The sequence below is a fragment of the Sulfitobacter sp. G5_S2_6_S6 genome, assembly GCF_054968505.1.
The window spans coordinates 1-57502 of the sequence record NZ_JBQKUI010000002.1 but is presented as its reverse complement, the minus strand read 5'-3'; the positions used below and the strand labels follow the sequence as shown (position 1 = coordinate 57502).

49 protein-coding genes and 1 tRNA gene (1 of these 50 cut by a window edge) are annotated in these 57502 nt (G+C 61.1%); 33 read left to right on the top strand and 17 right to left on the bottom strand.

Annotation, left to right across the window (positions count from 1 at the left end):
• The 7 genes from ACTRWK_RS04340 to ACTRWK_RS04310 form a co-directional block, all read left to right on the top strand.
• On the top strand, nucleotides 1-162 hold the 3' portion of the coding sequence (locus ACTRWK_RS04340; protein ID WP_037942793.1) for an RsmB/NOP family class I SAM-dependent RNA methyltransferase. The gene continues 1110 nt to the left of window position 1, outside the view; 162 of the gene's 1272 nt are visible here — the last part of the coding sequence; its start codon lies off the left edge, out of view; the stop codon is at nucleotides 160-162.
• A 123-nt stretch (nucleotides 163-285) separates the two neighbouring features.
• Nucleotides 286-2034 carry a heparinase II/III family protein gene (locus ACTRWK_RS04335; RefSeq protein WP_037942797.1) on the top strand — a complete coding sequence of 583 codons (1749 nt, stop codon included), beginning with the start codon at nucleotides 286-288 and terminating at the stop codon, nucleotides 2032-2034.
• 17 nt (nucleotides 2035-2051) lie between these two features.
• Nucleotides 2052-3638, top strand: coding sequence for a bifunctional phosphoribosylaminoimidazolecarboxamide formyltransferase/IMP cyclohydrolase (purH, locus tag ACTRWK_RS04330; protein WP_037942799.1), 1587 nt, complete (start codon nucleotides 2052-2054; stop codon nucleotides 3636-3638).
• An 18-nt stretch (nucleotides 3639-3656) separates the two neighbouring features.
• Entirely contained in the window at nucleotides 3657-4166 is a 510-nt protein-coding gene (lspA, locus tag ACTRWK_RS04325; RefSeq protein WP_037942803.1) for a signal peptidase II, read from the top strand.
• A gap of 62 nt (nucleotides 4167-4228) precedes the next feature.
• Entirely contained in the window at nucleotides 4229-4732 is a 504-nt protein-coding gene (locus tag ACTRWK_RS04320) for a DUF3035 domain-containing protein (protein ID WP_037942805.1), read from the top strand.
• A 92-nt stretch (nucleotides 4733-4824) separates the two neighbouring features.
• Nucleotides 4825-6168: a M16 family metallopeptidase gene (locus ACTRWK_RS04315; protein ID WP_289082034.1), complete on the top strand. Its 1344-nt coding sequence runs from the start codon at nucleotides 4825-4827 to the stop codon at nucleotides 6166-6168.
• Nucleotides 6165-7487, top strand: a complete 1323-nt coding sequence (locus ACTRWK_RS04310; protein WP_037942807.1) for a M16 family metallopeptidase — start codon at nucleotides 6165-6167, stop codon at nucleotides 7485-7487. Before ACTRWK_RS04315 ends, ACTRWK_RS04310 begins: the two co-directional genes overlap by 4 nt.
• A gap of 80 nt (nucleotides 7488-7567) precedes the next feature.
• Here ACTRWK_RS04310 and ACTRWK_RS04305 read toward each other — a convergent pair whose 3' ends face one another.
• The 3 genes from ACTRWK_RS04305 to uraH form a co-directional block, all read right to left on the bottom strand.
• Complete coding sequence (locus ACTRWK_RS04305; RefSeq protein ID WP_037942809.1) at nucleotides 7568-9907, bottom strand: aldehyde dehydrogenase family protein; 2340 nt, start codon at nucleotides 9905-9907, stop codon at nucleotides 7568-7570.
• Between the two features lie 49 nt (nucleotides 9908-9956).
• Entirely contained in the window at nucleotides 9957-10958 is a 1002-nt protein-coding gene (gene deoC, locus ACTRWK_RS04300; protein WP_005850232.1) for a deoxyribose-phosphate aldolase, read from the bottom strand.
• A gap of 93 nt (nucleotides 10959-11051) precedes the next feature.
• Entirely contained in the window at nucleotides 11052-11411 is a 360-nt protein-coding gene (gene uraH / locus ACTRWK_RS04295) for a hydroxyisourate hydrolase (RefSeq protein WP_005850231.1), read from the bottom strand.
• Between the two features lie 603 nt (nucleotides 11412-12014).
• Here uraH and puuE point away from each other — a divergent pair.
• From puuE to ACTRWK_RS04235, 12 genes are all read left to right on the top strand, one after another.
• Nucleotides 12015-13427 carry an allantoinase PuuE gene (gene puuE / locus ACTRWK_RS04290; protein ID WP_289082035.1) on the top strand — a complete coding sequence of 471 codons (1413 nt, stop codon included), beginning with the start codon at nucleotides 12015-12017 and terminating at the stop codon, nucleotides 13425-13427.
• The gene (locus ACTRWK_RS04285) at nucleotides 13424-14239 is read left to right on the top strand and encodes a bifunctional allantoicase/(S)-ureidoglycine aminohydrolase (RefSeq protein WP_289082036.1); all 816 of its coding nucleotides are present in this window, start codon (nucleotides 13424-13426) and stop codon (nucleotides 14237-14239) included. Before puuE ends, ACTRWK_RS04285 begins: the two co-directional genes overlap by 4 nt.
• Nucleotides 14236-14727 (top strand): ureidoglycolate lyase, encoded by a 492-nt coding sequence (locus ACTRWK_RS04280; RefSeq protein ID WP_288959567.1) that lies wholly within the window; start codon nucleotides 14236-14238, stop codon nucleotides 14725-14727. Before ACTRWK_RS04285 ends, ACTRWK_RS04280 begins: the two co-directional genes overlap by 4 nt.
• A 59-nt stretch (nucleotides 14728-14786) precedes the next feature.
• Entirely contained in the window at nucleotides 14787-16229 is a 1443-nt protein-coding gene (locus tag ACTRWK_RS04275) for a uracil-xanthine permease family protein (protein WP_005850223.1), read from the top strand.
• 11 nt (nucleotides 16230-16240) lie between these two features.
• Nucleotides 16241-17464 (top strand): urate hydroxylase PuuD, encoded by a 1224-nt coding sequence (locus ACTRWK_RS04270; RefSeq protein ID WP_037942818.1) that lies wholly within the window; start codon nucleotides 16241-16243, stop codon nucleotides 17462-17464.
• Nucleotides 17465-17537: 73 nt separating this feature from the next.
• Nucleotides 17538-19436, top strand: a complete 1899-nt coding sequence (gene mutL / locus ACTRWK_RS04265; RefSeq protein ID WP_037942822.1) for a DNA mismatch repair endonuclease MutL — start codon at nucleotides 17538-17540, stop codon at nucleotides 19434-19436.
• Nucleotides 19433-20674: a DNA recombination protein RmuC gene (locus tag ACTRWK_RS04260; protein ID WP_037942824.1), complete on the top strand. Its 1242-nt coding sequence runs from the start codon at nucleotides 19433-19435 to the stop codon at nucleotides 20672-20674. The genes mutL and ACTRWK_RS04260 overlap by 4 nt, the downstream gene beginning before the upstream one ends.
• Before the next feature lie 143 nt (nucleotides 20675-20817).
• Complete coding sequence (locus ACTRWK_RS04255) at nucleotides 20818-22137, top strand: NAD(P)/FAD-dependent oxidoreductase (RefSeq protein ID WP_168592262.1); 1320 nt, start codon at nucleotides 20818-20820, stop codon at nucleotides 22135-22137.
• Complete coding sequence (locus ACTRWK_RS04250; RefSeq protein WP_064217044.1) at nucleotides 22134-22895, top strand: DUF1365 domain-containing protein; 762 nt, start codon at nucleotides 22134-22136, stop codon at nucleotides 22893-22895. Before ACTRWK_RS04255 ends, ACTRWK_RS04250 begins: the two co-directional genes overlap by 4 nt.
• Nucleotides 22892-24133, top strand: a complete 1242-nt coding sequence (locus ACTRWK_RS04245; protein ID WP_289082038.1) for an MFS transporter — start codon at nucleotides 22892-22894, stop codon at nucleotides 24131-24133. The genes ACTRWK_RS04250 and ACTRWK_RS04245 overlap by 4 nt, the downstream gene beginning before the upstream one ends.
• A complete protein-coding gene (locus ACTRWK_RS04240; RefSeq protein ID WP_037942831.1) occupies nucleotides 24130-24693 on the top strand; it encodes a DUF3833 family protein in 564 nt (187 codons plus the stop codon). Before ACTRWK_RS04245 ends, ACTRWK_RS04240 begins: the two co-directional genes overlap by 4 nt.
• A complete protein-coding gene (locus ACTRWK_RS04235; protein ID WP_289082039.1) occupies nucleotides 24690-25421 on the top strand; it encodes an SDR family NAD(P)-dependent oxidoreductase in 732 nt (243 codons plus the stop codon). The genes ACTRWK_RS04240 and ACTRWK_RS04235 overlap by 4 nt, the downstream gene beginning before the upstream one ends.
• Before the next feature lie 36 nt (nucleotides 25422-25457).
• On the opposite strand, the gene ACTRWK_RS04230 is transcribed toward ACTRWK_RS04235, so the two are convergent.
• The 3 genes from ACTRWK_RS04230 to ACTRWK_RS04220 are packed head-to-tail and all read right to left on the bottom strand — an operon-like array spanning nucleotide 25458 to nucleotide 27795.
• On the bottom strand, nucleotides 25458-26513 hold the full coding sequence (locus tag ACTRWK_RS04230; RefSeq protein WP_289082040.1) for a saccharopine dehydrogenase: 1056 nt from the start codon (nucleotides 26511-26513) through the stop codon (nucleotides 25458-25460).
• Nucleotides 26510-27130, bottom strand: a complete 621-nt coding sequence (locus tag ACTRWK_RS04225; RefSeq protein WP_132997891.1) for a glutathione S-transferase family protein — start codon at nucleotides 27128-27130, stop codon at nucleotides 26510-26512. Before ACTRWK_RS04225 ends, ACTRWK_RS04230 begins: the two co-directional genes overlap by 4 nt.
• 11 nt (nucleotides 27131-27141) lie before the next feature.
• Nucleotides 27142-27795 (bottom strand): histidine phosphatase family protein, encoded by a 654-nt coding sequence (locus tag ACTRWK_RS04220; RefSeq protein ID WP_289082041.1) that lies wholly within the window; start codon nucleotides 27793-27795, stop codon nucleotides 27142-27144.
• 210 nt (nucleotides 27796-28005) lie between these two features.
• Here ACTRWK_RS04220 and fdhF point away from each other — a divergent pair, with 210 nt between their 5' ends.
• On the top strand, nucleotides 28006-30774 hold the full coding sequence (fdhF, locus tag ACTRWK_RS04215; RefSeq protein ID WP_289082042.1) for a formate dehydrogenase subunit alpha: 2769 nt from the start codon (nucleotides 28006-28008) through the stop codon (nucleotides 30772-30774).
• Between the two features lie 2 nt (nucleotides 30775-30776).
• Nucleotides 30777-31982 carry a Zn-dependent hydrolase gene (locus tag ACTRWK_RS04210; protein WP_462843805.1) on the top strand — a complete coding sequence of 402 codons (1206 nt, stop codon included), beginning with the start codon at nucleotides 30777-30779 and terminating at the stop codon, nucleotides 31980-31982.
• On the opposite strand, the gene ACTRWK_RS04205 is transcribed toward ACTRWK_RS04210, so the two are convergent.
• The 4 genes from ACTRWK_RS04205 to ACTRWK_RS04190 all read right to left on the bottom strand — a co-directional run bounded on the left by ACTRWK_RS04205 (nucleotide 31971) and on the right by ACTRWK_RS04190 (nucleotide 35374).
• On the bottom strand, nucleotides 31971-32198 hold the full coding sequence (locus ACTRWK_RS04205) for a WGR domain-containing protein (protein ID WP_005850193.1): 228 nt from the start codon (nucleotides 32196-32198) through the stop codon (nucleotides 31971-31973). The genes ACTRWK_RS04210 and ACTRWK_RS04205 overlap by 12 nt on opposite strands.
• Nucleotides 32199-32304: 106 nt before the next feature.
• Nucleotides 32305-32775: a GNAT family N-acetyltransferase gene (locus ACTRWK_RS04200; RefSeq protein WP_037942838.1), complete on the bottom strand. Its 471-nt coding sequence runs from the start codon at nucleotides 32773-32775 to the stop codon at nucleotides 32305-32307.
• Nucleotides 32766-33467: a response regulator transcription factor gene (locus ACTRWK_RS04195; protein ID WP_005850190.1), complete on the bottom strand. Its 702-nt coding sequence runs from the start codon at nucleotides 33465-33467 to the stop codon at nucleotides 32766-32768. Before ACTRWK_RS04195 ends, ACTRWK_RS04200 begins: the two co-directional genes overlap by 10 nt.
• Nucleotides 33464-35374 carry a PAS-domain containing protein gene (locus tag ACTRWK_RS04190; RefSeq protein ID WP_037942839.1) on the bottom strand — a complete coding sequence of 637 codons (1911 nt, stop codon included), beginning with the start codon at nucleotides 35372-35374 and terminating at the stop codon, nucleotides 33464-33466. The genes ACTRWK_RS04195 and ACTRWK_RS04190 overlap by 4 nt, the downstream gene beginning before the upstream one ends.
• A gap of 205 nt (nucleotides 35375-35579) precedes the next feature.
• Between ACTRWK_RS04190 and ACTRWK_RS04185 the strand changes: the two genes are divergently transcribed.
• The 8 genes from ACTRWK_RS04185 (at nucleotide 35580) to ACTRWK_RS04150 (ending at nucleotide 46010) form a co-directional block, all read left to right on the top strand.
• The gene (locus ACTRWK_RS04185) at nucleotides 35580-37550 is read left to right on the top strand and encodes an AMP-binding protein (RefSeq protein ID WP_289082043.1); all 1971 of its coding nucleotides are present in this window, start codon (nucleotides 35580-35582) and stop codon (nucleotides 37548-37550) included.
• Between the two features lie 85 nt (nucleotides 37551-37635).
• Nucleotides 37636-38445, top strand: coding sequence for an ABC transporter ATP-binding protein (locus ACTRWK_RS04180; protein ID WP_174226616.1), 810 nt, complete (start codon nucleotides 37636-37638; stop codon nucleotides 38443-38445).
• A 35-nt stretch (nucleotides 38446-38480) separates the two neighbouring features.
• Entirely contained in the window at nucleotides 38481-39470 is a 990-nt protein-coding gene (locus ACTRWK_RS04175) for a branched-chain amino acid ABC transporter permease (RefSeq protein WP_005850184.1), read from the top strand.
• A gap of 75 nt (nucleotides 39471-39545) precedes the next feature.
• On the top strand, nucleotides 39546-40622 hold the full coding sequence (locus ACTRWK_RS04170; protein ID WP_289082044.1) for a branched-chain amino acid ABC transporter permease: 1077 nt from the start codon (nucleotides 39546-39548) through the stop codon (nucleotides 40620-40622).
• A 97-nt stretch (nucleotides 40623-40719) separates the two neighbouring features.
• On the top strand, nucleotides 40720-42000 hold the full coding sequence (locus ACTRWK_RS04165) for an ABC transporter substrate-binding protein (protein WP_289082045.1): 1281 nt from the start codon (nucleotides 40720-40722) through the stop codon (nucleotides 41998-42000).
• A 76-nt stretch (nucleotides 42001-42076) separates the two neighbouring features.
• Nucleotides 42077-42913, top strand: coding sequence for an ABC transporter ATP-binding protein (locus tag ACTRWK_RS04160; RefSeq protein WP_037942846.1), 837 nt, complete (start codon nucleotides 42077-42079; stop codon nucleotides 42911-42913).
• A gap of 63 nt (nucleotides 42914-42976) precedes the next feature.
• Complete coding sequence (locus ACTRWK_RS04155; protein ID WP_289082046.1) at nucleotides 42977-44203, top strand: phenylacetate--CoA ligase family protein; 1227 nt, start codon at nucleotides 42977-42979, stop codon at nucleotides 44201-44203.
• 136 nt (nucleotides 44204-44339) lie between these two features.
• Nucleotides 44340-46010 carry an ABC transporter permease gene (locus ACTRWK_RS04150; protein WP_289082047.1) on the top strand — a complete coding sequence of 557 codons (1671 nt, stop codon included), beginning with the start codon at nucleotides 44340-44342 and terminating at the stop codon, nucleotides 46008-46010.
• An 84-nt stretch (nucleotides 46011-46094) separates the two neighbouring features.
• Here ACTRWK_RS04150 and ACTRWK_RS04145 read toward each other — a convergent pair whose 3' ends face one another.
• The 4 genes from ACTRWK_RS04145 to ACTRWK_RS04130 form a co-directional block, all read right to left on the bottom strand.
• Complete coding sequence (locus tag ACTRWK_RS04145; protein ID WP_168592250.1) at nucleotides 46095-47111, bottom strand: Fe(3+) ABC transporter substrate-binding protein; 1017 nt, start codon at nucleotides 47109-47111, stop codon at nucleotides 46095-46097.
• Between the two features lie 130 nt (nucleotides 47112-47241).
• On the bottom strand, nucleotides 47242-48108 hold the full coding sequence (gene yghU, locus ACTRWK_RS04140; RefSeq protein WP_037942849.1) for a glutathione-dependent disulfide-bond oxidoreductase: 867 nt from the start codon (nucleotides 48106-48108) through the stop codon (nucleotides 47242-47244).
• Between the two features lie 172 nt (nucleotides 48109-48280).
• The gene (gene ykgO, locus ACTRWK_RS04135; RefSeq protein ID WP_005850168.1) at nucleotides 48281-48406 is read right to left on the bottom strand and encodes a type B 50S ribosomal protein L36; all 126 of its coding nucleotides are present in this window, start codon (nucleotides 48404-48406) and stop codon (nucleotides 48281-48283) included.
• Nucleotides 48407-48482: 76 nt separating this feature from the next.
• A tRNA-Val gene (locus ACTRWK_RS04130) sits at nucleotides 48483-48557 on the bottom strand.
• A gap of 150 nt (nucleotides 48558-48707) precedes the next feature.
• On the opposite strand from ACTRWK_RS04130, the gene ACTRWK_RS04125 reads away from it, so the two are divergent.
• Complete coding sequence (locus ACTRWK_RS04125) at nucleotides 48708-49568, top strand: N-formylglutamate amidohydrolase (protein WP_074636305.1); 861 nt, start codon at nucleotides 48708-48710, stop codon at nucleotides 49566-49568.
• Here the strand turns inward: ACTRWK_RS04125 and ACTRWK_RS04120 are convergent, their stop codons facing one another.
• The 3 genes from ACTRWK_RS04120 to ACTRWK_RS04110 form a co-directional block, all read right to left on the bottom strand.
• Nucleotides 49569-50822: a DNA polymerase IV gene (locus tag ACTRWK_RS04120; protein ID WP_037942852.1), complete on the bottom strand. Its 1254-nt coding sequence runs from the start codon at nucleotides 50820-50822 to the stop codon at nucleotides 49569-49571.
• Between the two features lie 325 nt (nucleotides 50823-51147).
• A complete protein-coding gene (gene pyrF / locus ACTRWK_RS04115) occupies nucleotides 51148-51837 on the bottom strand; it encodes an orotidine-5'-phosphate decarboxylase (RefSeq protein WP_005850154.1) in 690 nt (229 codons plus the stop codon).
• Between the two features lie 218 nt (nucleotides 51838-52055).
• Entirely contained in the window at nucleotides 52056-52370 is a 315-nt protein-coding gene (locus tag ACTRWK_RS04110) for a hypothetical protein (RefSeq protein ID WP_037942855.1), read from the bottom strand.
• 416 nt (nucleotides 52371-52786) lie between these two features.
• On the opposite strand from ACTRWK_RS04110, the gene clpB reads away from it, so the two are divergent.
• The 3 genes from clpB (at nucleotide 52787) to msrQ (ending at nucleotide 57103) form a co-directional block, all read left to right on the top strand.
• The gene (gene clpB, locus ACTRWK_RS04105) at nucleotides 52787-55402 is read left to right on the top strand and encodes an ATP-dependent chaperone ClpB (protein WP_289082048.1); all 2616 of its coding nucleotides are present in this window, start codon (nucleotides 52787-52789) and stop codon (nucleotides 55400-55402) included.
• Nucleotides 55403-55576: 174 nt separating this feature from the next.
• Entirely contained in the window at nucleotides 55577-56485 is a 909-nt protein-coding gene (gene msrP, locus ACTRWK_RS04100; protein ID WP_184583427.1) for a protein-methionine-sulfoxide reductase catalytic subunit MsrP, read from the top strand.
• A 33-nt stretch (nucleotides 56486-56518) separates the two neighbouring features.
• Nucleotides 56519-57103 (top strand): protein-methionine-sulfoxide reductase heme-binding subunit MsrQ, encoded by a 585-nt coding sequence (gene msrQ, locus ACTRWK_RS04095; RefSeq protein ID WP_462843804.1) that lies wholly within the window; start codon nucleotides 56519-56521, stop codon nucleotides 57101-57103.
• Nucleotides 57104-57502 lie beyond the last annotated feature (399 nt).

Sequence of the window (57502 nt, the reverse complement as noted above, 5' to 3'; positions counted from 1 at the left end):
CGTCATGCGGATATGCGCGTGGACCGCGACGCTTTGGCTGTGCCCGGTGTTGATCCCGCGTGGACAACCCAAGAGGGCGGCCTGCGTTTGCGCCCCGATTACTGGCCTGAACTGGGTGGCATGGACGGGTTTTACATCGCCTGCCTGCGCAAGGACGCCTAAAGGGTTGACCTGACGCGGGCGGATTTGCGTCGCCCGCAAAAACCCGTGTCAAAATGCGGTGACTCAGGTGGCAACAGCGGCTAACATCCGCAAAACGCCAGCAGAGCGTACAAGGGCAGCCGCATGACAAGTACCAGCTTCAATGCGCGAAAAACGCGTTTTCTAAACCGGTGGCACGCCCGTGCCGCGACCAAAACGCGTACCCAAGCGAGGGGATTCGTTTCCTCTCCCGAACCGCGCACCATCGGGTCTTTTGCGCGGGGCAGGCAGCTGATCGCGGGCAACCTCCTGTTTTCCGGCAGTCTGATCGAAGCGCCGGACGCGTCAAGCCTGTGGGAAGTCGCCACGCCGGATCAGGACTTCGCGCGTGATCTGCACGGTTTCGCCTGGATGGATGATCTGGCTGCGGTTGGCGACGTGCGGGCCCGCGGCACGGCGCAGCGTTGGCTTTGGGGCTGGATCGACCATTACGGCAAGGGCCGAGGCATCGGCTGGACCCCTGATCTGACCGGCCGGCGGCTGATCCGCTGGATCAACCACGCGCTGTTTGTACTGCGTGGCACCTCGCAAGACGAAAGCGATGTCTTCTATCGCTCGTTGGTCGAACAAACGGATTTCCTGTCGCGTCGCTGGCATGCCGCAGCCCCGGGATTGCCGCGGTTCGAGGCGCTGACCGGGTTGATCTACGCCGGTCTTTCGCTTGAGGGGCAAGAGTCGCGCGCCGATCCTGCGATCAAGGCACTGGCCCGCGAATGCGAGGCGCAGATCGATGCGCAGGGCGGCCTGCCCACCCGCAACCCCGAAGAGCTGTTGCACGCATTTACCCTTCTGACATGGGCCGCCGCCGCGCTAAGCGATGCGGGACGCGGCACGCCAACTGCGCATATGGAGGCGATCGAACGCATCGCGCCCACCCTGCGCACCCTGCGGCATTCCGACGGCGGGCTGGCGCGGTTCCATGGCGGCGGGCGCGGGGCCGAAGGCTGGCTGGATCACGCGCTGGCCACGGCGAAGATCAAGACGCGCCAGCCGGACGGGCTGTCGATGGGGTATGCGCGCCTGTCCGCAGGGCGCACCAGTGTGATCGTCGACGCCAGCCCGCCCCCCGGCGGGGCCGCATCGTTCAATGCCCATGCCTCTACGCTTGCGTTCGAACTGACCAGCGGGCGGCGGCCTTTGGTCGTGAACTGCGGGCCGGGCGATTCATTTGGCGCTGATTGGCGGCGGGCCGGGCGTGCGACACCGTCGCATTCCGGCCTGTCGCTTGGCGGCTATTCCAGCGCGCGTCTGGCGGAGCCCGACCGGCACACGGGTGCCGAGGCTTTGATCGAATGCCCGACCTATGTGCCCGTCGAAATCGGCTCCGTCGGGGATGGCACCCAGTTTCAGGGCGCGCATAATGGCTATGTCGCGGGCTTTGGCCTGACCCATGCCCGCAGCCTAGAACTGACCCACGACGGTCGCGGCCTCGCGGGGGAGGACATGCTGCTCGCGATAGAGCCTGCTGAAAAGCGTGTCTTTGATCGGGAAATGGATGCGGTGAAGCTTGCCGGTATCCCGTTCGAGATTCGTTTCCACCTGCACCCGGATGTGGATGCCACCGTCGATCTGGGCGGGGCAGCAATTTCCATGGCTCAGAAAAGCGGCGAGATCTGGGTGTTCCGTCATGATGGGACGCATAAACTGTCATTGGAACCAAGCGTTTACCTTGAGCGCAACCGGCTGAAACCCCGCGCGTCGGTGCAAATTCTGCTCAGCGGGCGGGTCGTCGACTATGCCAGCAGGGTCAGGTGGTCCTTGTCCAAAGCGCAGGAAACTGCGATTGGCGTGCGAGATTTATCGCTCGACGATCCATATGATGACCAAGACTGACCAAAGGAACCTCCCCGATGCCTGATCTTCACCCCGTCTCCCGCGCGCTTCTTTCCGTATCTGACAAGACCGGTCTGGTCGAGCTGGGGCAGGCGCTCGCGGCGCATGGGGTCGAATTGCTGAGCACCGGCGGCACCGCCAAGGCGCTGCGCGACGCAGGTCTGACGGTGAAAGATGTGTCCGAGGTCACCGGCTTCCCCGAGATGATGGACGGGCGGGTCAAGACGCTGCACCCCGTCGTGCACGGTGGGTTGCTGGCGCTGCGTGACAATGACGAACATGTCGCGGCGATGGACAAACATGACATTGGCGCGATCGATCTGGTTGTGGTGAACCTGTATCCCTTTGAAGAAACCGTCGCCAAAGGGGCGGAATATGCCGAGGTGATCGAGAATATCGATATCGGTGGCCCTGCGATGATCCGTTCTGCCGCGAAGAACCACGGTTTTGTGAATGTGATCGTCGATGTCGAAGACTACACGACAGTGATCAACGAACTGTCCGAGAATAACGGGCAGACCACCTATGCGCTGCGCCAGCGTTTGGCGCAGACGGCCTATGCCCGCACGGCGGCCTATGACACGGCTGTCAGCACATGGATGGCCGCGCAGGTCGGGGACACCCCGCGTCGTCGTACCGTGGGCGGCACGCTGGCGCAGACCTTGCGCTACGGTGAGAACCCCCACCAGCAAGCGGCCTTCTACACCGATGGCTCGGCACGTCCCGGTGTTGCTACGGCGACCCAGCATCAGGGTAAAGAACTGTCGTATAACAATATCAACGACACCGATGCCGCCTTTGAACTAGTCAGCGAATTCGATCCGGCCAAAGGGCCTGCCTGTGCGATCATCAAGCACGCCAACCCCTGCGGCGTGGCGCAAGGCACGTCGATGGTGGATGCCTATACCCGCGCGTTCGACTGCGACCGCACCAGTGCCTTTGGCGGGATTATCGCGCTGAACCAGACGCTTGACGCCGAAACCGCCGAGGCGATCAGCGCGATCTTTACCGAGGTCGTGATCGCGCCGAACGCTACACCCGAAGCGATGGAGATTTTTGGCAAGAAGAAGAACCTGCGCTTGCTGACCACCAACGGTCTGGCCGATCCGGCACAGGCGGCGTTGTCGTTCCGTCAGGTGTCGGGGGGCTATCTGGTGCAGGACAAAGACGTTGGCCGCATCACCATGGATGACCTGAAGGTCGTGACAAAGCGCCAGCCGTCCGATCAAGAGCTGTCGGACCTGATGTTCGCCTGGACCGTCGCGAAACACGTAAAATCCAACGCGATCATCTACGTCAAGGATGGCGCGACCGTGGGCGTCGGTGCCGGCCAGATGAGCCGCGTCGACAGCACGCGTATCGCCGCACGCAAAGCGCAGGATATGGCCGAAGCCATGGGCTTGTCCGCACCGCTGACGCAGGGCTCTGTCGTCGCTTCCGATGCGTTCTTCCCCTTTGCTGACGGGTTGATCACTGCCGCAGAAGCAGGGGCGACGGCGCTTATTCAGCCCGGCGGGTCGATGCGGGATGACGAAGTGATCGCAGCAGCGGATGAGGCCGGGCTTGCCATGGTCTTTACCGGCATGCGCCACTTCCGCCACTAACCACGGAAAGCGGTCGTTATGCGTACTATTTTTTGGGCCGGTTTTGCGGCGTTTCTTGCGGATCAGCTTAGCAAGTATCTTGTCGTGCATACGATGGAGCTTAGCCGTATCCGGTCCATCGACGTATTGCCGCCGCTGATCAACTTTCGCTACGGCGAGAACCGCGGGATCAACTTTGGCCTTTTCGGTGATGGGTCCGACGCAAGTCGTTGGATCCTCATCGGGCTGGCCTTTGCAATCTGCGTGGGCGTGCTGATCTGGGCAAGCCGCCAAACCATGAGCCTTTGGGCCAATATCAGCGCAGGTCTGCTGATCGGGGGGGCGTTGGCCAATGTGGTTGATCGCCTGATCTACGGCTATGTGCTTGATTTCTTGAACATGTCTTGTTGCGGTATCAATAATCCTTTCGTGTTCAACATCGCCGATGTCTTCATTTTTGCGGGCGCTTTGGGGCTGATTTACTTTACCGGCGACACCAAAAAACCGGCGAAAGCCACACCGAAAAAGGCCCAGAAAAAAGGCCAGTGACAATTACCGCGTGACTGCGATATTGGTACAAAGACCTTAACAAGTCCTTAAGGAGATCCGTCATGCGCTTTGTCGCCGCTCTTGTCTTGCTACCGCTTGCCCTTGGGGCCTGCGGCAACACTGGCCTGCGGGACATTCGCAGCGCTGCGAAAGGGCCTGACGAATTCATGGTCCAGCCCTCCAAACCCCTGCAGCAGCCTGACAGCTATAACGCGCTGCCCGTGCCAACGCCGGGGCAGGCGAACCTGACGGACCGCAACGCGATTGCCGAAGGGGTTCTGGCCTTTGGCGGCACACCGCAAAGCAATACGACAGGCATACCCGCCTCGGATGCCGCGCTGGTGCAACAGGCCAGCCGCATGGGCGTGTCGGCGAACATCCGTCAGGAACTTGCCGAAACCGATGCTGCGTTCCGCAAGCGCAAGGCGCGGTTCACGCAGATCAAGATCGTGCCGACAGATCGCTACGACCAAGCCTACAAACGCCAGATCCTGGATGCCCCCCGCGAGGCCGCGCGCTGGCGTCGGGCCGGTGCACGCACGCCCTCCGCCCCTCCGGCAGAGTGACGCTGGCTGAATTACAATTCTGTTAGGTCCCTTGATCACCCCGTTGGGTGGCGTAAGTAAGAGGTCTCAGGACCCTGCTCAAAGGACCGACCATGATCAGATTACCGGCCCTCGGGGCCCTATTGGCGCTTGCGCTGCCCACCACAGCCGCGCTTGCGCGTGACAACGAAGACGTCACGCATTTCACCTTGGATAACGGGATGGAGGTCGTGGTCGTCGAAGACCACCGCGCCCCCGCTGTGCAGCAGATGGTGTGGTACCGCGCTGGCTCGGCGGACGAACCCAAAGGGTCGTCGGGCGTGGCGCATTTTCTGGAACACCTGCTTTTCAAAGCCACCGACAAGATGGAGTCGGGCGAGTTTTCAGCCACGGTTGCCAAGAATGGCGGGCGCGATAACGCCTTCACCAGTTATGATTATACCGCCTATTTTCAACGGGTTGCGGCAGACAGGCTTGAGCTGATGATGCAGATGGAATCCGACCGGATGAAAAACATCCGCCTGACACCGGAAAACATCGCGACCGAACGGGATGTGATCATCGAAGAGCGCAACCAGCGCACCGAAAATGACCCGAGCGCGCTGTTCCGTGAACAGCTGAACGCCGCGCAATACCTCAACCACCGCTACGGCACGCCGATCATCGGATGGATGCACGAGATGCGCGCGCTGGACCTGCAGGATGCGCTGGATTTCTACAAGCTGTATTACTCCCCCAACAACGCGATCCTTGTCGTGTCTGGGGATGTAGAGCCTGAAAACGTTCGCACCCTGGCAGAACAGTATTACGGCAAGATCCCCGCCAATCCGGATCTGCCCGACCGATCGCGGACGCAAGAGCCGCCACAGACCGCCGAACGTCGCCTGATCTTTCGCGATGACCGCGTTGCACAGGAATACGTCAGCCGGTCCTATCTGGCGCAGGAGCGGGATCCCGGCGACCAGAAAACCGCAGCGGCCCTGACCATATTGGCCGAACTGCTGGGCGGTGGCACCACATCCTATTTCGCCGAAAAACTGCAGTTTGACGCGCCTGTCGCGACCTATTCAGCGGCGTTCTATAGCGGTCAATCGCTGGACGATACGACCTTTAACCTTGTCGTCGTGCCGCAACCGGGCGTGTCCTTGCAGGATGCCGAAGATGCCATGGACACCGCCATCGCGGGTTTCATGAAAGACGGGGTGGATGCCGAGCAACTTGAACGGATCAAGCAACAGGTCCGAGCCGAACAAATCTATGCCCGCGATAACGCCGACAGCGTCGCCAACCGCTATGGCAGCGCCCTTGCCATCGGGTTGACCGTGCAGGACGTGCAGGATTGGCCGGATGTGCTTGAGGCCGTGACAGCCGAAGACATCATGCAGGCCGCCAAAGATGTGTTTAACCGCGAAGCCTCTGTCACAGGGTGGCTGATGCGCGAAGAGGTGACGGAATGAGACTGTTTTACGCAATCGTCCTGACGGTTCTGGCCGCGCTGCCCGCCCGTGCCGAGGTGGACATCCAAGAGGTGACGTCCCCCGGTGGCATCACCGCGTGGCTGGTAGAGGAACATTCGATCCCCTTCGTCGCACTTGATGTGCGCTTTCGCGGCGGTGCATCGCTGGATGCCCCCGAAAAACGCGGCGCAATCAACCTGATGACGGGCCTGCTGGAAGAGGGGGCCGGTGACATGGGCGCACGCGATTTCGCCCGTGCCGCCGAAGGGCTGGCCAGCAGCTTTCGGTTCAGCGTGGATGACGATGCGCTCTCCGTATCCTCGCGCTTTCTCACCGAAAATCAGGACGCGTCGATCGCGCTGTTGAAACAGGCGTTGCAGACGCCCCGGTTTGACCCGGATGCGATTGAACGGGTGCGCGGGCAGGTGCTTTCGGGGATCCGCTCCAGCGCGAAAGACCCGAACGATATCGCGCGCAAAAAGATGGACGAGCTGCTGTATGGCGATCACCCCTACGGCTCGCCGCTCAGCGGGACCGAAGAAACGGTGACCGCTCTGACACGCGATGACCTCGTCGCGGCACATAAGGATGTGCTGGCGCGCGACCGTATCTTCATCGGTGCGGTGGGGGACATCACGCCAGAAGAGCTGGGCCTGATGCTTGACGAACTGTTGGGCGATCTGCCCGAAACCGGTGCACCGCTGCCCCCACAGGCCGAGGTCGCTATCCCGTCGGGCACCACGGTCGTCGATTTCCCGACGCCCCAATCTGTCGCGATTTTTGCGCAAAAGGGCATTTCCCAGAAGGACGATGATTTCTTTGCCGCGACCGTGTTGAACCAAGTGCTTGGCGGTGGATCGTTTGAAAGCCGTCTGATGACCGAAGTGCGCGAGAAACGCGGGCTGACCTATGGCGTCTATTCCTATCTGGTGCCGATGGATCTGGCTGAAACATGGCAAGGATCGGTCAGTTCGGCGAACGACCGGATCGGGCAGGCGATGGATGTGATCAAGGACGAATGGGCCAAAGCCGCGGCCGAGGGCGTAACTCAGCAAGAGTTGGACGATGCCAAGACCTATATCACAGGCTCCTACCCGCTGCGTTTTGACGGCAACCAGACCATCGCGAGCATCCTTGTGGGGATGCAGATGATCGACCTGCCCATCGACTATATCGCCACGCGCAACGACAAGGTCGAAGCGGTGACGCTGGACGATGTGAAACGTGTTGCCGGCGACCTGCTGGACCCTGACGGGCTGGCCTTTGTTGTTGTCGGCCAACCCGAAGGGATCGAGGCCACGGCGCAGGAAAGCGACTGACCGCGGCCTCCAACCAAGACCGGACACAAAAAAAACGGGCGCTTCTCAGCGCCCGTTTTTCGTTTCAGGACATCGCCAGGTTACTCGCCGTAAGGGATCCAGATATTCTTGACCTCGGTCGCGGCGTGCAAGAACGCTTTGCCTTCACCCTCTGCGCCGTCCCAGTCGCGGGCCATACCGTTGTTGACCCAGGTGCGCTTCAGGTTTTGCGCGCTGGCCCGCTCGACGGTTTCGCTTTGCGCCTTGTCGCCAAAGCTCCAGACCGCATCCACGTCCATATGCCGCGCCAGTGTTTCGGCGATGTCCTTCTGCGGGCCGGTCAAGATATTCACCACACCCGCCGGCACGTCAGAGGTTTCAAGCACCTGCACGAAATCCGTCGCAGCAAGCGGGAAGGGGCCGCTGGCGGACAAGATGATCCGGTTCCCCATCGCAATCGCCGGCGCCATGCAAGAGATCAGCCCCAGCAAGGGTGCCTCCGCCGGGCAAAGCGCGCCGATCACGCCCACAGGTTCCTTCATGGCAAGCGCCACGCCGCGGATCGGTACGCCATGCACCTGCCCATCATATTTGTCGGCCCAGGCCGCGTAGGTGAACAGACGTTTGACCGCGAGATCGACCTCGGATTTACCGGTTTTAGCGCCCTGCATCGCATCCAGACGCCGTGCGAATTCATCCCCGCGTGCCGCCAGATTTTCAGCGATATAATAGAGGATCTGCGCGCGCAGATGACCTGTGGTCTTGCGCCACCCCTTTGCGGCATGAGCCGCTTCCACGGCATTGCGCACATCCTTGCGCGACGCGAGCGAGACATGGCCCAGCAGATCGCCGGACTTGCCCCAGACCGGAGCGGAATAGCCGCTGTCAGGGCGGCTTTGCTTGCCGCCGATATAAAGCTTGGCCGTCCGGTCAATCGGGTCCGCTGGCGTGCCGCTGCCGGAAAAGGCCGTGATCTCTTTCAAAGGTTTTTGCGTGGTTTTCGGACGGGTATAGGCCGCCAGCCCTTCCCAGCCACCTTCGCGGCCAAAGCCGCTTTCGCGCACACCGCCAAAGCCCGCCGCCGCATCCATCATATTGGTGCCGTTCACCCAGACGATGCCCGATACCAGTTTGGGCGCGATATCCAGCGCGAGGTTGATATTCTCGGACCAGACCGTCGCCGCCAGCCCGTAGCGGGTGTTATTGGCCAGCTCGACCGCCTCGGCAGGGGTGCGGAAAGTGGTGGATACCAGCACGGGGCCAAAGATCTCGTCCTGCATCAAGGGATCGGCAGGGTTCATGCCGGTGATCAATGTGGGCGGATAATAGCATCCGGTCGCGGGGATATCGCCCGCGGTAAACACCTCGCCACTGGTGTTGGCGGCGACCATTTCGGTCACGCGCTGCACCTGAACGGGGTCCACCAGCGCGCCCACATCCACGGATTTGTCCAGCGGATCACCGACCCGCAGCTTCGCCATCCGCGCCCGCAGCTTGGCATAGAGCCGATCCGCCACGGGCTCGTGCACCAGCAGGCGCGAGCCTGCACAGCAGACCTGCCCCTGATTGAACCAGATCGCATCCACCAACCCCTCGACGGCTGAATCCAGATCTGCATCGTCGAAAACGATATAGGGCGACTTGCCCCCCAGCTCGAGCGTCAGCGCCTTGCCGCTTCCGGCGGTCGCCTCGCGGATGCGCCGCCCGACAGGGGTCGATCCGGTAAAGGCGATCTTGTCTACCTCAGCCTGCACGATCATCTCGCCCACGGCGCCGTCACCGGTGACAATATTGACGACACCCTTGGGCAAGCCCGCCTGCACACAGATATCGGCAAACAGCAGCGCGGTCAGCGACGTATACTCCGCCGGTTTCAATACCACCGTATTCCCCATCGCCAAAGCAGGGGCCACCTTCCACGCCAGCATCAGCAGCGGGAAGTTCCACGGGATGATCTGCCCGCATACGCCAAGCGCGTCTGCGTCGGGTAGCTCGGACTCCATCAGCTGGGCCATGCCCGCGTGGTAATAGAAATGCCGCTGCGCCAAGGGCACATCCACATCGCGCGCCTCGCGGATGGGTTTGCCGTTGTCCAGCGTTTCCAGCACGGCGAACAACCGGCTGTGTTTCTGCAGCAACCGCGCCAGCGCATAAAGGAACCGCGCCCGTCCGTGACCGCCCAGCTTGGCCCATTTGGGCTGTGCCTTGCGCGCCGCGGCAACCGCGGTGTCGACCTCTGCCTGGCTGGCCTGCGTCAACGTTGCCAGCACATTGCCATTGGCGGGGTTGCGGCTTTCGAAATCATCCCGCGCCTCGGTGAACGCGCCGTCGATGAAATGCCCGAAACGGCTGCCCTGATCGACCAGCCACGCCAGTGCGTCAGCGGCATTTTCCGGTGCCGTCCCATAGTCCATGGTTTCATAGATTTCGGACACGCTCATGGGTTCACCCTTTTCAAAATACTCAAATCCGACATTGGTTTCACGCGGCTCAGCTGATGGCGTGACGATGGCTTGCGGAATAGCTGCCCGACACATGGTGGTCGAGCTGTCGTTCGATGTCGCCCAACAGCGACGAGGCCCCGAAACGGAAGAGGTCGGGCTGCAACCAGCGGTCGCCCAATTCCTCTTTCATCATGGCCAGATAGACCAGCGCGTCCTTTGCCTTCGATATCCCGCCCGCGGGCTTGTAGCCAACGCGGAAGCCGGTGCGGTCGAAATAGTCGCGGATCGCGCGGATCATCACGAGGGTCACGGGCAGGGTCGCATTGACGCTTTCCTTACCGGTGGAGGTCTTGATGAAGTCAGCGCCCGCCATCATGCAGATCAGCGAGGCACGCGCGACATTGCGCAGGCTGCCCAACTCTCCGGTCGCGAGGATCGCCTTGACATGTGCATCACCACAAGCGGCGCGGAAGGCACGCATTTCATCATAAAGCGCCTGCCAGTCACCTGACAGCACATGGCGGCGCGAAATAACGATGTCGATCTCGGCGGCTCCGGCGGCGACGCTCATCTCGATCTCGCGCAGACGCAGCTCGAACGGGGAGAGACCGGCGGGAAATCCTGTCGAGACGGCAGCAATCGGGATGCCTGTGCCCTGCAGTGCTGCTTTGGCGGGGGCGATCATCTCGTGGTAGACACAGACCGCGCCCACGGTGATCTGCGACATGCCAAGCGCGTCCAGCAGCGCGGGCGCAATCGGTTGACGTGCCTTCGCACAAAGCCGCTCGACACGGCGGGCGGTATCATCCCCTGACAGCGTGGTCAGGTCGATGCAGCTGACGGCGCGGAGCAGCCACGCGGCCTGATACTCTTTCTTCACGGAACGGCGCGCGGGTAAACCCGCGGCGCGGCGCTCCACCGCAGAGGAGTTCACCTGCACGGCGCGCACCCAATCCATATCCAGCGGCATCCCCGGATTGCGGGGTTCCGTCACCTGTGGCAGGTGGCTTTGGGCCAGTTCGGTCGGGTCATATACATGCGTGGACATGGGCGCTTTCCTGTCTGATCAGACAGGCAATGTGCCACGGGGCAACGGCGCAATGCAAGCATCGCGCCCTCACGTCACATCCGCCAGCGGCGTTCAGCTGCCGCGATAGGTTGAATAGCCGAACGGCGATAGCAAAAGCGGCACGTGATAATGCGCATCCGCATCCGAAATGCCAAAGCGCAGGGGGATCTGGTCCAGGAAACGCGGTGCTTCGGGCTCCGCTCCGATGGCATCAAGATAGGCCCCGGCTTCGAACACCAGCTCGTAGGTGCCAGCCGCAAACTGGCCCTTGGGCAAGATCGGGGTGTCGGTGCGACCGTCAGCATTAGTGGTCATTTGCACCAGCTTCATGCGGTTGGCCCCCTCGATCCGGTAAAGCGTGATTTCCAGCCCGCCTGCGGGGCGGCCGCGGGCGGTGTCCAGAACATGCGTCGTCAAATAGCCGTTTGCCATGGGTGGGGTCTTTCCTGATCCGTTGGACCCTTACGATAGGCGGGTGTCGGGCTAGGTCAATGGCGGATTGATGGGCGGCTTTCTGGGCGCGCCAGCGCTGAAAGACGCGGTGATTCGGGCGATGGTGAAAAATAATTCGCCTACCGAATCGTTTTTGCTTGAGCCGCGAATCATCCTGCGCCTATATGGTACACAACATTCAATCGGAGGTGTTGCCTGCCAGCGACCCATACAATCCGAGTATGTATTCTGGGGGACAGAATTCTTATGATCGGGCAAGTCGCACGTGGTGCGACGATCATTGGGCAGGGGCCGACAGGACTCGTGTTGCATAGCGCAGCAAGAGCGGCCCCTTCCACTCACTTTCCCGCCCGATATGCCCCCCGCATGTGTTTGAGTTTCAGGCCGGCCAGCGCCTTAGAACTTTCGCTATAAGAGAGCAGGGCCACTCGAGCCGATCTGGCAGCCGGCCGACCTTTCGGGAAGGGTTGGCTGGCTGTACATTGCGAAAAATCAGTGCCAGAAAACCGTTGGTTGACTAAAACAACGGCCCGCAGCGCGCGGTTTCCCCGCGCGCGCAGGCGCTGACCAAAGGACGATCCCATGACACGCTACCCTCGTGATTTTCACGGCTACGGCCCCACACCGCCTGATGCACAATGGCCGGGCGGCGCGCGGATCGCGGTGCAATTCGTGCTGAACTACGAGGAGGGCGGCGAGAACTGTCTGCTTCACGGGGATGCCGCGTCAGAGGCCTTCTTGTCCGAGATCGTCGGGGCCGCCCCTTGGCCGGGGCAGCGCCACTGGAACATGGAATCCATCTATGACTACGGCGCGCGGGCGGGCTTTTGGCGGTTGCACCGCCTGTTCACCGGAGCGGATATCCCTGTTACCGTTTATGGCGTCGCCACCGCCTTGGCGCGGTCCCCGCAGCAGGTAGAGGCGATGACCCAGGCCGATTGGGAAATCGCAAGCCACGGGCTGAAATGGATCGATTACAAGGACCACACCGCCGAGGTTGAAAGCGCCGACATGGACGAGGCGATCCGCCTGCACCGCGAGGTCGTCGGCACAGCGCCGCGTGGCTGGTACACGGGGCGCAGCTCTGTGAACACGGTCGCGCTGGCGGCAGAGACGGGGGTCTTCGACTATATCTCGGATACATACGACGATGATCTGCCCTATTGGATGCAGGTGGCAGGACGCGCTCAACTGATTATCCCCTATACTCTTGATTGCAACGATATGCGCTTTGCCACGCCTCAGGGTTTTAATTCGGGCGATCAGTTCTATGCCTATCTGCGCGATACCTTCGATGCGCTTTATGCCGAAGGCAGCGCCGGGCAGGCCAAGATGATGTCGGTCGGGCTGCATTGCCGTCTGATCGGGCGGCCCGGACGGATACAGGCGCTGAAACGTTTTATCGACTATATCAAAGGGTTCGAAGGCGTCTGGACGCCGCGCCGCATCGACATCGCTGACCATTGGCGTGTCACCCATCCGCCTCAGCCGCGCCTGCGTCTGGACCAGATGGACCGCGCCAGCTTTGTCGCGAAATTCGGCGGGGTGTTCGAACATTCACCGTGGATCGCCGAACGCGCCTATGACCTTGAACTTGGGCCCGCGCATAACTCTGTTGCGGGGATACATAATGCTTTGGCGCGGATGTTCCGGTCGGCGACGCGGGCGGAACGCTTGGGCGTGCTGACCGCGCACCCCGATCTGGCGGGCAAGCTGGCGGCGGCCAAACGGTTGACGGCTGAAAGCACGCAAGAACAAGCCAGCGCCGGGCTGGACGCCTTGACCGATGCCGAGCGCGCCCGCTTCGAGACGTTGAACAGCCAATACGTCGCGAAACACGGGTTTCCCTTTATCATCGCGGTGAAGGATCACGACAAGGACGGCATCCTGCGCCAGTTCGAGACCCGCATCGCCAACGCAACCGAAGATGAATTTACCACCGCATGCGCACAGGTCGAACGGATCGCACGGCTGCGGCTGGAGGATATGCTATGACCTATGCCTTCCCCCCCGGCGGTCTGCCGGACCAGACTGTCTCTCCTGAAAGCACGGCTGTTTTCACCGACGCCTACGCAGTGATCCCTGCCTCGGTGCAGCGGGACATCGTGACCAGCTTGCTGCCCGGATGGGTGAACACACGCGCCTGGGTGCTGGCGCGGCCGCTGACCGGATTTGCAGAAACCTTCGCGCAATACGCGGTAGAGCTTGCCCCCAAGGGTGGCAGCGACACACCCGAACCGAACGCGCAGGCGCAAGCGGTCTTGTTCGTGGCCACAGGCCGCGCACGGTTGACGCTGGACGGGCAGGGGTATGATCTTGTGGCAGGGTCTTACGCCTATATTCCCCCTGCGGCCAAATGGACGCTATGGAACACCGGCGATATGCCTTGCGGCTTGCACTGGGTGCGCAAGCGCTATGTGCCCGTGGACGGCTTGGACGCGCCGGAGGCATTCGTGACCCATGACGACGAGGTCGCGCCGATTGCCATGCCCGATACCGATGGCGCTTGGGCGACCCAGCGTTTTGCGGACCCAAACGATCTGCGCCACGACATGCACGTCAATATCGTGACCTTCCAACCGGGCGGGCGCATCCCTTTCGCAGAGACCCATGTGATGGAGCACGGGCTTTACGTCATTCAGGGCACGGCGGATTATTTGCTGAACCGCGACTGGGTGCCGGTTGAAGCGGGCGATTTCATGTGGCTGCGCGCTTTCTGTCCGCAGGCCTGTATCGCAACGGGGCAAGAACCCTTCCGCTATCTGCTGTATAAGGATGTGAACCGCCACATGCCGCTGTCGCTATGAGCCCGCGCGAGATCACCGTTCAGCCCCTGACCGCAGATGCCTTCGCCCCTTTCGGTGAAGTGCTGGACGCGTCGGGCGCGCCGGACCGGATCATCAACGCGGGGCTGTGTGGGCGGCACCATGATCTGGCAAAGCTGGATTTCGGGCCCGACGGTCGCGCGGGCATCAGCATCTTTAACGCGCAGGCCCGTCGTCTGCCGTACCAGTTGGACCTGCTTGAACGGCACCCCGAAGGGTCGCAAGCCTTCCTGCCGCTGACGGGCGCGCCGTTTCTTGTGATCGTAGCACCCGACGAGGGCGATACCCCCGGCACACCGCTGGCGTTCTTGACGGCACCGCATCAGGGCGTGAACTTTCACCGCGGGACATGGCACGGCGTGCTTACCCCTTTGGCAGAGCCCGGGCTTTTCGCCGTGGTGGACCGCATCGGCACCAGCCCCAACCTTGACGAATACCCGCTGGACCCGCCTTATGTGATCAAGGGGTAAACCCCGCAGATAATCGGATCGCACAAATAGCGGCCAGTGATCAACAAGGGACATTTGATATGACACGCCACGCCATCGGCACGCCGGAACAACTGCGCGACCCCAATTACATGCCGCCGCTGTATCGCGCTATTCCTCTGGGTGTTCAGCACGTGCTGGCGATGTTCGTGTCCAATGTCACCCCCGCCATCATCATCGCGGGCGCGGCGGGCTTTGGGTTCGGGTCGAACTCGCCCGACTTTCCCGAACTACTGTACCTGATCCAGATGTCGATGCTGTTTGCCGGTGTCGCGACGCTGCTGCAAACGCTGACGCTGGGGCCTGTCGGGGCAGGGCTGCCGATTGTGCAGGGCACGTCTTTCGCGTTCATCCCCATCATGATCCCTCTGGTGGCGGGCAAGGGTGTGGACGGGCTTGCCGCGCTGTTCGGAGGGGTTGTGATCGGCGGCATGTTCCACGCCTTTCTGGGGCTGTTCATCGGCAAGATCCGATTTGCGCTGCCGCCGCTTGTTACGGGGTTGGTGGTCACGATGATCGGCCTGGCGCTGGTCAAGGTGGGGATCCAATACGCTGCCGGTGGTGTGCCCGCGATTGGCACGCCTGCCTATGGCAGCCTGCTGAACTGGTCGGCCGCGCTGGTGGTGATCTTTGTCACATTGGGGATCAAGTTTTTCACCCGCGGGATGCTGTCGATCTCGGCTGTGCTGATCGGCTTGATCGTGGGGTATATCTATGCGCTGGCTGTGGGGATGCTCAGCTTTGGCGACATCAGCGGGTCGTGGTCACGCTCCGCCGCCTTTGCGCTGCCCAATCCGCTGAAATACGGGTTCGAGTTTTCGGCAGCGGCGATCATCGGCTTTTGTCTGATGGCGTTTATCTCGGCGATTGAAACCGTGGGTGACGTCGCCGGGATCACAAAGGGCGGCGCGGGCCGTGAGGCGACCGACCGCGAAATCCAGGGCGCGACCTATGCCGACGGGATCGGGTCTGCCGTCGCCGGTCTTTTTGGGGGGCTGCCCAACACATCCTTCAGCCAGAACGTCGGCCTGATCGCAATGACAGGCGTGATGAGCCGCCACGTCGTCACCGTCGGTGCGCTGTTCCTGATCCTCTGCGGGCTGGTCCCCAAGGTCGGCGGCGTGATCCGCACCATCCCGATCGAGGTTTTGGGCGGCGGGGTTATCGTGATGTTCGGCATGGTCGTGGCCGCTGGCATGTCGATGTTGTCCGACGTGGACTGGAACCGCCGCAATATGGTGATCTTTGCCATCTCGATCTCGATCGGTCTGGGGCTTCAGCTGGAACCCGGCGCGGTGCAACACCTGCCCGATACGGCCAAGATCCTGCTGACCAGCGGTCTGCTTCCCGCGGCCCTGATTGCTATTGTACTGAACCTGCTTCTGCCCGAAGAACTGGCAGAGGAATCAACCGAGGAAGTCTCGGGCGGGTTGTCAGGCAGTTCTAAGGGTAAACTGCCGCATACGCCCAAGACGCTACACTAAGGAGCCACCCCATGTACGATATGGCCGCCATTGGCGCTTGGATCGAGTTTGCCGTTCGCTGGGTGCATGTCATCACGGCCATCGCGTGGATCGGGTCGTCGTTCTACTTTATCGCGCTGGATCTGGGCCTGCACCGCGACCGCAACCTCAAAACCGGCGCGGACGGGGAAGAATGGCAGGTCCACGGCGGCGGGTTCTATCACGTGCAGAAATATCTGGTGGCCCCCGCGCAGATGCCCGACGATCTGATCTGGTTCAAATGGGAAAGCTATTCGACGTGGCTTTCCGGCTTTGCCTTACTGATCCTGGTCTACTACCTCGGGTCGGAATTCTATCTTGTCGATCCCACTGTCGCAGAACTGGCGAACTGGCAGGCCGTGGGGATTTCCCTTCTGTCGCTCGGCTTTGGTTGGCTGGTTTACGACCAGATCTGCAAAAGCAAATTCGGCGATAACAACACACGGCTGATGATCGGCCTCTATGTGATCCTTGTGGGGATGGCCTATTTCTATACCTCGGTCTTCTCGGGGCGTGCAGCGTTGCTGCATCTGGGCGCGTTCACCGCGACGATCATGTCGGCGAATGTGTTCTTCATCATCATGCCGAACCAGCGGATCGTGGTGGCCGACCTCAAGGCGGGGCGGGTGCCGGATGCGAAATACGGCAAGATCGCCAAACAGCGCAGCACACATAATAACTATCTGACCTTGCCGGTCATCTTCCTGATGCTCAGCAACCACTACCCGCTGGCCTTCGCGTCGGAAATGAACTGGCTGATTGCGGCACTGGTGTTTCTGATGGGGGTCACGATCCGCCATTACTTCAACAGCCTGCACGCGCGTCAGGGCAATCCGACGTGGACATGGGCGGTCACCGCGCTGTTGTTCGTCACGATCATGTGGCTGTCGACCGCGCCGATGTTCCGCAGCGTCGAGCCGGAAGAGGCGACCGGCCCCGCACTGCGCTTTGCCCAGGCCGAAGGGTTTGACCGGGTGCAAGATATCGTGCGCGGTCGGTGCAGCATGTGTCATGCGGCAGAACCCGCGTGGGACGGGCTGCTTTGGCCGCCGAAATCCATCCGGCTTGAGACAGAACATCAGATCGCCAGCGCGGCCAAACAGATCTATTTGCAAGCAGGCGTGACCGATGCGATGCCCCCTGCCAACTTAAGCCATATGCAGGCCAGCGAACGCGCCGAGATCGTCGCCTGGTTCAATGCAGCCACACAGGATTAACCTCGCCGACGAGCGTTAACCATCCGTATTCGCGGCTTTCAGAATCGCGCGCCTCTATGCTAGGTCTAGAAGCATGGCGCATCCAAACCCCAATATAAGCGAAAATCGCCCGGTGATCCGGCAGCTCGACGACTCGGCGATTAACCGTATCGCCGCCGGAGAGGTCGTTGAACGCCCTGCCTCAGCGGTCAAGGAACTGGTCGAGAACGCAATTGATGCGGGCGCGCGGCAAATCACGGTCGAATATGCCGATGGTGGCAAGACCCTGATCCGCGTCACCGACGACGGCTGCGGCATCGCCGCGGACGATCTGACGCTGGCGCTGTCCCGGCACGCGACCTCGAAGATCGACGGGACGGACCTGCTGAACATCCACACCTTCGGTTTTCGCGGTGAAGCGCTGCCCTCGCTTGGGGCTGTCGGGCGGCTGACCATTTGCAGCCGTGTTGCGGGACAGGACGGGGCAGAGATTTCGGTCAACGGCGGCGTGACCGGCCCTGTGCGCCCTGCTGCGCTGAATGGTGGCACCGTCGTCACCCTGCGCGATCTCTTCTTTGCTACGCCCGCACGGTTGAAGTTCCTGCGCACCGATCGCGCCGAGGCGCAGGCGATCTCTGACATCATCAAGCGGCTGGCGATGGCGGAACCCTTCGTGCGTTTCACCCTGCGCGATGTGTCCGGCGACGGACCGGGCCGCGAGGTGTTTCGCGCCGAGGCCGAACAGGGCGATATGTTCGCCGCGCTGCACGGGCGTTTGGCACAGGTGTTGGGGCGCGAATTTGCTGAAAACGCGCTGGCCATCGATGCCGAACGCGAAGGGCTGCACCTGACGGGCTATGCGGCCCTGCCGACCTATTCGCGCGGCTCTGCCGTGACGCAATACCTGTTTGTGAACGGGCGTCCCGTCCGTGACAAGCTGCTGGTGGGGGCGTTGCGCGGGGCCTATTTCGACCTGCTGAGCCGTGACCGCCATCCCGCCGCCGCATTGTTCGTCGATTGCGATCCCAAGCTTGTGGATGTCAACGTCCACCCGGCCAAATCCGAAGTGCGCTTTCGCGATCCCGGACTGGCACGCGGGTTGATCGTATCGGCGCTGCGCCATGCACTGGCGGATGCGGGGCACCGTGCCTCGACCACCGTGGCGAATGCGACCTTGGGGGCGATGCGCCCCGAACAGCCCGGTGCGCGGGTGTATCAGATGGACCGCCCCTCGCTTGGTGCGCGCAGTGCTGCCTATCAGGCGCAAGCGCCCGAACCCGGCTTTGCCGAAACCGCCGGCATGTGGGGCCGTGTTGAAACGCCCCCCCAGTACGAGGCTGGCGGTGCTGACGTCCAGACCCACGACACTCGGACCCACGACGCACACACGCCCGCCGCCGAACCCGCGCCGGACTTCCCCCTTGGGACCGCGCGGGGACAGGTGCACGAGAATTACATCATCGCACAGACAGCGACGGGCATGGTCATCGTGGACCAGCACGCAGCGCATGAACGACTGGTCTATGAAAAGCTGAAACGCCAGATGGCCGAAAACGGTGTCGCGGCGCAGGCCTTGCTGATCCCCGAGATCGTGGATCTGTCAGCGTCGGACTGCGCGCGGCTGCTCGAGGTCGCGGAAGACCTCGCGCGGTTTGGACTGGGGATCGAGCCCTTTGGCGGCAGTGCCATTGCCGTGCGCGAAACGCCCGCGATCCTTGGCACAGTGGACGCCAAGGCGATGGTGCTGGATATCCTTGATGAGCTCGCGGATCAGAACGAAAGCAACACGTTACAGGCCCGGATCGAAGCGATCCTCAGCCGTGTGGCCTGTCACGGTTCCATCCGCTCGGGCCGCTGGATGCGGGGCGAGGAAATGAACGCGCTGCTGCGCGAGATGGAGGCGACGCCCCATTCCGGCCAGTGCAACCACGGCCGCCCCACCTATGTCGAGCTGAAGTTGAGCGATATCGAACGTCTGTTCGGGCGCACATGATCCAGCTTGGCGGTGAAACCTACGCGCTGACAGGCCCTGCCATGCTGCTGCTGATTGGCGGCGGGGGCGTGGTCTTGCTGGTGCTGATCCTGTTGGTGATGGCGGTGCGTGCGGCGGGGCGGTCGGCGCGGGTGGCGGCACCGCTGGCGCGACAGATGCAGATACTGGGCGGCCATGTACAACAGCTTGGCATGGGGCAGGAACAACTGCGCGGTGGTTTGCAAACCGTGTCGGATACCCAAGCCAATGCGCAGGCTCAGATGGTGCAAAGCATCGAGGCCCGCATGGCCCATGTGCAGCAGCAAATGCAGGACCGGCTGGCCGAGAACGCGGCCCGCTCTGCCCGGTCCTTGGCAGAGATGCAGGAACGCATGAGCGCGACACTTCACGGTTCCAGCAAGCAGACAACGACCAGCCTGACCCAGCTACAGGAACGGCTGGCCGCGATTGACAAGGCGCAGGACAATATCACCAAACTGTCGGGCGACGTGTTGTCGCTGCAGGATATCCTGAGCAACAAACAGACCCGTGGCGCATTCGGTGAAATCCAGCTTCACGATATCGTCTCTAAGGCGCTGCCAAGTGACAGCTATACGATGCAGGCGACGCTTTCCAACGGCAGGCGCGCGGATTGCCTGATCCACCTGCCGAATCCGCCCGGCCCGATCGTGATCGACAGTAAATTCCCGCTTGAAGCCTATGAAGCCCTGCGCCGTGCCAAGACGGAATACGAGGTCAAGGATGCTGCCCGCGCCATGCGGGTTGCGGTCAAGGCGCATATTCAGGCGATCACCACGAAATACATCATCGAGGGCGAGACCGCGGATGGCGCGCTGATGTTCCTGCCCTCGGAAGCCGTCTATGCCGAGCTGCATGCGAACTTCCCTGAACTCGTCCGCGAAGGTTTTGATGCGCGGGTCTGGATCGTATCGCCGACCACCTGCATGGCAACGCTGAATACGATGCGCGCGATCCTCAAGGATGCGCGGATGCGGGAACAGGCAGGGGCCATCCGCAAAACGCTCAAGATGCTGCACCGCGATGTCGAGATCGTGGTCGAACGTGTGGGCAAGCTGAACACCCATTTCGGGCAGGCCCGCGCCGATCTTGAAGGCTTGGGCACGGCTGCTGAACGCGCGGGTAAACGTGCGGCCAAACTGGATAATTTCGATTTCGAAGAACTGTCAGAGCAGGATAATCGCGTTGTGCCGCTTTCGCGCCCTGACAAACGGCCCTGACGGGCTATCTAAGCGAGGAGCCACGACAAGGGTGTCACAAAAAGTCGTAGTTAGTGTCTGATTAACTGCAACTCATGTACCGTCCAGCCCGTGTATCACCGAAAGTGCCGATACAAACCTGACAGACTGGAAATTCTCGCCTTATGCCATTTGAAGCCATCGACCCGCCACAGAACCACTCTTTGGCAGGCCACCGAAAGATTGCCGTCATCGGCGCGGGTATTTCCGGCATGGGGGCGGCGCATATGCTGGGCGACGACCATCAGGTGACCTTGTTCGAAAGCTGCCCCCGTCTGGGTGGCCACGCGCGCACGAAGATGGCGGGCAAGAAAGGCGACCAGCCTGTAGATACGGGCTTTATCGTGTTCAACTACGCCAATTATCCCAACCTCGCCGCGCTGTTCAAAGAGCTCGACGTGCCGGTGGTCAAATCCAACATGAGCTTCGGGGCCTCCATCGACGGGGGGCGGTTGGAATACGGGCTGATGACGCTGGATTCGATCTTCGCGCAGCGGCGCAATGCGCTGAACCCGAAATTCCTGCGTATGTTGACCGATATCGTGCGGTTCAACAGCACGGCGACCAAGCTGGCGCAAGACCGTACGCTGACCATTGCCGGGTTCTTGGACAAGCTGGGCGCAGGCGAATATTTTCGCAAATACTACCTGACGCCGCTGTCGGGCGCGATCTGGTCGACGCCGGTGGACAAGATCATGGATTTCCCCGCCTATTCTATGATCGACTTCTTCGAGAACCACGCCTTGCTAAGCCACACAGGCCAGCACCAGTGGTATACGGTTAAGGGCGGGTCACAGGAATATGTGAACCGTCTGGGGGCATCGCTGACAGCCAAGGGCGTCGACATTCGCCTTGGCACGCCAGTGCAATCCGTCCGCCGCACGCCCTTGGGCGCAGAGGTGAAAACCCATGGCGCGGAATGGGAAGCCTTTGACGAGGTCGTCTTTGCCAGCCATTCCGATGATACGCTTGCCCTTTTGGCCGACCCAAGCGCGGCAGAGCGTGCGGCCTTGGGTGCGGTGAAATACCAGCCCAACGACGTGGTGCTACATGCCGATGCCTCTGTTATGCCCAAGCTGCGCAAGACCTGGGCCTCGTGGATCTATGCCGAGGATAAGGGGCAGAAGTCCGACCGGATCGACCTGACCTACTGGATGAACTCGCTGCAACCGATCCCGATGGACGACCCGCATTTTGTGACGCTTAATACCAAGCGCCCGATCCGCGAAGAGCTGATCTATGACCAGGTCACCCTGCGCCATCCGGTCTACGATCTGGGCGCGCTGGCCGCACAAGAACAGGTGCGCGCCTTCAACGGCACGCAGAATACTTGGTTCTGCGGCGCTTGGATGAAGCATGGCTTCCACGAGGACGGGCTGTCTAGCGCGGTTGACGTTGTGCAGGGGCTGCGGGCCAAGGCAAAGGTCGCACTGGCCGCAGAATGAGCGCCGGCGTCGATCATATCCGTGGTGTGACCTATCATGGGCGCAAGGGGGCGGTCGAAAACAGCTTTCGCTATTCGGTCGATTACGTGGTTCTGGATGCAGAGGCATCGCTGCAAACACCAGCGTTGTTCGGGCGCAACCGCGGGGCCGTGACGTCGCTGTGGGACGAAGACCACGGCGGCACCAAAGGCGCGGGTCGCGGGGCCGCGTGGGTGCGCGATGTTCTGGCACAGCACGAAGTCACGGGCGTCGCGCGGATAGAGCTGATGGCGCAACCGCGCGTGCTGGGGCATGTGTTCAACCCGGTCAGCTTTTGGCTGTGCCACCGCGCGGACGAGGCGCTGATCGCCGTGATATCAGAGGTATCGAATACCTTCGGTGACCGGCACAGCTATCTATGCCACCACGATGACCTGCGCCCGATCACGGCCACTGATCATCTGCACGCGACCAAGATTTTCCACGTATCGCCATTTCAGCCGGTCGAAGGGGGATACAGTTTTCGCTTTGATATCCGCGCCGACCGTATTGGTGTCTGGATCGATTATACCCAGTCCGAAGGGGGCTTGATCGCCACCCTGACGGGCCGTCGTGGCCCTCTCACGAACCGGGCAATCCTGTGGTCGCTGCTGCGGCGTCCCTTCGGGGCGCGGCGGGTGTTGGCCTTGATCCACTGGCAAGCACTAAAGCTGTGGTGGAAGGGCGGCGGCTATCGCCCGCGTCCTGAACCGCCAGTGAAAGACGTGTCGGGCACGTGACCCGTTCGGCACATCAACTGCCTGCCTATGCGCTGTTTGCGTCGCTTCTGGCGGCGGCGGGGCTGCCGATTTATATTCACGCACCCAAGTTCTTTGTTGATGAATACGGGGTGTCTCTTGGGGCTTTGGGCACGGTGCTTTTTGCGCTGCGCCTGTTGGATGTGGTGCAGGACCCGTTGCTGGGGCGGCTATCGCAAGCCTTGCGCCACAGGCGTAGCACGGCGGTCGCCGTCGGTGTCGCCCTGATGGCTGTATCGATGTTTGCCCTGTTTGCAGTGCCGCCCTTGCTGCCGCCGCTGATGTGGTTCGCGCTGACACTGACGGGGGTGTTTTCGGCGTTCAGCTTTCTGACGATCTGCTTTTACGCGCAAGGGGTCGCCAAAGCCGCGCAGTTGCCCGGGCGCGGGCATCTGGTGCTGGCGCGCTGGCGCGAGACGGGAGCGTTGCTGGGTGTCTGCGCGGCCTCGGTCCTGCCTGTGATGCTGGGGCTGGTGATGGGGGCCCCGTTTACAGGGTTTGCCATCGGTTTTGCCGCGCTTGGTCTGGGCAGCGTTTTTGCCATGCGGGGCGAATGGCGCGGCGCGGATATCGCGGGTCCGACGGGGATCGCCGTGGTGTTGCGCGATCCGATTGCCCGTCGGTTGCTGCTGATCGCGCTGTTCAATGCGGCCCCTGTCGCGGTCACATCTACGTTATTTCTGTTCTACGTCGAAAGCGTGCTGCGCGCACCGGGGTGGGCGGGGGCGCTGCTGTTGCTCTTCTTTCTTTCGGCTGCCGTGGCCGCGCCGCTATGGGGCAAGCTGGCAGAGCGTTTCAGCCCCAAACCCGTCCTGCTATCCGCAATGGGCTTGGCGATCCTTGTGTTTGCAGGGACTTTGCTGCTGGGGGCGGGGGATGTGGCGTGGTTCGTGCTGGTCTGCATCGCCTCTGGCGCGGTGCTGGGGGCCGACCTGACACTGCTGCCCGCGATGTTCTCCGCGCGGATGGCGGTGGTCGCCCCGCAGGCCGCCGAGGGGTTCGGGCTGTGGTCGCTGGTGTCGAAATTCGCCCTTGCCTTCGCGGCGATAACGCTACTTCCCACCCTGCAGGCGTCCGGCTTTGACAGCGGTACGACGGGCAATGGACCGGTGGCAATCTCGACGCTCATATGGCTCTATGCTGGCGTGCCTTGCGGGCTCAAGCTGTTGGCCATCGGTTTTCTGGCCGCCACGCCGATGCAAAAGGATGATGAAGAATGATGGACATGTTGCAGTTTGCTCTGGGGGCCGCAGTGGTGGCCGCAATCTGGCTGGCGCGGCGGCGGATCACCGATTTCCCTGCGCAAAAGCCGTCGGATTATGCGGATGACTACACTGTCTTTGACATGAGGAAACATCTGGACGGGGCGATGGTCTGCGAAGGCGTGATCTTTGGCCCCGCGGGGCGGGTCACCAGCAGTTTCGTGGCAGATTTCAACGTGACATGGGACGGCGACACCGCACGTATCGAAGAACATTTCGTCTATGACGACAACACGACCCAAGACCGCACATGGACGATCACATTGGGCGAGACGGGGCATTTCACCGCCACCGCCCCGGACGTCAAAGGCACGGCCAAGGGCCGCAACGTCGGTGCGACGGTGCAGTCGAAATACACCATCAGGCTGCCCGATGACGTGGGCGGGCACCTGCTGAATACCGTGGACTGGATGTATCTGACCGGCGATGGCACGATCATCAACCGGAGTCAGTTCCGAAAATTTGGGGTGAAGGTGGCCGAATTGGTCGCCACCATCCGCAGAAAGGACGCAGCATGACCGAATGGACAGGAAAACGCTATTGGCTGATCGGGGCGAGCGCCGGACTGGGCGAAGCGCTGGCACATAAGCTGGGCCGACTGGGGGCCGAGGTCATCGTCTCTGCCCGGTCTGAAGGCAAGCTGGAGGCGCTGGTCGATGAACTGCCCGTTTCCGCCAGCTACCAGACCATCGACGTGCAGGATATCGACAGCATCCGCGCCGCGGTCAAAGCCGTCGGGCCGGTGGATGGCGTCGTCTATCTGGCGGGGGCCTATTGGCCCTTTGGGGCGCAGGCATGGGAGCCGGAGCATGCGACCACAATGATCGATGTGAACCTCACCGGGCTGGTGCGCGTGATGGGCGAAGTGGTGCCCGATATGGTCAAGCGCGACGCGGGCCACATCGTGATCACCTCTAGCCTCACGGCCTATCGCGGGCTGCCAAAGTCTATCGGCTATACGGCGTCCAAAGCGGGCACCTTGTCCTTGGCGGAATGTATGCACGCCGACCTGCGCAAGACCGGCGTGAAAGTTCAGGTGATCAACCCCGGTTTCATCCGCACGCAGCTGACCGACAAGAACGACTTCAAGATGCCTTTTTTGATGGAGCCCGAGGCCGCTGCGCAGCAAGTGGTCGAGCATATGAGCGGCAGCAGCTTTAAGAAAAGCTTCCCCTTCGGGTTCTCGCTTTTCTTCCGGCTGGCGCAGTTCCTGCCCGACGGCATCTACTACCGTCTATTCGGGTGAGCTGACCGGGCGCGTGATCCGCCCGATCTGATCGCGTCACACGGCGGCGCTGTGTTCTTGGAACAGCGCATGGGCCCGCGCCCAGACGGGCGAGGCATCTTCCGCCAGTGCCGAGAGCGTCGGCAGCAGCTGCGCGGCGTAGTCTTCAGAGCTTTCCAGCGGCAGCATCGAGGGCAGGTTGTCAATCGCGGTGACATCCAAAGGTGGGGTGTCATGCACGCGTAACGCGGGCTCTTCCCATGTGGTCGCGCGGTCATAGACCGGCACGGGGTTGAAGTCGCTGTCGGGATCGCAAGCGATATCGCCGATCACCCGCAGCGCGCGATCCCTGTCCAGCGCGCTTTTGGGCACGAAAACCGGTGTCTGCGGTCCCGCCAGAATGCAGTTGAAAAACAGCACATGCTGCAAAATCTCGGGGAAGGGGCCGCCGTGGGCAGTCTCCTTCATATCCCATCCGGTGACCTTGATCCCCAGACGGCCGCAAAGATCGGCGGCACCGCTGCCCACCCGACCAAGTGCGCCGATGACCAGCGCGTCGGGCGTGGCGAGCCCGTCGATCTCTGCCGCGAGGTCGCGGGTCAGCGCATCGGCGTTGGGGTAGGGGGTGATGGGGGCGACAGCGTGCCCGCGGGTTTGGGCAGCCCAGCATTTGACGGCCACCGCCGCCCCCGCGAACCCCGCCCAATAGCCAAAGGCGGCGACGCGCCGGCCGGTCTCGTCGGTCAGATACTCAAGGTCCAGCAAGGTGCCGCCGCCCGCCTTGAAACGTTGCAACAGGATACGCCCCGCCGATTGGCCCTTGTAGGCGTGACCGAACATGATGTGCCGGTGCACCAGCGGTGTGCCGTCGTCTGGCAGTTCCTTCAGGCCAAAGATGATCGCATCGGCAGGTGCGTCGGGCCAGCTGTTCTGTGGCGCGATGGTGCAGCCCGTGGCCGCATAGGCATCGGTCGCGATCACGCGGCTGTCCGAGGCTTCGACGGTGACGCGAAACCCCTGCGCCATCAACGCGGTAACCCCTTCGGGCGTGATGCCGACGCGGGTTTCATTGTCGCGCTGTTCGGCGCGAACCCATAGATGTGGCGCGGTCATAGCATCCCCTTGTCTTTCACCGCTGCCACGCTGGCGCGGGCAGTCATCTGCTGCATGAATGTCGTGATCTTGGGGTAGGCCGCCGTATCCACGCCGTCGCCCTCAAGCCAGTTGCACACGACGAACAGATAGGGATCGGCTAGGCTGAAATCGTCGCCCAACACATAGGGCCCGTGCAGGATATCACTTTCGACAAAATCGGCACAGGCGGCCATGGTTTCGGGCACCTGAGCCGTCATATCCTCGAAGCTGGATTGTTGTTTGGCCCACCGCGATCCGCGCATCTTGTGGGCATGGGCGACATGCATGGTCGAGGCGAGGTAGTACATCGCGCTGCGCATCTGTGCGGCGGCGGTCGGGTCCGTGGGGACCAGCCCGGCTTTGGGCGCAATGGCAGCGACATAGTCCAGCAGCGCACCGGTTTCGGTCAGGATCGTATCATCCTCAAGCCGCAGCGCAGGCACGCGTCCCTTGGGGTTGATCGCCAGATATTCGGGTTTCGTCTGCTCTGCCGTGGCGAAATCGACGCGCACCGGCTGATAGGGCAGGGCGGCTTCTTCGATGGCAATCGCCACCGCGACAGAGATGGTTCCGGGCGTAAAATATAGCGTAAGCATCGTTTTGCCTTTCAGATATGGGTCTGCGCGACACGGCGTGCGGGGGTGTCCAGATGGGGCACCGCGTTGAAGAGCACCGGCGACCAGTGGCCGCCAATGGGGAACAGCCGGTGCATCGATGTGTGCATGATCGCCAGCGCGATGCGCGACATGGCCGGAATGCCCAGCCCCATCGCCTGCGCCATCACCATCGAGATCAGCCCCCCAGAGGTCACGACCAGCGCCGGCCCCTCCCCGTCCGATATCTCTGATAGCACGGATTTGATGCGCCCTTCGAAATTGGCGTAGCTCTCGGGCGGGTTTTCGAGCCTGTCGCTTTTCCACGTCTCGAACACCAGCGGCAGGTGGTTGGTGAACCCGCCCTGTTCCGTGGGGAAAGGGATGCCGTGCTGCTGCTCCATCATGGTGGCGAGGGTGAAATACTCAAGCTCGTTCAGCCGCGCGTCGCGTATCGGTTCAAGCCCGGTGTTCATCCCCTCTGCCGTCTCGATATGGCGGCGTAGCGTGCCGGTATACAGCCGCGTGTGGTGGGTTTCGGACTGGCGCAGGTGGTCGCCCAGCCACGCAGCCTGTTCGTGACCAAGCGGGCTTAACTTGTCATAGCTGATTTCGTCCTTGGCCTGGGAATTTGCCTGACCGTGACGGATGAGGGTAATATGGGACATAGCGCGCCTTTTTCTGTTGCGCCATTGATAGGCAAGCCATGCGCGGGTGGAAAGCCTGCCCGCCCCTCGCATGTCGATTTTTTGCAGGCGGCCCCCCGCGTCGCGTATCGGAAACGCCGGTGGCGCAAAAACGGGGCAGGGTGTCGGGAATATGACTGCCGTCACATGCGTGCCCTGCCTATACTGCGGGGCGGTACAGGAGGGTTCCCCATGGCGGATAAGGTAAAATTCACGCTCGACGGCGAAGAGGTCGAGGCCGACACCGGGCTGACCATCTGGGAAATCGCCAATGGGCGCGGTCTGAAAATCCCGCATCTGTGTTTCACACCGGAGCCGGGGTATCGCCCCGATGGCAACTGCCGTGCCTGTATGGTCGAGATCGAAGGCGAACGCGTGCTGGCCGCCTCCTGCCTGCGCGAACCGAGCGACGGTATGGTCGTCACCACCAACAACGCGCGCGCCGAAAATGCCCGCAAGATGGTGATGGAACTGCTGGTCACTGATCAGCCCGCCCCCGAAGTCGCCCACGATAAATCCAGCCACCTGTGGGACATGGCCGCAATGGAAGGTATCTCGGAAAGCCGCTTCCCCAAGCTGGAAGAGGGGCGCATCCCGTTGCTCGACGACAGCCATGTGGCGATGCGTGTGAACCTTGATGCCTGTATCCAGTGCAACCTGTGTGTGCGCGCCTGCCGCGAGGTGCAGGTCAATGATGTGATCGGGATGGCCGGTCGCGGGCACGACAGCTATCCGGTGTTCGACATGGCCGACCCGATGGGCGCGTCCTCTTGTGTGGCCTGCGGTGAATGTGTGCAGGCCTGCCCGACGGGGGCGCTGATGCCCGCTACGGTGGTCGATGACGCGCAGGTGGGCGACAGCGCCGACTTTGACAGCGAAGTCGACAGTATTTGCCCGTTCTGCGGTGTGGGCTGTCAGGTGTCGCTGAAGGTGAAAGACGGCAAGATCAAATATGTCGAGGGCATCAACGGTCCCGCGAACGAAGGGCGGCTGTGCGTCAAGGGGCGCTTTGGTTTTGACTATATCCACCATCCCCATCGTCTGACTAAACCGCTGATCCGTCGCAAGGACGCCCCGCCCAAAGGGCTGAACGTGGACCCGGGCAACTGGCAAACCCAGTTCCGCGAAGCCACCTGGGACGAGGCGCTGGATTTCGCTGCGGGCGGCATGAAAAAGATCGGCGGCGCGGGTGTGGCGGGCTTTGGATCAGCGAAATGCACGAACGAGGAAGCCTACCTGTTTCAAAAGATCATCCGGCAGGGTTTTGGTCACAACAACGTCGATCACTGCACGCGGCTGTGTCATGCCTCGTCAGTGGCCGCGCTGATGGAGAATGTCGGATCCGGTGCGGTCACCGCGACCTTCAACCAGATCGAAAACGCCGATGTTGCGATTGTGATCGGTGCCAACCCGACCGAGAACCACCCCGTCGCGGCGACCTTCTTCAAGCAGTTCGCCAAGCGCGGCGGCAAGCTGATCGTGATGGACCCGCGCGGTCAGGCGCTGAAGCGGCACGCGTCGCATATGCTGCAATTCCGCCCCGGCACCGATGTATCGATGCTGAACGCGATCATGCATGTGATTGTCGAGGAAAAGCTTTACGACCAACAGTATATCGAAGCCTATACCGAAAACTGGGAGATCGAGAAAGCCCACCTGAAAACCTTCACCCCTGAAAAGATGTCCAAGATCTGCGGCATCGACGCGGAGGTGCTGCGCGATGTGGCGCGGACCTTTGCGGGGGCGAATGCGGCGATGATTTTCTGGGGGATGGGCATTTCGCAGCACATCCACGGCACCGATAATTCGCGCTGCCTGATTTCGCTTGCGCTGATGACGGGTCAGATCGGGCGACCCGGCGCGGGGCTGCATCCGTTGCGGGGGCAGAACAATGTGCAGGGCGCGTCTGACGCGGGGCTGATCCCGATGTTCCTGCCTGATTACCAGCCGGTGTCCGATGATGGCGTCCGCTCTGCCTTTACCGAAGTGTGGCAAAGCAGCGATTTCAGCAACAAGAAGGGCCTCACCGTGACCGAGATTATGGACGCGGTGCATGACGGGGATATTCGCAGCCTCTATGTGCTGGGTGAAAACCCGGCGATGTCTGACCCCGATGTCGAACACGCCCGCGCTGCGCTGGCCAAGCTCGATCATCTGGTGGTGCAGGATATCTTCCTGACCGAGACCGCGAATTTTGCCGATGTGATCCTGCCCGCCAGCGCCTTTGCGGAAAAATCCGGCACGGTGACCAATACCAACCGACAGGTGCAGATGGGCCGCCCCGCGGTGCCGCCACCCGGCGATGCGAAAGAGGATTGGTGGATCGAGGTCGAGCTTGCCAAACGCTTGGGGCTGGGCTGGACCTATACCGACCCGAGCGAGGTTTTCGCCGAGATGAAGCTGAATATGTCGTCGCTCAATAACATCACTTGGGACAGGTTAGAGAGTGAAGGGGCGGTGACCTACCCATCCACCAGCCCCACCGATCCGGGGCAGGCGATTGTCTTTGCCGATGGCTTCCCGCGACAGGACGGACGCGCACGGTTTACCCCTGCCAGCATCATCGCGCCTGACGACGCGCCGGATGACGACTATCCGATGATCCTGACCACGGGCCGGCAGCTTGAACATTGGCACACGGGGTCGATGACGCGGCGGTCCTATGTGCTTGATGGGCTAGAGCCCGAGGCGAACTGTTCGCTCCACCCGTCTACCTTACGCAAGCTGGGGGTAGAGCCGGGTGCCTATATCCGGCTCACGACCAAGCGCGGGTCGATCGAACTGATGGCGCGCGAAGACCGCGCCGTGTCGCCCGATATGGTGTTTCTGCCCTTTGCCTATGTTGAAGCGGCGGCAAATATCCTGACAAATCCAGCGGTTGACCCTTATGGCAAAATCCCCGAGTTTAAATTCTCGGCCGTGAAAGTAGAGGCCGCAACAGCCCCCCAACCCGCGGAGTAACCATGCAGATCAACCCCGACCGCTTTCTCGCCGACCTTCACAAATTGCGTTCGTTCGGCGCAGCGGGGGTGGGCAAAGGGGTGGTCCGCCCGGCCTATAGCGACGCCGATGTCGCCGCGCGGGACTGGCTGGCCGATCAGATGCGTGATGCCGGACTGCGGGTTGAAATGGACCAGATGGGCAATCTTTTCGGCTTGGCAGATGGGCCGTCGCTATTGATGGGGTCGCATTCCGATAGCCAGCCCGAAGGCGGATGGCTGGACGGCGCGCTTGGCGTGATTGCCGCGCTTGAAGTCGCCCGCGCCGCAGCCGAGGCCGGCGGCCCCGCGATCTCTGTCGTGTCGTTTCAGGATGAAGAGGGGCGGTTTGGCGTCACCACGGGCAGCGCCGTTTGGGGCGGGCATCTGGATCAGGCCGCCGCCGATGCGCTGACCGATCATGCGGGTGTGACCCTTGGTGACGCGCGTCAGGCCGTGGCGCATCTGGTCACGGGGGAGGTGTCGCCCGATCCGTTCACCGGCTTTGTCGAGTTGCATATCGAACAGGGGCCGGCGCTGGATACCAGCGGCGAACAGATTGCCGTGGTCACCGATATCGTCGGCATCCGCGACATGAAGATCACCTTTGACGGGCAGCAGAACCACGCGGGCACCACACCGATGCATCTGCGCCGCGATGCGTTTCAGGCGGTCTCTGCCTTCAATGCCGCGTTGAATGACCGGCTGCGCAATGTCGTCACACCGCAAACCGTCTGGACCATCGGCCATGTTGCGCTGCACCCAAATGCATCCTCTATCGTGCCGGGGCGTGCGGTATTTTCGATGCAGTGGCGCGACGCGGATGCGGACCGTCTGGGCCGGATGGAACAGATCATCCGCGACACCGCCACCGAGATCGCGGCGCAGCAGGGGCTGACGGTCAGCTTTGGCACAATGCTGGGGCTGGAACCCGTCGCGATGGACCCGGTCCTGCGCACCGCGCTGGAAGCCGGCGCGGAAGAAGTCGCGCCGGGCAACTGGCGCAAGATGCCGTCAGGGGCGCTGCATGACGCGACCAATGTGTCGCGCAAGATGCCGGTGGCGATGCTGTTTGTGCCGTCGATCGGGGGGCTGTCCCATACTTTCGAGGAAGACACGGACGAGGCCGATCTGGCGGCCGGTGTTCAGGTGCTTGCCCGCGCTGTGACGCGGCTGGGGTCAGTGACGTAGATAGCCGCGACGCTCGGCCCGTGTGCGATAGCGGTCTGCCATTTTTGACGCCTCGCGCAGGTTACCGAAACACTGGATTACCGCTTTGGGCTGGCCACCTGCGACGCCCCATTCGCGCAGGACAGAGACTTCGCTGAACAGGTTCATCGCGATTTCGACGCGATAGAACAGCCGTCTCTGGGCGGGGTTGGTCCTGTACAGCAAGCATTCGATCATGGGTAGAATCTAGCGGGCCAAGGGGCAGGCGCGCAATAAAAAACGGCAGCACCCGAGGCAGAAAAGACAGCGGCGCCATCTGTGGCGACAGGTGGCACCGCGTAGCTCAGGCGACGGTTTTGCGCAGGGTGATGCTGGTGGGGCGGTCAAACCCCGCGTGCGCTGTGCGGGCATATTCGTGAAAGCCGAGCGCGCGAAAGGTGGCGTGATTGTCCAACAGCTCCACCCGCGTTTGCAGTTCCAGCTGGCCAAGGTGCAGGGCACGGGCACGGCTCTCGGCGTGGGTGATCAGATGGCGTGCCAGCCCCAGTCGCTGATGGCTGGGGGCGACGCAGAGCTTGCCCAGATAAAGAACCGCCGGTTTCACGCTCAGCACCACACACGCCACGGGCGGCGCGCCGATCGCCCAGATTTCATCTCTATCCGCCGTGCCTTGCAGCGATGGCAATGTGGTTTGGCCAAGCGAGCTTGGCGGGTCAATGCGCCCCTCCATATAGGCAAAGCAGTCGCGCATCAGATGCAGCACGTCGTCCAGATGGGGGCTGCCACCGCTGATGCGACGGGGGGTCAGCTCCATGTGACGTCGCCCAGAAAGATGTAGCCCGCGCCATAGATCGTCTTGATCAACTGCGGGTTTTTGGGGTCTTCGCGCAGTTTGGTCCGCAGCCGCGAAATCCGCACGTCCATCGCCCTGTCAAAGCTTTCAGAGGCGACGCCGCCAAGGCTCGACTGCATCTGCGCGCGGCTGAGCAGACGTTTGGGCGCGTCCAGAAACAGGCGCAGCACCTCCCCCTCCGCGTGGGAGAAGGGGGTTTCGACGCCGCTTTCATCCTCAAGCGCGTAGCGGTCGAAATGCGCCTTCCACCCGCTGAACGCGGCGACGGTGCCGGCTTGCGGCGTGGGTTTGGCGCTGCGCAGACGGGCACGGATACGGGCGACGACCTCTGCCGGATCAAAGGGCTTGATGATGTAGTCATCCGCGCCAAGTTCCAGTCCCGTGACGCGGTCCTGCACCTGTGCGCGGCCCGAGATGATGATCACGATGGCCCCTTGTTCCAGCGCCAGTCGATGCACCAGCGTCAGCCCGTCTGAATCCGGCAGGGACAGGTCCACCAGACAGACATCGGGGGTGTGGGTCGCCAAGGCGGCCTCGAACGCGCGGGCGCGGCTGAACGACAGCGTGTCAAAGCCCGCTTCCTCTAAAGCGTCGGCGAGAAGCGTGCGGATTTCTGGTTCATCGTCCAGAATGGTGACGAGGGGGCGGGTCATTGGGCGGCACTCTCTTTCGGGGCAATCAGCGCGGTCAGATCCGCAATCTCGAAGGGTTTGCGCAGCACAGGGGCAAGGGTTTGCGCCTCAAGAAACTGGGCATCATCGGGCGGTAGCGAGGTCATCAATACCAGCGGCGGCGCATCGGCGGGTAGGCGTTTGGCAAGGTCCAGCCCCGTCGCCTCGCCCATAAGCTGGATGTCGGACAGGATCAGCGCGATGTCGGGTAGATCGGCCAGCAGGGCGGTGGCCTCATCCGCGCTGGCAGCTTCGATCACGGAATGGCCCAGCCCCATCAACATGTCTCGCACCAGCGCGCGCAGGTCATCCGCGTCTTCGACCAGCAGAACCAGTCCGGTGGTGGCAGCTACGGCGGGGCGGTAGGGCAGCCGCATGGTCACCTGCGCGCCATGGGCCGTATTGCCAAGGCGCAGATCGCCCCCCGCCGATTTCACCATGTCATAGACCATCGGCAGCCCCAGCCCCGATCCTTCGGCCCCTTTGGTGGTAAAAAACGGATCAAACCCGTGTTCTAGCGCCGAGGGCGAAAAACCGGGGCCGGTATCGCGCAAGACCCATTCGATCCATGTGTCATGGACCTGTCGCACTTCGAGCGAGATCGCCCCCGCGGCCCCGCAGGCATCGCGGGCGTTCAGGATCAGGTTCAACAGCCCGTCCTGCACCAGACCGCTGTCCAGCAGTACGGGGGTGTCACCCATCTGGTTGTCGATGCTTAGCGTCATGCCCTTGGGCAGGGTGGGGCGCGCGATCAGGGTCAGATCTTCAAGCAGCCGCGGGATATGGGTCGCAGTCGGACGCAGCGTGCGCGCGCCTGTCATATCGGCGATAGAGCTGAGCAACGTGCCGCCCCGGCGCGCCGCGGCAAGGGTGCCTTCGATGAGGGGGGCGGCCTCTGCCGGTTGGCCGTCCAGCCGCCCCAGCCGGGACTGCAGGCCAAGAATGATCGTCAGCAGGTTGGAAAAATCATGCGCCAGCCCCGAGATCACCTGCGCCGCGATCTCGCGTCGTCGGGTTTGCTGCAGGGCGACACGGTTCTGGGTTTCCTCGGTCACATCCATCGACAGGATATAGACCCCGCCGTTTGTATCGGGGGTAAAGGCGCCGCGGATGCGCCGGGCGCTCATCTCGTCCGTGAATTCGATCACCGACGGCTTTCCGGCAAAGGCCTGGGTGAGCGAAGGGGCGATAGAGTCGTAGGCCTGCTGACCCAGAACCTCTGCGATATGGCGGCCGATCAGATCCGCGCGCCGCCCCGGCATGACAGAGGCCAACCGCCGGTTTGAATAGGTGTAACAGGCGTTTGCATCCACATGGGCAATATGGGCCGGCATCATTTCTGTGGTCAGCCGCGTGCGGGCTTCGGACAGGGTGAGCTGGCGTTTTGCCTCTTCCAGCGCGGTGTTCATCGCGGCAAGTTCGCGGTTGGTGGCTGACAGTTCTTCGGCGTGGGCCAGCACCTGCCCCGACAGGGCATCAGACCGGGCGCGCAGCAGTGCCTCTTGCTGTTTGGTGCGGGTGATGTCGGTGTAGACGGTGACCCAGCCGCCTTGGGGCAGGGGGGAGCCTTCGACCGAGATGGTGCGGCCATTGGCGCGGGTACGTTCCATGTAATGGGGTTCAAATGCGCGGGCCTGTTCCACCCTTTCGGCCACAAAATGCGCCACGTCGTCCACGTCACCGTATTCACCCAACTGTGCCAGCAGGGTGATCGTTTCCTGAAAGCTCGCACCGGGGGTGACCAGCGCTTTGGGGAGGTCGAACATCTGCTGGAACGGTGCATTACACAGCACCAGCCGCAAATCCGCGTCATAGATCGTCAGCGCTTGCGCGATCAGGTTCAGCCCCGCAGCGGTCATGAGTTTTGTCTGGTGATCGTCGATCTGCATGCAGCCTCCCCCAGCGGCAGACTGCACCATCCCCACAGCGCCGCCAAGCGCAACCTTGGGAAATCACGCCTGTTACAATTCGTTAGAATTGAGAAATCATTAGGTAAAAGTTGACGCAGAGCATCAGGTCAACATCATGGTGTGACATCAGAATCGCACCAGCGATCGACCTGCCGAAAAAGAGCAGGGTTTGGGAGGAAGACATTTGGCTCACACGCTCGTGAGCGCCGACGGACCGCAATCGGTTCCGGCGCTGCTGCATCGTAATGCAAAGCAATTTGCGAACGCGCCTGCGTATCGCGAAAAAGAATATGGCATCTGGCAAAGCTGGACGTGGGCACAGACCCGCGACGAGGTCGAGGCGCTTGCGCTTGGCCTGCTGGAGCTTGGCGCGAATGAGGGTGATTTTATCGCCATCATCGGCCGCAACCGTCCCTATCTGTATTGGGCCATGATGGCCGCAGAGATGGTCGGTGCCGTGCCTGTGCCGCTGTATCAGGACGCCAACGCAGAAGAGATGGCCTATGTGCTGGATCATTGTGGCGCGCGTTTTGTGATCGCCGGTGATCAGGAACAGGTCGACAAGGTGCTGGACGTTCAGGATCAGCTGACCCAGTTCGAGCGTATGATCTATCTTGATCCACGCGGATTGCGCAAATACGACCACGCCGCGCTGGACCAGTATAGCGCCGTCCAGGACATGGGCCGCAAGGCACGCGACACGCACATCAAAGAGCTTGAGGCACGTCAGGCCAAGCTGGACTACGACAGCACGGGCGTCATGCTTTACACCTCTGGCACCACCGGCAAGCCCAAAGGTGTGGTGCTGAGCAACCGCAACATTATCGAGACGGCCAAATCCTCTTCCGCTTTCGACAAGCTGCGCCAGACGGACGATATTCTGGCCTATCTGCCGATGGCCTGGGTGGGGGATTTCATCTTTTCCGTAGGGCAGGCTCTGTGGACAGGCTTCTGCACGAACTGCCCTGAAAGCGCGGACACGATGCATGTGGACCTGCGCGAGATCGGCCCGACCTATTATTTCGCCCCGCCGCGCGTGTTCGAAACCCAGCTGACATCGGTGATGATCCGGATGGAGGACGCGAGCCGTTTCAAAAAGTGGCTGTTCGACAAATTCATGGCCCATGCCCGCAAGGTGGGCCCCGCCATTCTGGACGGTAAATCCGTAGGCGCAATGGACCGTGCGAAATACGCCCTAGGCGAGCTGATGATCTATGGTCCCCTGAAAAACACGCTCGGCCTCAGCCGCGTGCGCGTCGGCTATACCGCGGGCGAGGCGATCGGGCCGGAGATTTTCGATTTCTACCGCTCGCTCGGGATCAACCTGAAACAGCTTTATGGCCAGACCGAAGCCACCGTCTTTATCACCGCGCAGCCCGATGGCGAAGTGCGTAGTGACACGGTCGGCGTGACCTGCCCCGGCGTGGAGCTGAAGATCGCCGAGAACGGCGAAGTTTTCTACCGCAGCCCCGGCGTGTTTGTGGAATATTACAAGAACCCCGAAAGCACCGCTGATACCAAGGATGCCGAAGGCTGGGTCGCGACAGGCGACGCGGGCTTTATCGAGGAAGGCACCGGGCATCTGCGCATTATCGACCGCGCCAAAGACGTTGGCAAAATGGCCAATGGCAGCCTGTTCGCGCCGAAATACGTGGAAAACAAGCTGAAGTTCTTCCCCAACATCCTTGAAGCGGTGGTATTCGGGAACGGACGCGACGAATGCACCGCCTTTATCAATATCGACCTGACCGCGGTCGGAAACTGGGCGGAGCGCAACAACATCGGCTATGCGTCCTATCAGGAACTGGCGCGGCATCCGCAGGTGATGGACACGATCCAGAGTCATGTGGAAGAGGTCAACGCCTCTATCGCAGAAGACGAAATGCTGTCGGGCTGTCAGGTGCATCGCTTTGTTGTGCTGCACAAGGAACTTGATGCCGACGACGGAGAGCTGACGCGCACGCGCAAAGTCCGTCGCAAGGTCATCGGCGAGAAGTTCGACGATATCATCACCGCGCTCTACGACGGGTCGCCCTCTGTCAGCACGGTTACTGAAGTGACCTATGAAGACGGGCGCAAGGGGTCGATCTCGGCCACGCTGGAGGTGCGCGATGCCAAGGTGTTCGCAGACACCCGCAAGATGGCCGCGCAATGAGCGTGACATCAGGCGGAGCATGCGGGCGCTGCGGTTGCGCAGTGGATTTTAAGACCATTTGGAAGGGGGCTGCGGCGTGAAAGATATGACCGACGGCTATGTCACAGCGGATGGGCGCCAGATTGGCCCCGTTGTGATGGAAATGAAAAACATCACCCTGCGGTTCGGTGGGGTGGAGGCGATCAAGGATATCTCTTTCGACATCCGTCAGGGCGAGATCCGCGCGATCATCGGCCCGAATGGCGCGGGCAAATCATCCATGCTGAACGTGATCAGCGGGTTCTATGTGCCGCAGGAAGGCGAGGTCTGGTACAAGGGCAGCCGCCGTCCGGCGATGAAACCCTTTGAGGTGGCGCAGCAGGGGATCGCACGCACGTTCCAGAACATCGCCCTGTTCGAAGGGATGTCGGTGCTGGACAACGTCATGACGGGGCGTTTAACCAATATGAAGACCGGCATGTTCTGGCAGTCGATCTGGAAGGGCAAAGCGGAGCGCGAAGAGACCGCGAACCGCGAAGTCGCCGAAAAGATCATCGATTTCCTTGAGATTCAGGCGATCCGCAAGACGCCGGTGTCGCGTCTGTCCTACGGCTTGAAGAAACGGGTCGAACTGGCCCGCGCGCTGGCCGCCGAGCCGTCGATCCTGCTGCTGGATGAACCGATGGCGGGGATGAACGTCGAGGAAAAAGAGGACATGAGCCGCTTTATTCTGGATGTGAACGATGAATTCGGCACGACGATTGCCCTGATCGAACACGATATGGGCGTTGTGATGGACCTGAGCGACCGTGTGGTCGTGATGGATTACGGCAAGAAGATCGGCGACGGCACCCCGAGCGAGGTGCGCAACAACCAAGACGTGATCGACGCATATCTGGGGGTTGCCCATGACTGATTTTGCCACTGGTTTTGCGATGGGGAGGGTCTGATATGCCTGAGCAACTGGCCTTTACAATCGAGGTGTTCCTGAACGGGCTGATGGCGGGTGTGCTTTATGCACTGGTCGCCCTGGGGTTTGTTCTGATCTACAAAGCCTCGGGTATTTTTAACTATGCCCAAGGGGTTATGGCGCTGTTTGCGGCCCTAACCCTGGCAGGGATCATCGATGGGCAGGTGCCGTTTAGCCACCTGATCAACGCGATCCTGGGCACGGATATTCACCATTTCGGCTGGCACGTGCCGGCGTTCCTCGCGATTTTGCTGACGATGGTGGTTATGATCGGGCTGGCCTATGCGGTGCAGCGGTTGGTCTTCCGCCATCTGGTCGGGCAAGAGCCGATCATCCTCTTCATGGCGACCATCGGTCTGGCCTATTTTCTGGAAGGGGTGGGCGATCTGATGTGGGGGTCCGACATCAAGTCTATGGATGTGGGGCTGCCGCAGGGGCTGAACACCTGGATCGACGACACCACCTTTAACGCCTTTGGCTACGGGTTCTTTATCGATAATCTGGATATCGTGGCCAGCATCATTGCCGCGTTGCTGGTGATCGGCTTGGTGATGTTCGCGCAATACACCAAACAGGGCCGCGCCATGCGGGCTGTCGCGGACGACCACCAAGCGGCTTTGTCTGTCGGCGTGTCACTGAACTTTATCTGGATCCTCGTATGGTCGCTGGCGGGCTTTGTCGCCCTTGTCGCGGGCATCATGTGGGGCACGAAATCGGGGGTCCAATTCTCGCTCTCGCTGATCGCGCTGAAGGCGTTGCCGGTGCTGATGCTGGGGGGGTTCACCTCTATCCCCGGTGCCATCGTGGGCGGCTTGATCATCGGTGTGGGGGAGAAGCTGTTCGAATTCCTGATCGGTGCGCCTTTCCTTGGCGGTGCGACAGAGAACTGGTTCGCCTACATGCTGGCGCTGATCTTTCTGGTGTTCCGTCCGCAGGGCTTGTTCGGGGAGAAGATCATTGAACGTGTGTAGTTTTGGCAACTCCCTGACCGGGGCTTTGCCCCGGAACCCAGGATTTAAAACCATTTGGAACGGGGGGAGCATCTGATGTTCTATCGTGAAGCCGGGGATTTCAGCGCCTCATACGAAGAAGACAGCCAGACGTTTCCGATCAAGTTCGACCGGTATCGCTATTATCTGGTGTTGTTCATCGCCATTGCCGTGATCCCGTTTGTGATCAATGACTATTGGGTGAACTCGCTGTTTCTGCCGTTCCTGATCTACGCCATCGCGGCGATCGGGCTGAACATTCTGGTGGGCTATTGCGGGCAGGTGAGCTTGGGGACCGGTGGCTTTATGGCCGTGGGGGCCTATGCCTGCTACAAATTCATGACCGCCTTTCCCGACGTGAGCATGCTGGTGCATGTGTTGCTGTCGGGGCTGGTGACCGCCGGTGTCGGTGTGTTGTTCGGCCTGCCATCGCTGCGGATCAAAGGGTTCTATCTGGCCGTGGCAACGCTGGCGGCGCAGTTCTTTCTGGTCTGGCTCTTCAACCGTGTGCCGTGGTTCTACAACTACTCTGCCTCGGGCCAGATCAGCGCGCCGGAGCGGACATTCTTCGGAATCGAGATCACCGGACCGAATACGCAGGCCTGGGCGACCTATCTGTTCTGCCTGATGTTCGTGATCTTCAGCGCCTATGTAGCACGCAACCTGACCCGTGGGTCGATGGGACGCAAATGGATGGCGATCCGTGATATGGACATCGCGGCCGAGATCATCGGGGTAAACCCGCTGCGGGCAAAACTGACGGCCTTTGCGGTCAGCTCTTTCTTCATCGGCATCTCGGGGGCGCTGTTCTTTGCGGTCTATCTGGGTGCGGTCGAAGTGGGCGAGGCCTTTGGCATCCAGAAATCGTTCCTTGTGCTCTTTATGATCATCATCGGCGGGCTGGGTTCGATCTTTGGCAGCTTTGCCGGGGCCGCGTTCCTTGTGCTCTTGCCGGTTGCGTTGAAAATCGTGGGCGTGGACTGGTTCGGCTGGCCGACGGATATCGTGGCGCATCTGCAGCTTGTGATCGTGGGCGGGTTGATCATCATCTTCCTGATCGCGGAACCGCATGGGTTGGCCCAGTTGTGGCGCGTCGCCAAGGAAAAACTGAGATTGTGGCCCTTCCCGCACTAGGGAAGGACGCATGGCCGGGGGGAGGAGACCCAAGGCCGAAGAAGAGACGACCGGTACAACCCGGCAAGATCGGATACATCCAAGGGAGGAAACACCGATGAAACTGAAGATGACTACGTTGGCGCTTGGCGCTACTCTGGCTGCGGGCCCCGCAATGGCAGAGCTTGTATTCCCGTCGCTCAGCTATCGCACGGGCCCTTATGCGGCAAACGGGATTCCCTTTGCCGACGGCTATGCGGATTACTTCACGCTGCTGAACGAACGTGATGGCGGTATCGGTGGCGAACCGATCCGGATGATCGAATGTGAAACCGGCTATAACACCGAAAAGGGTGTGGAATGCTATGAAAGCACCAAGGGCGAAGGCGCGCTGGTCTATCAACCGCTGTCCACCGGCATCACCTATCAGCTGATCCCCAAAGCGACGGCAGATGGCATCCCTGTCCACTCTATGGGGTATGGCCGGACATCGGCCAAAGACGGGTCGGTGTTCAAGAATATCTTCAACTACCCCACCAACTACTGGGACGGCGCTTCGGTCGCGATCAAGCACCTGCTGGATCTGAACGGTGGCAGCCTTGAAGGTAAGAAGATCGCGCTGGTCTATCACAACTCTGCCTACGGCAAAGAGCCGATCCGCACCCTGGAAGAGCTGGGCAAAAAGCACGGGTTCGAACTGTCCTTGCTGCCTGTTGACCACCCCGGTCAGGAACAGAAATCCCAGTGGTTGCAGATCCGTCGTGAAAAGCCGGACAATGTGATCATGTACGGTTGGGGTGTGATGAACCAAGTCGCCGTGCAGGAAGCCGCGAACATCCGCTATCCGATGGATCAGTTCATCGGCATCTGGTGGTCCGGTTCCGAGAACGACGTGCGTCCAGCGGGTGACAAAGCCAATGGCTACAAGGCGCTGACGTTCCACAACGTGGGCGATGATTTCCCCGTGTTCGACGACATCCAGAAGTATGTTGTTGATACTGGCAAGGCCGCAGGTGCGGGCGACCAGATCGGGACCGCTTTGTATAACCGTGGTCTTTACGCCGCGATGCTGGCTGCCGAAGCTGCCAAAACGGCGCAGGGTATCCATGACACCAAGGCGCTGACACCAGCGCAGATGCGTGACGGCATGGAAGCACTGGAAATCACCGAAGCCAAGATGGCGGATCTGGGTCTGCCCAACTTTGGGCCAGAGTTCACGGTGTCTTGTGAAAACCACGGCGGTAACGGCTTTGGGGCTGTGGCGCAGTGGGATGCTGCTGCAGACAGCTGGAGCCTGATCACCGACTACATCCAGTCGGACCAAGACGTGCTGGCCCCGCTGGTGACCGAAGATGCGCAGGCCTTTGCCGCGGAATCCGGTATCGAACCCAGCTGCTAAGCGCAGCCCTTGAACAAGGGCGCGGCGGCATTGTTGCCGCGCCCGACCCCCACGCCACCTAGTGAAAGAGACACCCATGCTGGATGCCACCCCAACGCCCGACGCGCAGGTCGAGACCCTTCTTGAGGTCAATAATATCGAGGTGATCTATAACTCGGTCATTCTGGTGCTGAAGGGCGTGAGCCTGAAGGTGCCCAAGGGCGGTATCACGGCCCTGTTGGGCGGCAATGGCGCGGGCAAGACCACGACGCTCAAGGCGATTTCCAACCTGCTGCATTCCGAACGGGGCGAGGTCACCAAAGGGTCGATCAAATACCGCAATGATCCGGTGCACAAGCTCGACCCCGCAGAGATGGTGAAACGGGGTGTCGTGCAGGTGATGGAGGGGCGGCATTGCTTTGAACACCTGACCATCGAAGAGAACCTGCTGACCGGTGCCTATACCCGCAGCGACGGCAAGGCGGCGATCGCCCGTGATCTGGAAATGGTGTACGACTATTTCCCACGGCTGCGCGAACGGCGCAAATCGCAAGCGGGCTATACCTCGGGCGGGGAACAGCAGATGTGCGCCATTGGTCGTGCCCTGATGTCGCGCCCTGAAACGATCCTGCTGGACGAGCCATCAATGGGTCTTGCGCCGCAGTTGGTCGAACAGATTTTCGAGATCGTCAAATCGGTGAATGAAAACGAAGGCGTGACCTTCTTGCTGGCCGAACAGAACACCAATGTCGCCCTGCGCTTTGCGCATTACGGCTATATTCTGGAATCCGGTCGCGTCGTGATGGACGGCCCTGCCGCCGACCTGCGCGAGAACCAGGACGTTAAGGAATTCTACCTTGGCATGTCGGACGAGGGGCGCAAATCCTTCCGCGATGTCCGCAGCTATCGGCGCCGCAAACGCTGGCTCAGCTGATCCAGCGCACGGCCCACGAGTTTTCCATTTCCTGACCACCCAGATGAATTGCGAGTAAGCGACATGGCACAGACGTCCTATTTTGACAGCCTAGAGACCCGCAGCCCCGAGACACGGGCGGCCGATCTTGCCCGGTCCTTGCCCGCGCAGATCGCACGTGCACAGGCGCTGCCGGGCTATGCCGGATCGTTGGACGGGGTCGCGCCGGACACGATCACCAATGTCGAGGCGCTGGCCGCGCTGCCGGTTCTGCGCAAATCCGAGATCGGGAAACAGCAGGCGCAGTCGGCCCCCTTTGGGGGGTTCACCACCAAGCCCGCCCATGCGTTTACCCATATCTTCCAGTCTCCCGGTCCGATCTACGAACCCTCCTCCGACGCGCCGGATTGGTGGCGTATGGGGCGATTCCTGCACGCGGTGGGGATTGGCGAGGGCGACATCGTCCAGAACTGTTTTGGCTATCACCTGACACCTGCGGGCATGATCTTTGAATCCGGGGCGCGGGCTGTGGGGGCTGCGGTGCTGCCGGCGGGCACGGGGCAGACCGAACTGCAGGTCATCGCCGCGCGCGATATCGGCACGACCGCCTATGCCGGCACGCCGGATTACCTCAAGATCATTCTCGAAAAAGCGGATGAAATGGGGGTGACCCTTGGCATCACCAAAGCGGCCGTGGGCGGGGGCGCGCTGTTCCCGTCCTTGCGCGACTATTATGCAGAGCGGGGGATCACCTGTTTGCAAAGCTATGCAACGGCGGATCTGGGCAACATCGCCTACGAAAGCCCCGCCGCCGAAGGCATGATCGTGGACGAGAATGTAATCGTCGAGATCGTGACCCCCGGCACCGGCACCCCCGTCGCTCCGGGCGAGGTGGGCGAGGTCGTCGTGACCACCTTGAACCCCGACTATCCGCTGATCCGCTTCGCCACAGGCGACCTGAGCGCCGTACTGCCGGGGGCGTCTCCTTGCGGGCGGACCAATATGCGCATCAAGGGCTGGATGGGCCGTGCGGATCAGACCACCAAGATCAAGGGCATGTTCGTGCGCCCCGAACAGGTCGCGGCGCTTGTCGCGCATCACCCCGAGGTCACGAAGGCCCGCGTGGTGGCAAGCCGTGCGAGTGAACAGGACGTCATGACTGTGCATCTTGAGACGACGGGTGATGACGCGGACAGCTACGGTGCCTCTGTCGCCGCGCTTCTCAAGCTGAAGGGCAAGGTCGTGCTGGCCGCGCCGGGCAGCCTGCCCAACGACGGATTGGTGATCGAAGACCAGCGCAGCTATGACTGACCCGTGCTGAAGGCACGCATCCTGACACCGGAGATTCTGCTGCAAAGGCAGGATCACGCCTTTGCACCTGCGCCTCGCGCTACAATTTTCAGTCATCCCGCTGGTATTTCCGACTGAATTAGTCGAAACCGATTGCATGACGACACAGGATATCAATACAAGCCCCGCCGCCGTGAAACGATCGCGGGACGGCGTGCGTTTACTGGCGGGGGTTGCGGTCGCGATTGCGGCGACCTGTGCCTTACCGATGGTGGCCGTTTTGCTGGCCGCGCTGGTCGGGGGCACCGATACGGTGCGCCACCTGATCGATACGGTGCTGCTGGGGTACGCGGGCACCACCCTTCTGCTGGTCGCAATGGTGGCCACGGGCACCTTTGCCTTGGGCGTGGGGACCGCGTGGCTGGTGACCATGACCCGCTTCCCCGGTGCCCGCATGCTTGAAATCGCGCTGGTGCTGCCGCTGGCCTTTCCCGCCTATGTGCTGGCCTATGCCTACACGCATATCCTTGACCACCCCGGAATCGTGCAAACGGTGCTGCGTGACGTCACGGGCTGGGGTCCGCGCGACTACTGGTTCCCGGAAATCCGGTCCCTTGGGGGCGCGGCCTTGATGCTGGTGCTGGTGCTTTATCCCTACGTCTACCTCTTGGCGCGCGCCGCGTTCTTGCAGCAATCTGCCACGACGTTTCTGGCAGCACGTGCCTTGGGTAGCAGTGCCTGGGCGGCCTTCTTCAAGGTGAGCCTGCCGCTGGCCCGACCCGCGATTGCCGCAGGTGTTCTGCTGACCGTCATGGAGACGATCGCCGATTTCGGCACCGTCGCCTATTTCAGTGTGCAGACTTTTGCGACAGGGATCTACACCAGCTGGTTTTCCCTGTTCGACCGCGCTGGTGCGGCGCAGCTTGCACTGTGCTTGCTCAGTTTTGCGCTGCTGCTCGCGATGCTGGAGCGTATCCAGCGCGGCAAGGCGCAATACCACGATCCGGCGCGGCGTGCCGTGGCGATGCCGCCCGCGCAGCTTAAGGGATGGCAGGCCGCCGCCGCGATGCTGGCCTGCGGTGTTCCCGTTATCTTTGGGGCGATCCTGCCGGTGATCGTGCTGATCTGGATGGGCGTCGGGTCAGAGCAAGACCTGCTGAGCCCGCGCTATCTGGGCTTTATCCGCAACTCTGCCACGCTGGCGGGGGTGGCGGCGGTGCTGACCGTGGCCGCTGCAGTCTGCGTGGGGTTTTTTCAGCGGTTGCGTCCGGGCAAGCTGTCGTTCGGTGCAGGCTATATCGCGCGGTTGGGCTATGCGGTGCCGGGCGGGGTGATTGCCGTGGGGCTGATGGTGCCCTTTGCGACCTTTGATAACCAGCTTGATGCCTGGATGCGCAGCACCTTCGACATATCGACCGGGCTGCTGGTCACCGGGTCGATCTGGCTGCTCGTCGCCGCCTATATGGTACGCTTCCTTGCGGCGGCTCTGGGGGCGTATGAAGGCGGGCAGGCGATGGTGCATGCCAATATGGACTCTGCCGCACGGTCATTGGGGGAAACCCCTGTGGGCACGCTGCGCCGTGTGCATCTACCGATCCTGTCGCCAAGCCTGCTGACCGCGCTGCTGATCGTTTTCGTCGATGTGATGAAAGAGCTGCCTGCAACGCTGATCATGCGGCCGTTCAACTACGACACGTTGGCGGTACAGGCCTACCGGCTGGCAAGCGACGAGCGGCTGGACGGGGCGGCGGTGCCGAGCCTTGTGATCGTGGCGATGGGATTGCTCCCCGTGATCCTGATCTGCCGTCAGGTCGGGCGGCAGAAATAAACATTTCCCTTTACGCATGAAAAAACCGCACCGGCCAGGGGCCGATGCGGTTCAATGTCATGTCTCTGCCGTGGCAGGCTGGGATTATTCCCAGCCAACCGCGTTAAAGATTTTCTGTGCCGTCGGGATGTTCTTGGCCACTTCGGACAGGTTCACCTCGTCTGCTTTGAATTCGCCCAGCTTTTCGACCGATTCCGCAAGCTCTACACCTTCGACGGCGGGGAATTCGTCATTGCCTGCAGAGAAGTAGGACTGCGCGCTGTCGGAGGACAGGTATTCGAGGAACTTGACCGCGTTGTCACGGTTTGGCGCATTTGCTGCAACACCGGCACCCGACAGGTTCATGTGCGCGCCGTTGCCTTCCTGGTCGGGGAACACCAGACCGATTTTATCCAGATCGGCGCTCAGCCCGTCTACTTCGGTGCGGATGGCACGGGCAAAGTAGTAGGAGTTCGAGACGGAGATTTCGCATTCGCCCGATACCAGACCGCGCAGCTGGTCGGTGTCACCGCCCTGTGGTGCACGTGCCATGTTGTTCACAACGCCCTGTGCCCATTCGGTGGCTTTTTCTTCACCGTGGTGTGTGACCAATGCCGCCAGCAGGGTCTGGTTGTAGGAGTTGGTGGAGGAACGGATGCAGACCTGACCTTCATAGGCAGGATCGGCAAGATCCAGATAGTTCTGCGGCGGGTTGTCTACCGCGTCCTTGCTGTAAAAGATGATCCGCGCGCGCTGCGAAAAGCCGAACCAGTCGTTGTCAGCGTCTTGCAGGTTGCTGGGGATACGCTCTTCGAGGATGTCGCTGTCAACGGATTGCAGGAGGCCCATTTCCTTGGCGCGGCTCAGGCGGCTGGTGTCGACGGTGATCAGAACGTCCGCGGGGGAGTTCGCACCCTCGGCTTCCATACGCGCCAGCAGCTCGTCTGCTTTGCCTTCGATGCGGTTGATGGTGATGCCGGTCTGCTCGGTAAAGTCGGAATACAGACGTTCGTCTGTGTCGTAGTGACGCGAGGAGTAGAGGTTCAGCTGCCCTTCGGCCAATGCTGGCATCGCAACTGTGGCCATCAAGGCGGCCGTGAAAGCGGATTTCGTCAGAGTCATCAGGTGACCTCCATCTGTGTAAAACTTATAAAAAAAGTAAGAAACAGATTTGAGGGCTGATATCAAGGAATACTTGAGTGAATTAATAGGACAAGCGTCTTGCCGCGAGGGGGCGGCAAGACGCGCGGGATCAGTCGCCGATTTTGTCCTGAGTCTTTGTGTCAAAATCGCTGGCATCGTGGCGTTCGTGCAGCTGCATTTCGGGTTCACCGAAGGGTCGGTTGACCATGCGACCACGTGTAACGGCAGGGCGCGCGTCGATCTTCTTGGCCCATTTCATCAGGTTTTCGTAGGAATCGACATTCAGGAACTCTGCCGCGTCATAGAGACGGCCCAGAACCAGCTGCCCGTACCACGCCCAGATCGCCATATCCGCGATCGAATATTCGCCCGCCATGTATTCGTTATCGGCAAGGTGACGATCGAGCACGTCAAGCTGGCGCTTGGTCTCCATCGCGAAACGGTCGATGCAGTACTTAATCTTGACCGGCGCATAGGCGTAGAAATGGCCGAAGCCGCCGCCAAGATAGGGCGCGCTGCCCATTTGCCAGAACAGCCACGACATACATTCGGTGCGCTGGCTTGGGTCTTTGGGGATGAATTCGCCGAACTTCTCGGCCAGATGCAGCATGATCGACCCGGATTCAAACAGGCGCTGCGGCGCGTCGCCGGACCGGTCCATCATCGCGGGAATTTTGGAGTTCGGGTTGATGTCGACAAAGCCGGATCCGAATTGATCCCCTTCGCCGATGTTGATCAGCCACGCGTCATACTCGGCGCCCTTGTGCCCGGCGGCCAGTAGTTCTTCCAGCAGCACGGTGACTTTGACGCCATTGGGCGTCGCGAGGGAGTAAAGCTGATAGGGATGTTTGCCGACCGGCAGCTCTTTGTCTGCGGTGGGGCCTGCGATGGGGCGGTTGATATTGGCGAATTTACCGCCATTGCCGGGTTCCCACTCCCATACGGCGGGCGGGGTGTAGTCGGGCAGATCGGTCATGAGATCCCTTTCAGTTCGTCTGATGAAGTCTGAAGAGAACCTAAGCGGTATTGGGGGGATCGCAAGAGGTCAGCACAGATTGGCTGGGGCAGGGGGGAGGCGCGGTTGGCGGCGGCCCAAACGAAAAAAGCCGCCCCCGAAGGAGCGGCCTTTAATCAAATGCGCGCGAAGCTTAACCCTGACGGGCTTTGAAACGGCGCTGCGTTTTGTTGATTACGTAAACGCGGCCTTTGCGACGCACAACGCGGCAGTCACGGTGCCGGTTCTTGAGCGAGCGGAGCGAATTGCGAACCTTCATGGTCGTTCTCCTGTGTCGTGGCGCGGGCCAGCGCCGGGTTGCGGGCAGTTCAGCGAATGCTGAACCATGAATTAGGTGGTGGGCGATACTGGGATCGAACCAGTGACCCCTTCGATGTCAACGAAGTGCTCTACCGCTGAGCTAATCACCCCCTATGTAGCACGAAATTTGCACCCCAAACCAAATCGGGGCGCGAGATATTCGCGCCGGTAGCGGGGTCTATAAATAGAGTCGGAGGCATGATCAAGGGGTTTTGGCTTTGTAAAAACATGCGCTATGATCATTCTTGAAAGGTGCAACAATGCCACACATCGCCTACGAAGTCGTTCGCCCCGATCAAGCCCGTTCCTGCGCGGTGTTTGCATCCCCTCATTCGGGGCGGAATTACAGCTTTTCCTTCCTACGGTCCACGGTGTTGGACGGGCATAGCATACGCTCGTCAGAGGACGCGTTTGTTGACCTTTTGTTTAATTCTGCCCCCCATTTCGGGGCTCCGTTTCTGATGGCGGGGGCCCCTCGTGCGTTCCTTGATCTGAACCGGTCCCGAGACGAGCTTGACCCGGCCCTGATCGAAGGGGTTCGGCGGCAGGCGCATAACCCGCGGGTTGCCTCCGGATTGGGGGTTATTCCGCGTGTCGTGGCGAACGGGCGCTCGATTTATCAGGGCAAATTAACACTGGATGAAGCACGGGCGCGAATCGCCACCTATTGGGTGCCGTACCACGATATGTTGCAGAGCCTGCTGAACGACGCGCGGGCGGATCACGGGCAGGCGATCTTGGTGGATTGCCATTCGATGCCACATGAGGCAATGGACGGCGTCGCGCGTATGGGGCTGAAACGGCCAGAAGTGGTCTTGGGTGACCGGTTCGGCGCGGCAGCCAGCAGCGATGTTGTGGATCAGATAGAGGCCGCTTTCGTCAAGGCAGGGTTCACGGTCACACGCAATACGCCGTTCGCGGGGGCCTATATCACGCAGGCTTACGGTCGTCCGGCACGGGGGCAGCACGCGGTACAGGTCGAATTGGACCGGTCGATGTATATGAACGAATCTCTGGTGCGCCCCAACGGTGATTTCGAGGATGTCCAAAAAGCGCTTCGCGGCGTTGTGGCAGAGATTGCGCGGATCCGTCCAGAAAGCCTCGCCCTCGCGGCGGAGTGATCAGCGCAGCGCACGCCCCTTGACGATTGCCTTGTCCCCGAACCGGTTGCGGATGGCATCTGTTGCCCGCTCTGCCTGACCCCGGCGGGCGGCATCCGGGTCCAGCAGGTCGCCCGCGGTATCGGCACCGTCAGCCGCGCTCAGGTCCGAAATGCCACACCCGAGCAGCCGGAAAGGCCCCGGTTCACCAAGCTGGTCAAACAGCCCGCGCGCGGTGCGGTAGATGCGGTCGGCCAGTTGCGTCGGGTCATACAGCGACACCCGCCGCGTGATCAGCGAGAAATCGGCCCGTTTGAGCTTGAGCACGACAACCCGGCCAGCAAGGTCTTTGGCCTTGGCGCGGTCCGCCACCTTTTGCGCCATGCGCCACAGATGCCCGTCCAGCAGGTCGGGGTCGGAGGTGTCTTCGTTGAAGGTGGTTTCGTTGCTGATGGATTTCATCGGTTCATGCGCGGAAACACGGCGGTTGTCTTGGCCGCGTGCCAGATGCCACAGGCGGTCGCCCATACTGCCGAAACGCGCGATCAGGTCGGTTCTTTCCCATCGCAGCAGGTCCGCGAAGGTCTGGATGCCGGCCTTGTTCAGAGATCCAAGCGTTGCCGCGCCCACGCCCCAGATCATGCTCACCGGTTTGTCGTTCAGAAACCTCTGTGTTTCTGCCTTGCCGATCACTGAAAACCCGTGCGGCTTATCAAGGTCAGAGGCGACTTTGGCCAGAAACTTGTTGTGTGACAGCCCGATTGATCCGGTTAGCCCCAGTTCGACCTTCATGCGACGCACCAGTCGCGCAAGCATCACGGCAGGGGGTGCCCCGTGAAGCTTGGTTGTGCCGGTCATGTCCAGAAACGCCTCGTCCAGCGACAGCGGCTGCAGGGCGGGGGTGAGCTCTTCCATCATGGCGCGGATCGCGCGGGAGGCTTCGACATATGCATCCATGCGTGGCTTGATGATGATCGCTTCGGGGCAGAGTTTCAGCGCCTGGAACATCGGCATGGCAGAGCGGACCCCTTTGATCCGCGCGATATAGCAGGCGGTCGACACGACCCCACGACGTCCGCCCCCGATGATTACGGGCTTGCCATTCAGCGCCGGATTGTCGCGTTTCTCTACGGATGCGTAGAAGGCATCGCAATCCATATGGGCGATGGAAAGGTCGAATAATTCGGGGTGTGACGAGATACGCGGGCTGCCGCAGGCAGAGCACCGGCGCGCGGGCGCGATTTCGGACAGGCAGTCTCGGCAGAGGGCGGGCATGGCGGTCAGGTAGGGTTAAGGGCTGGTTAACGCAAGTCTACCCGATCACACGCGACTTCGCCATGCACATACGTGCAGCGTCGGGTTGAAGGGCGGAAATCGAAAGGGGGGGGGCAAAGAAAGACCCCCGCCTGAAGCGGGGGGAGGTGACGGACTTCAGGAAGAACCAGTCCGTCGGGGAGTATCACCAAAGTAAGGTTGCCATATGAATGTCATAAAACATACACGGAACTTCCAGTTGCTGGCAGCCAGTTCATGTTTGTTACCGATTTATCACATAGGCGAAAATGCGCTATTTGTTGGGTTTCGCGCATTTCGGCTGTGTTCAGGGCAGCTCTGCTAGCACCGCGCGGGCGGCGGCGGCGGGGTCTTCGGCCTGCCAGATCGGGCGGCCAACGACGATGTGATCCGCCCCGTCCAAGATCGCCTGACCAGGTGTTGCCACGCGTTTCTGGTCGCCAAGGGCCGCCCCGCTTGGTCGCACGCCGGGGGTGACGATCAGCTTGCCGTTGGCCTCGGGTAGGGCACGGATCAGGGCCGCCTCTTGCGGGGAGGCGATGACGCCGTCAGCACCAGCCTCCAGCGCGCGCCCGGCGCGGGTCTGGACTAGATCGGGGATATCGCCCGACTGGATCATCGCCGCGTCCAGATCGTTGCGGTCCAGAGATGTCAGGATGGTCACCGCCAAAATCTTGGTGCGGGATCCTGCGGCGCCTTCCATCGCGGCGCGGACAACATGGGGGTCACCGTGCACGGTCAGAAAATCGAGGTCGAACTGCGCAAGCCCGCGCACCGCTGCCTCGACGGTCGCGCTGATATCGAACAGTTTCATGTCCAGAAAAATGCGTTTGCCGTGTTCCTGGATCAGCTCGTTCGCAAGCGCCAGGCCGCCGCCCGTCAACATGCCCAGACCAATTTTGTAAAAGCTCACCGCGTCGCCCAGCTTTTGGGTCAGTTCAAGGCCGGCAACAGCGTGGGGGACATCAAGGGCAACGATCAGGCGGTCATCTGACATGGGGCGGGCTCCGAAGTAATGAGATTTGGCAAACGCCGGAGGCTTACGGTGTTCGACATGACATGTCTATGAAAACAGGGATCGCGCAAAGAAAAAGGCCCGGGCAGCGCAATCGCTGTCCGGGCGAGTGTCAGAGACGTGCAGGCAGGCAGTTGTCTCTGGATTGGGCGGGACACGCGCCGGGACGGGCGCGCAGGCAGTTCCGCCGAAACTGTAAATCAGGCGGCGCGAAGGCCGGGAAGGTTGGCGACATGGCGCAACCAAGCTTTTGGATCGAACCGAGGGCGGCCACTTCGTTGTGCGGGCTTCTGGGCGCGGATCTCGGAATACATGCCGCCGCGGCTTATATGGCGACGCTCGGCTTGTTTGGTCAGGCCTTTGGCAGCTTGATCAAAGGACATCGTCATCGGCGCGTTGATGGCGCAGGCATATTTGCGGGACCGATCGCCATCGTGGACGGTGACCAAAGCTTCGAAGCATTGCTCTGCCGCGTTGTAGATAACGTCGTTCATCTGAATCTGGCGCGTCTGCATGTTCGTACCTCAAGGATTTGTTGTACTGGTTAAAGTCGGCTCGATTTGTTTTCGTTCATCTGCCAGTACAACGTATGTGTGACTAAATGGTTCCACTGGGGCGCATCCGTCATGTGGATAAATGTAAATTTTCGCTTAAAATCAGTCAATTAACATTTTTGTAATTATTTCTTGCCATGAGCGGCAAATTGCGAAACTGCACTTTTCTTGTGGGATTCCAATGTGTTCGCAATGTGGCGAAATCCCACCAGTCTGAAAAATAATCTTAAAAGGTGTATGTTTTTTGTTGACGCTTTTGTGAGGCGACTCTCTTGAATCCCTTCCTTCTGTCCCCAAATTCTATCCCGAGGACCACGCCATGATGTGCTGCAAAGCGGGCATCTTCTTTGTGGTCGCTTTAAGAAAAGGAGAAGCTCATGGACTTGAGCAAGTTCACAGAACGGTCGCGCGGCTTTATTCAGGCTGCGCAAACAATCGCGACGCGTGAAAGCCACCAACGGCTGACGCCTGAGCATTTATTGAAAGCACTGCTGGATGACGACCAAGGGCTGGCGAGCAATCTGATTGCTGCTGCCGGTGGCGATCCTGCACGTGTGATTGAAACCCTGACGCTGTCTTTGGGCAAGCTGCCCAAGGTGTCGGGCGACGCCGCGCAGGTATACCTTGATAATGCCACCGCAAAAGTGCTGGCCGAAGCAGAGACGCTGGCCAAAAAAGCGGGCGACAGCTTTGTGCCGATCGAACGCGTGCTGATGGCACTTGCGATGGTAAAATCCGGTGCGAAAACCGCGTTGGATGCGGGTAAGGTCACCGCACAGGGGTTGAACGCCGCTATCAATGATATCCGGAAAGGGCGCACGGCTGATACAGCCAGTGCGGAAGACGGGTATGAGGCGCTCAAGAAGTACAGCCTTGATCTGACGGAACGTGCCCGTGAAGGCAAAATCGACCCGATCATCGGTCGGGACGAGGAAATTCGTCGCGCCATGCAGGTGTTGAGCCGCCGTACCAAGAACAACCCGGTGCTGATTGGTGAGCCCGGCGTGGGTAAAACCGCGATTGCCGAGGGGCTCGCCCTGCGGATCGTGGATGGCGATGTGCCAGAATCCCTGCGCAACAAACGCTTGCTGGCGCTGGACATGGGCGCGCTGATTGCCGGCGCGAAGTATCGTGGCGAGTTCGAAGAACGGTTGAAAGCCGTCCTGACCGAGGTCACCGAAGCCGCGGGCGAGGTGATCCTGTTCATTGACGAGATGCACACGCTGGTTGGTGCCGGTAAGGCGGACGGCGCGATGGACGCGGCCAACCTCATCAAACCGGCGTTGGCGCGGGGTGAATTGCACTGCGTTGGTGCGACGACCTTGGACGAATACCGTAAGTATGTCGAAAAAGACGCAGCACTTGCCCGTCGGTTCCAGCCTGTGATGGTCAGCGAACCTACGGTCGAGGATACGGTGTCGATCCTGCGAGGCATTAAGGAGAAGTACGAGCTGCACCACGGTGTGCGGATCAGCGACTCTGCTCTCGTGGCGGCGGCGACCCTGTCGCACCGCTATATCACGGACCGTTTCCTGCCCGACAAGGCAATCGACCTTGTGGACGAGGCCGCGAGCCGTCTGCGGATGGAAGTCGACAGCAAACCGGAAGAGCTGGATGCGCTGGATCGTCAGATCATGCAGCTTCAGATCGAAGCCGAGGCGTTGAAGAAAGAGGATGACGCTGCCAGCAAGGACCGCCTGGACAAGTTGGAGAAAGAGCTGGGGGATCTGCAGGAAAAGGCCGATGCCATGACCGCGCAGTGGCAGGGCGAACGTGATCGCCTTGAGGGCGCGCGCGAGCTGAAAGAGCAGCTGGACCGTGCCCGCGCCGAGCTTGAGATCGCCAAGCGCGAAGGCAACCTCGCCAAAGCGGGGGAGCTTTCCTATGGCGTGATCCCGCAGCTTGAACGCAAACTGGGCGAGGCCGAAGAGAACGAAGCCGACGTGATGGTCGAAGAGGCCGTGCGCCCGGACCAGATCGCCAGCGTCGTCGAACGTTGGACGGGTATCCCCGCGGGTCGTATGCTGGAAGGCGAGCGGGACAAGTTGCTGCGCATGGAGGACCAGTTGCACAACCGTGTCATTGGTCAGAACCTCGCCGTCAAAGCTGTGTCGAACGCGGTGCGCCGTGCGCGAGCTGGCCTGAACGACGAGGCCCGCCCCTTGGGCAGCTTCCTGTTCCTCGGGCCGACTGGTGTCGGTAAAACCGAGCTCACCAAGGCCGTCGCCGAATTTCTGTTCGACGACGAGAACGCGATGGTGCGGATCGACATGTCTGAGTTCATGGAGAAACATGCCGTGGCCCGTCTGATCGGCGCGCCTCCCGGATATGTTGGCTATGACGAAGGTGGCGTATTGACCGAAGCCGTGCGGCGCAGACCCTATCAGGTCGTGCTGTTCGACGAGGTCGAGAAGGCGCACCCCGACGTGTTCAACGTGTTGCTGCAGGTCTTGGATGATGGTGTGCTGACGGATGGTCAGGGCCGTAAGGTCGACTTCAAGCAGACGCTGATTGTGCTGACCAGCAACCTTGGGGCGCAAGCGCTGAGCCAGTTGCCCGAAGGGGGCGACATGGCGCAGGCGAAACGGGATGTGATGGATGCGGTGCGGGCTCACTTCCGCCCCGAATTCCTGAACCGACTGGATGAAACGGTGATCTTTGACCGCTTGGCACGTGCCGACATGGCGGGGATCGTCGACATTCAGGTGAACCGTCTGCTGAAGCGTCTCGCCGGTCGCAAGATCGGGCTGGAGCTGGACGAAGCCGCGCGCAAGTGGCTCGCCGACGAAGGCTATGATCCGGTGTTCGGGGCGCGGCCGCTGAAGCGGGTGATCCAGCGCGCATTGCAGGACCCGCTAGCCGAGATGATCTTGGCGGGTGACGTGCTGGATGGGGATCTTATCCCCGTGCAGGCTGGTGCCGAAGGGCTGATCATTGGCGACCGCGTGGCCGCCAGCAACCGCGCCAAACCGGACGAAGCGACCGTCCACTAGGTACATAGTATATAGTGTGGTGATGTGATCGGGCAGGGCCGGGGGAAACCTCGGCCCTGTTCGCATGTGTTGCCCTGACATTCCGGTGTGTCTCCTGAAATGTAGCGGATTGCGTTTGGTGGGCGCGACAACCCGCAGTAGGCTACCCATGTATATTGGTAAGGAGCGCCTGTTATGGCCTATCGCTGGATCAACACACTCACGGATAAAGACGTCACCCCGCATGCTGCATTTATGAACCGACGTCAGATCATGGGGGGCGCTTTGGCGGGGATCGGGTTGGCCGGTATCGCGGGGCGCACCTCTGCCGCGCCGGAGGGGTTAGAGCCGAACAGTTATGAAGATATCACCAGCTACAATAACTACTATGAATTCGGCACCGGTAAGGACGACCCCGCCAGATACGCGGACCGTCTGACGATTGAACCCTGGACGGTGCAGATTGACGGGCTGGTCGACAAGCCCGGTGCCTATGGGTTCGACGACATCATGCAACAGATGACGATCGAAGAGCGTATCTATCGTTTTCGCTGTGTCGAGGCGTGGTCAATGGTGGTCCCGTGGAACGGGTTCGAGCTGGCGGACCTGCTGAATATAGCCGGTGTGCAGTCCGGCGCGAAATACGTCTCCTTCGAGACTGCGCTGCGTCCTGATGAAATGCCCGGCGTCGCCTATAATGTGCTCGACTGGCCTTACGTCGAAGGGTTGCGTCTGGACGAAGCGATGCATCCGCTGACGATTATGGCCACCGGCATCTATGGCAAGGACATCCCGAAACAGAACGGCGCACCGCTGCGGTTGGTCGTGCCGTGGAAATATGGCTACAAGTCGATCAAATCCGTGGTGCGGATCACCCTCACGGACACTCAGCCCCCAACCAGTTGGAACAAGGCGAATGCCGGGGAGTACGGCTTCTATAGTAATGTGAACCCCGAGGTCGATCACCCCCGTTGGTCGCAGGCCAGCGAAAGGGTCATCGGTGGCGGGCTTTTCTCCAAGCGGATCCCCACGCTGATGTTCAACGGGTACGAGGCCGAGGTCGCGGATCTCTATGCCGGTATGGACCTGAGCAAGGATATCTAAACCCGTGTCCTCTATAGAAGTGAGCAGGCCGGTATGATCGACCGCCTGAATACCATCGCGCGACGTGTTCCCACATGGGTCGTATATATAGTGGGGCTTCTGCCAATCCCGTGGTTGCTGTTTCAGGCACAGACCGGCGGGCTGGGGGCGGAGCCGATCAAGGCGTTGGAAAAAGAACTGGGGTTGCTGGCCTTGCAACTGTTGATCGCCGGGTTGGCGATCACGCCCGCGCGGCGCTACCTTCGGCTGAACTTGATCAAGTTTCGCCGCGCCCTGGGATTGCTCGCCTTTATATATGTCTCGCTGCACCTGTTGGTATGGCTGGTGCTGGATGTCGGGATCCTGTCGCAGATCTGGGCCGACATTCTGAAGCGCCCGTATATCACGATCGGCATGGCGGGTTTTGCCTGTCTTGTCCCCCTGGCGGCGACATCGAACAACCTCTCGATCCGCAAGCTGGGGGGCACGTGGCGCAAGCTGCACCGGTTAACCTATCTGGCTGCAATTCTGGCTGGGGTGCACTTCATCTGGCTGGTTAAAGGTTTCCAGATCGAACCTCTCCTCTATATGGCGGCGATTCTGGCTTTGCTGGTCCTACGACTTCCTAAACGGCGCTGATTCCGAATCTGGGCGGCGGCGCGGGCCGGGGATTGTGCCGGATTCGGACCGGTGGCGGGGAAACAATCCACATTCGCGCTGCGAGTCTGTGGATAACCCGCGCGGGCGTAAGTGATGCGGGGTAATGACGTGTTAGCGTGCGAAATAAAGCTGCGCAAAACACGGGGCCCGCGGAATTTTCAAAAATCAAACCGTTGTTTTTATAGGAAAATTCGGAAAGTAGCGAAAAACTGTCATAATCCGAAAAAAGGGGTTGCGGGTGTTTGGAACAAACCTTAGAACGCCCCTTACCGGAGACGCAGACACGCTGACACGGGGCGCTAGACGGGGACGACGGGTTACGGTTCGGGTCTTACGTAGCGGGAAAATTCTGAGGTAATTGAGGCGGGGCGCGCTGAG

What these genes read in the sequence shown, in the direction of transcription:
- ACTRWK_RS04335 (WP_037942797.1), top strand. Translation starts at nt 286, where the DNA reads ATGACAAGTACCAGCTTCAATGCGCGAAAAACGCGTTTTCTAAACCGG.
- purH (WP_037942799.1), top strand. Translation starts at nt 2,052, where the DNA reads ATGCCTGATCTTCACCCCGTCTCCCGCGCGCTTCTTTCCGTATCTGAC.
- lspA (WP_037942803.1), top strand. Translation starts at nt 3,657, where the DNA reads ATGCGTACTATTTTTTGGGCCGGTTTTGCGGCGTTTCTTGCGGATCAG.
- ACTRWK_RS04320 (WP_037942805.1), top strand. Translation starts at nt 4,229, where the DNA reads ATGCGCTTTGTCGCCGCTCTTGTCTTGCTACCGCTTGCCCTTGGGGCC.
- ACTRWK_RS04315 (WP_289082034.1), top strand. Translation starts at nt 4,825, where the DNA reads ATGATCAGATTACCGGCCCTCGGGGCCCTATTGGCGCTTGCGCTGCCC.
- ACTRWK_RS04310 (WP_037942807.1), top strand. Translation starts at nt 6,165, where the DNA reads ATGAGACTGTTTTACGCAATCGTCCTGACGGTTCTGGCCGCGCTGCCC.
- ACTRWK_RS04305 (WP_037942809.1), bottom strand. Translation starts at nt 9,907, where the DNA reads ATGAGCGTGTCCGAAATCTATGAAACCATGGACTATGGGACGGCACCG.
- deoC (WP_005850232.1), bottom strand. Translation starts at nt 10,958, where the DNA reads ATGTCCACGCATGTATATGACCCGACCGAACTGGCCCAAAGCCACCTG.
- uraH (WP_005850231.1), bottom strand. Translation starts at nt 11,411, where the DNA reads ATGGCAAACGGCTATTTGACGACGCATGTTCTGGACACCGCCCGCGGC.
- puuE (WP_289082035.1), top strand. Translation starts at nt 12,015, where the DNA reads ATGACACGCTACCCTCGTGATTTTCACGGCTACGGCCCCACACCGCCT.
- ACTRWK_RS04285 (WP_289082036.1), top strand. Translation starts at nt 13,424, where the DNA reads ATGACCTATGCCTTCCCCCCCGGCGGTCTGCCGGACCAGACTGTCTCT.
- ACTRWK_RS04280 (WP_288959567.1), top strand. Translation starts at nt 14,236, where the DNA reads ATGAGCCCGCGCGAGATCACCGTTCAGCCCCTGACCGCAGATGCCTTC.
- ACTRWK_RS04275 (WP_005850223.1), top strand. Translation starts at nt 14,787, where the DNA reads ATGACACGCCACGCCATCGGCACGCCGGAACAACTGCGCGACCCCAAT.
- ACTRWK_RS04270 (WP_037942818.1), top strand. Translation starts at nt 16,241, where the DNA reads ATGTACGATATGGCCGCCATTGGCGCTTGGATCGAGTTTGCCGTTCGC.
- mutL (WP_037942822.1), top strand. Translation starts at nt 17,538, where the DNA reads ATGGCGCATCCAAACCCCAATATAAGCGAAAATCGCCCGGTGATCCGG.
- ACTRWK_RS04260 (WP_037942824.1), top strand. Translation starts at nt 19,433, where the DNA reads ATGATCCAGCTTGGCGGTGAAACCTACGCGCTGACAGGCCCTGCCATG.
- ACTRWK_RS04255 (WP_168592262.1), top strand. Translation starts at nt 20,818, where the DNA reads ATGCCATTTGAAGCCATCGACCCGCCACAGAACCACTCTTTGGCAGGC.
- ACTRWK_RS04250 (WP_064217044.1), top strand. Translation starts at nt 22,134, where the DNA reads ATGAGCGCCGGCGTCGATCATATCCGTGGTGTGACCTATCATGGGCGC.
- ACTRWK_RS04240 (WP_037942831.1), top strand. Translation starts at nt 24,130, where the DNA reads ATGATGGACATGTTGCAGTTTGCTCTGGGGGCCGCAGTGGTGGCCGCA.
- ACTRWK_RS04235 (WP_289082039.1), top strand. Translation starts at nt 24,690, where the DNA reads ATGACCGAATGGACAGGAAAACGCTATTGGCTGATCGGGGCGAGCGCC.
- ACTRWK_RS04230 (WP_289082040.1), bottom strand. Translation starts at nt 26,513, where the DNA reads ATGACCGCGCCACATCTATGGGTTCGCGCCGAACAGCGCGACAATGAA.
- ACTRWK_RS04225 (WP_132997891.1), bottom strand. Translation starts at nt 27,130, where the DNA reads ATGCTTACGCTATATTTTACGCCCGGAACCATCTCTGTCGCGGTGGCG.
- ACTRWK_RS04220 (WP_289082041.1), bottom strand. Translation starts at nt 27,795, where the DNA reads ATGTCCCATATTACCCTCATCCGTCACGGTCAGGCAAATTCCCAGGCC.
- fdhF (WP_289082042.1), top strand. Translation starts at nt 28,006, where the DNA reads ATGGCGGATAAGGTAAAATTCACGCTCGACGGCGAAGAGGTCGAGGCC.
- ACTRWK_RS04210 (WP_462843805.1), top strand. Translation starts at nt 30,777, where the DNA reads ATGCAGATCAACCCCGACCGCTTTCTCGCCGACCTTCACAAATTGCGT.
- ACTRWK_RS04205 (WP_005850193.1), bottom strand. Translation starts at nt 32,198, where the DNA reads ATGATCGAATGCTTGCTGTACAGGACCAACCCCGCCCAGAGACGGCTG.
- ACTRWK_RS04200 (WP_037942838.1), bottom strand. Translation starts at nt 32,775, where the DNA reads ATGGAGCTGACCCCCCGTCGCATCAGCGGTGGCAGCCCCCATCTGGAC.
- ACTRWK_RS04195 (WP_005850190.1), bottom strand. Translation starts at nt 33,467, where the DNA reads ATGACCCGCCCCCTCGTCACCATTCTGGACGATGAACCAGAAATCCGC.
- ACTRWK_RS04190 (WP_037942839.1), bottom strand. Translation starts at nt 35,374, where the DNA reads ATGCAGATCGACGATCACCAGACAAAACTCATGACCGCTGCGGGGCTG.
- ACTRWK_RS04180 (WP_174226616.1), top strand. Translation starts at nt 37,636, where the DNA reads ATGACCGACGGCTATGTCACAGCGGATGGGCGCCAGATTGGCCCCGTT.
- ACTRWK_RS04175 (WP_005850184.1), top strand. Translation starts at nt 38,481, where the DNA reads ATGCCTGAGCAACTGGCCTTTACAATCGAGGTGTTCCTGAACGGGCTG.
- ACTRWK_RS04170 (WP_289082044.1), top strand. Translation starts at nt 39,546, where the DNA reads ATGTTCTATCGTGAAGCCGGGGATTTCAGCGCCTCATACGAAGAAGAC.
- ACTRWK_RS04165 (WP_289082045.1), top strand. Translation starts at nt 40,720, where the DNA reads ATGAAACTGAAGATGACTACGTTGGCGCTTGGCGCTACTCTGGCTGCG.
- ACTRWK_RS04160 (WP_037942846.1), top strand. Translation starts at nt 42,077, where the DNA reads ATGCTGGATGCCACCCCAACGCCCGACGCGCAGGTCGAGACCCTTCTT.
- ACTRWK_RS04155 (WP_289082046.1), top strand. Translation starts at nt 42,977, where the DNA reads ATGGCACAGACGTCCTATTTTGACAGCCTAGAGACCCGCAGCCCCGAG.
- ACTRWK_RS04150 (WP_289082047.1), top strand. Translation starts at nt 44,340, where the DNA reads ATGACGACACAGGATATCAATACAAGCCCCGCCGCCGTGAAACGATCG.
- ACTRWK_RS04145 (WP_168592250.1), bottom strand. Translation starts at nt 47,111, where the DNA reads ATGACTCTGACGAAATCCGCTTTCACGGCCGCCTTGATGGCCACAGTT.
- yghU (WP_037942849.1), bottom strand. Translation starts at nt 48,108, where the DNA reads ATGACCGATCTGCCCGACTACACCCCGCCCGCCGTATGGGAGTGGGAA.
- ykgO (WP_005850168.1), bottom strand. Translation starts at nt 48,406, where the DNA reads ATGAAGGTTCGCAATTCGCTCCGCTCGCTCAAGAACCGGCACCGTGAC.
- ACTRWK_RS04125 (WP_074636305.1), top strand. Translation starts at nt 48,708, where the DNA reads ATGCCACACATCGCCTACGAAGTCGTTCGCCCCGATCAAGCCCGTTCC.
- ACTRWK_RS04120 (WP_037942852.1), bottom strand. Translation starts at nt 50,822, where the DNA reads ATGCCCGCCCTCTGCCGAGACTGCCTGTCCGAAATCGCGCCCGCGCGC.
- pyrF (WP_005850154.1), bottom strand. Translation starts at nt 51,837, where the DNA reads ATGTCAGATGACCGCCTGATCGTTGCCCTTGATGTCCCCCACGCTGTT.
- ACTRWK_RS04110 (WP_037942855.1), bottom strand. Translation starts at nt 52,370, where the DNA reads ATGCAGACGCGCCAGATTCAGATGAACGACGTTATCTACAACGCGGCA.
- clpB (WP_289082048.1), top strand. Translation starts at nt 52,787, where the DNA reads ATGGACTTGAGCAAGTTCACAGAACGGTCGCGCGGCTTTATTCAGGCT.
- msrP (WP_184583427.1), top strand. Translation starts at nt 55,577, where the DNA reads ATGGCCTATCGCTGGATCAACACACTCACGGATAAAGACGTCACCCCG.
- msrQ (WP_462843804.1), top strand. Translation starts at nt 56,519, where the DNA reads ATGATCGACCGCCTGAATACCATCGCGCGACGTGTTCCCACATGGGTC.